Genomic DNA, 57,671 nt, shown 5'->3' with positions numbered 1-57,671 from the left:
TTCCGCGCCACGATCCGCCTGGTGCGCCACAACGAATTCGTGATGGGCGGCATTATCGATGCCTCTGTGCGTATCTTTCTCGATGTGGTCTCGGCCAACCGTTCGCAATTCCTGTTTTTGGCCCGCGAACAATACGGCGGCTGCCTGGCCGTGCGCCAAGCCATCGGCGCCCTGCGCGAGGACATCACCCGCGACCTGGCCGCCGACCTGACGCTGATGCCCAAATTGCAGCACCTGGATGCAGAAGGTTTGCATGTGATGGCTGACCTGATCGTCAAAAGCGTATTCGCTACCCTGCCCGATATCATCGACCCACCGGCCCATGCCCTGCCGGCCCACCTCACACCCCAGGCGAAAATCACCCAGCAACTGCGCTTTATCTTTATCGGCCTCAAGCACTGGCAAGGGCTGGGCAGTACCGAATAAGCCCTCAGCCAGCCTTATGAAAACGCTTGGCCGTGGTGTAGTTCTTGCTCCAGTACTTATTGCTCAACGAATCGATACGCACATGCTTGCCGGTACGCGGTGAATGGATGAACTTGCCTTCGCCGATATACAGCCCGACGTGACTCACCTGCCCTCGCCCATTGCCCTTGAAAAATACCGCATCGCCCGGTTTTAACGCCGTGCGCTTGATGGTCGCGGCGGTTGAACGATGCATCGCCGCAGTGGTGCGCGGCAGCTGAATGTTGGCCTGGGTCTTGAACAGATAGACCAGGAAACTGCTGCAATCAAACCCCTGCTCGGCAGACGTACCGCCCCACTTGTAGGGGGTGCCGAGCAGTTGATGGGCTCGGTCGATCACATCGTCGACCGAAGACGTGGCATGTGTTGAGGCGAAGGTTGGCGGCTGTTGAAGATTGGCCGAGGCTGACGAGATAACACACGACAGGCCGACAATGACTGAACAGATAAATGACTTGAACATGATGAACATCGCGGTGAATTAAACACGGCGCGAATCTTAAAGAACCATCACGTAAGCCCATGAAGGCCGATTCTTGGGTCTTTGTAAGATAAATCTTTAAAAACGTAATGGATAACTGGATGAAAGAAGTTTCATACAGCACGAGGCTACTTTCAGGAAAAACGCCCTTTTCCAGTGCTATAACCGCTCAAGCGCACCAAACCTGAACACGCTACACAACCCGTTGATGCCCCATCCAGGCGCCACCACCCGCACCGACAGGAAATTCCTACGCCGATAGCGGGTTGGCAAGCCCCTTGCTCTAGCACTGTTATTGCTCATAGCTGGAAGCCTACTGATGCTGGTGATCCACCGCCGAATCGCCCCCCAAGCCCTCTGGGCCGCTGAGTTGCTGCTGAACTTCGAAGCCCGCAGCAAAAGCCGCCTGCGCTGTTTCAGTGCCGACGGTGAAGACGTCGGCCTGTTTTTGGAGCGTGGGCAGCCGCCCTTGCACGATGGCGAGTTTTTGCAAGCTGAAGACGGACGTGTCGTACGCGTTTGCGCCCGTCCTGAACAACTGCTGCACGTCACCTGCCGCAACGCCTTTGAACTGACCCGCGCCGCCTACCACCTGGGTAACCGCCATGTGGCCCTGCAAGTCGGTGACGGCTGGCTGCGCCTGCTTGACGACTACGTGCTCAAGGCGATGCTGGAACAGCTGGGTGCCGACACGCAGACCATCGAGGCGCCGTTCCAACCGGAACATGGCGCCTACGGCGGCGGCCATCATCATTCGCGCCATGGCGACGAAGACTTCAACTATCCGCCCAAGCTGCACCAGTTCGGCGTACGTCTGTGAACCCGGCCTGGGCGCTGTTGCGCCTGGCCAGTCCGCAATTGCCGATTGGCGGCTACAGCTATTCCCAGGGCCTTGAAATGGCTGTGGACAATGGCCGCGTGCAGGATGCCGAGAGCGCAGGGCGCTGGATCAGCGATCAGTTGCTGCTCAACCTGGCGCGCTTCGAAGCGCCGCTGTTGCTCGCCCATTGCCGTGCTGGCGCTGCGCAGGACTGGCCCGGGCTGGCGCAATTGTGCGATGAGCACCGTGCCAGCCGTGAGACCCGCGAGCTGTATCAGGAGAGCCGGCAGATGGGCTACTCCCTGCAACAACTGCTCAACGGCTTGCCGGAACTGGACAGCGCAGCACGTGAGTTCCTTGCACAACGCGACGAACCGCACCTGGCCCTCGGCTGGGCCCTGGCCGCCCGCGCCTGGGATATCAGCCCCGACGATGCCCTCGCCGCATGGCTGTGGAGCTGGCTGGAAAACCAATTGGCCGTGCTGATGAAAACCCTGCCCCTGGGCCAGCAAGCCGCACAACGTCTGACCAGCGAACTGCTGCCGCTGCTACAGCAGGCCCAGCATGACGCCGAGCGCATTGAGCCTGCGCATCTGGGCAGTGCCGCCTTTGGCCTGTCCCTGGCGTGCATGGCCCACGAGCGCCAGTACAGCCGCCTGTTCCGTTCCTGAAAGTTTTAATGGTGGAGGAAGCACATGAACACACAACCCTTGCGCGTCGGTATCGGTGGCCCGGTGGGCTCCGGCAAAACCGCCCTGACCCTGGCCCTGTGCCTGGCCCTGCGTGATCGCTATAACCTGGCGGTGGTTACCAACGACATCTATACCCGCGAAGACGCCGACTTTCTGGTACGCAACCAGGCGCTGGCACCGGAGCGCATTATCGGCGTGGAGACTGGCGGCTGCCCGCATACGGCGATTCGCGAAGATGCCTCGATCAACCTGGAGGCCGTGGACCAGCTCAACCGCCGCTTTCCCGGCCTGGACCTGATTCTGGTGGAATCCGGCGGCGACAACCTCTCGGCCACCTTCAGCCCGGAACTGTCGGACCTGACCATCTACGTGATCGATGTGTCCGCCGGGGACAAGCTGCCACGCAAGGGTGGGCCCGGTATTTGCAAATCCGACTTGCTGGTGATCAACAAGATCGACCTGGCCCCGCTGGTGGGTGCCTCGCTGGAGTTGATGAACAGCGACACCCAGCGGATGCGCAACGGTAAACCCTTTGTGTTCAGCAACCAGAAAACCGGGGTCGGCCTGGACGACATCGTCGCCTTCATCGAACGCCAGGGTTTGCTGACCGCCGCCTGATCAACCCATAAGGAACCTGTCCATGAGCCTCAACAAACTCTTCGCCGCTGCCGCGCTGCTGCTCGTCCCTGCCCTGGCCTTCGCGCATCCGGGCCACGGCGACAATGGCCTGGTGGCCGGTATCAGCCATCCCTTGGGCGGTCTCGATCATTTGCTGGCCATGGTTGCGGTCGGTCTGTGGGCGGCCCAACAAAAAGGCGCCGCGCGCTGGGCGCTGCCGGGTACCTTTGTCGGCACCATGCTGATCGGCGGTGTGCTGGGTTTTGAAGGGCTGCAATTGCCAGCACTGGAAAGCGGGATTGCCGCATCGGTGCTGGCCTTGGGCCTGGCGGTAGCGTTGGCGGTGCGGCCGCCGCTGTTCGTGGCCGTGGGCGCCACGGCGCTGTTTGCGTTGTTTCACGGCGTGGCCCATGGCCTTGAGTTGCCGGACATGACCAGCCCTTGGGCGTATGCCGCTGGGTTTGTGGGGGCGACTGCGGTTTTGCATGCCGCCGGTTACGCTGTCGTGCGCTTTTTGCCGGCTGCAGCTGCACCCTTGGTGCGGGTGGCCGGGGCGGCTTCGGCGGCGACCGGGGTTTGGTTGTTGGCGGGGTGATTGGCGCCGTGCTTAGGCCTCGTCGGGGCACAGGTATCTACACGACTTTGGTGCGACGCAGGGCCTGTGGGAGGGGGCTTGCCCCCGATGGCGGCCTAAGAGCCGACCGGGATGCTGGGCTTTGATCGAGTACATATCCGTTATTTGGGTAACGGCTGCTATGGGTTCCGCCCTTACGGCGGCTCACTTTTGAAAAGCGCAAAAGTAAGCAAAACGCTCTTGCCCCACCACTCGGCACCTCGCTTAGGCTCGGTGTGCCCGTAATCCGCCATGGATTTGGGGGGCCGCCGCCACGCGCCATCCATGGCGCGGGGCGGCTAAACCGGCATCCCTGCCGGTTTACCCCCCAAATCCCTGGCGAATTCCGGCCAGCGTGGTTTGACGGGGCGCCTGAGATCAAGATCAAAAGCAGAGCAACGGCAAGAGCAAGAGCGGCTCGCTTCGCATCGTGGTTAGGGTTGGCAGTGGCTACAAAAGTTGTGTAGATACTCATGCTCATCGGGGTCAAGTGTGGGAGTGGCTTGCCCCCGATAGCGGTGGTGCAGACACCATAGTTCCCAAGCCTGCTACCATGCGCGCCTACACCCCTGCCGTGACGACGCCAGCCAATGCCCTTCGCTTCTCAGCCTGCTTTGAATACCGTGCTCACGCACTTCCATGACCTGATCGTGCCGCTCTGGCAAGGCCCGGGATGGAACGCCGACCTGGCACTACCGTTTGAGGCGCTGGACGCCGATCATCAACCGTTGCCCCCACAACGCTATCGCGCCATGGCTTGCGCCCGACAGTTGTACCTGTTCGCCAGCCTGATCGGCGAGCCGGGTGCGGCCTTTGCCGAAGAACGTGCGGCGGCGCTGTTCCGTTCCCTGCAACGGCACTTCCATGATGCCGAACACGGCGGCTGGTTCTACAGCATCGACTCGGCCGGCCAACCGCTGGACAAGCGCAAAGACCTCTACACCCACGCCTTCATTATTTTTGCCTGCGCCCATTACTGGGCCAAGGTGCGTGAACCGTTGGTGGAATCGGTGCTCAACGCCGCCCTGGAAGTCGTCGCCCAACGCTTTTCCACCGGCGACGGTTTGTACGAGGCCGTACTGGAACGCAATTGGGCTTCCCTCAACTCAGGCCCCTTGCAAAACCCGCTGATGCACCTGGCCGAAGGTTTCCTCGCCACCCTCGCGGTGCGTGAGGACGCCGAGGTACAAACGGCCCTGCTGGCACTGGCGACGGCCATGCAGCAACGTTTCATCGACCGCGAGCACGGCGTGATGATGGAAAAACCTGTGGGCGCTGTGGATAACTGGTTTGAGCCGGGGCACCAGTTCGAATGGTTCTTTTTGCTGGAATCTTCAGCTGTGCTGCGCGGCACTGCGCTGCATGAGTCGCTGACACGGGCATTTGCCTATGCCGAGCAAAAGGGTGTGGATAAGTTAAGCGGTGCGGTCAGCGGCATGCTCGCGCTGGATGGCACCGTGCGCGACGGCACCCAACGTATCTGGGCCCAGGCGGAGTACCTGCGGGCGCTAACCTTGCGGCCGGGTAGCGAAGCGGTGCTGCAGCGGCAGTTGCAGGCGTTGCAACAGCGCTTCCTGCATGCCAAGGGTTGGCACGAATGCCTGGATGCCGAGGGTAAGGTGAGCCGACGGGATATGCCCTCGACTACGCCCTATCATTTGGCAACTTGCTATGAGGGCTTGGTCCAGCATCTGGGCTGACCTGCAGGGCCCCATCGCAGGCAAGCCAGCTCCCACAGTGGATAGTGTTCACACATTTAAATGTGGGAGCTGGCTTGCCTGCGATAGCCTCACCTCGGTCTAACTGACCTCACGCAATCCACTTGCGATCCCCGGTAAAACTGATCGTCAACCAGCGCGCCGCATCCGGCGTGCCCAAGCCTGTGGATATCTCTTCGCGCAAGCTGTCGAGGGTCGCGACCTTATCCACCGGGTAATCCGCCGGCAGCACTACATGGATCTCGATAAACCGCGCTCGCCCGTGCTTCTGCACATAGGACACGTAGTCGTCGAAACCATGCCTGGCCTGCACCGTATCCATCACTTCGCGTACTTTATCGTCCAGATGATCCGGCGCGATCCCCAGCACTTCGCGCAACGCCGGGCGCAGGATCTTGAAAGCCGGCGCCAGCATACTCAGGGCCAGCAGGATCAAAATCAGCGGGTCGACATACACCGCCCATTCGTCGTAGCCCTGGGACTTGAGCAACAGAGCGGCCAAAAAGCTGATCAGCAAACCCACCGACAGCATCGCATCCACCAGCCAACTGATGTTATCGAACTGGATCAGCGATGATTTGAGTGTGCGGTTGCGGTAGCGCACATAGAAGAAGTAGGCGAATTCCACGACGGTAAACACCGCCGCATAAATAATCACCAGCCCCAACTCGATTTCGCGCCCGCCGTTGATGATGCCGAACACACCATTGAGGAATGCATAGATGGCGATCAGCAGCAGAAAGCTGCCTTCGATCAACAGCACCATGGGCTCCAGGTGCCAATAGCCGAACTGGAAACGCTCGTTACTTTTCTTGGCGATCAACTTGGCCGTGATCAGCATCAACACCTTGATGGCGGTGGCGATCAGCGAGAAGAAGCCGTCGAACAGAATGGATTGGGCGCCGGATATCACCCCCGTGACAATCCCGGCGATCGCCACAGCGAACATCAGGATCGTCGATTGTTTGAGCAGTGCCTGCTCACCTCGGTTACTCACATTTCCTCCCGTCAAAACCTTTAAACCGCAGGGTGCGGTGGGGTTTTCAGGCGGGCAGTGTACCTTATGCCGCATTTTGGCCGATTTGCCGCCATTTACTGTAGGAGCGAGCTTGCTCGCGAAGAACCCGAGAGCGCCGCGTGCATTCAGAATATCCGCGTCATCGTTAACGTTTTTCGCGAGCAAGCTCGCTCCTACAGAGTATCGCGCAGGTGCTTAGCCCTTGGCCCCACGCTCAATCGCAAACCCGGCCCAGGTCTGGCTCACCGGCATCAGTTCCAACCGGTTGATGTTCACGTGGGCCGGGGTATTCATCACCCAGAAAATCGTGTCGGCAATATCCTGCGGCTGGATCGGTTCAGCACCTGCATAGGTGGCGTCATAACGCGCCTGGTCACCGCCAAACCGCACCAGCGAGAACTCGCTCTCGCACAGGCCCGGCTCGATGTTGGTCACCCGCACGCCAGTACCTTGCAGGTCGCACCGCAGGTTCAGCGAGAACTGCTTCACGAACGCCTTGGAGCCGCCATACACATGGCTGCCCGGGTACGGATAGTTACCGGCGATGGAGCCCAGGTTGATGATCCCCGCACCACGGCCATGAGCAATCAGGCGCGACAACAACAGGTTAGTGGTGGTCAGCAGGCCCTTGATATTGGTGTCGACCATGGTTTCCCAATCGTCGAGGTCGCACTTGGGGGCAGGATCAGTGCCCACCGCCAGGCCGGCGTTGTTGATCAGGCCACGCAGTTTGGCAAACGACGGCGGCAAGTTGGCAATAGCCTCCTCCATGCCTTTGCGATCACGCACATCCACCACCAGGCCATGCACTTCGGTCTGCCGGGAAAGCTCTTCGACCAGGGCATTCAAGCGCTCGGCACGACGACCGGTGAGCACCAGCTTCCAGCCGGCTTCGGCAAAACGACGAGCACAGGCCTCGCCGAAACCTGAAGTAGCGCCAGTGATGAATAGCGTGTCGGACATGGTGTTCTCCTAGAGGGCATCGGGGAAAAAGTTGCCAGCAGAATGCCCTTACGCCGCCGTTGCGGCAACCGCTATGCGCAGAACTTCACATACAACTGTTCATTTTTTAATCAGAACGACCAACGCCTTGTAAACCGTGGCTTGCAGCCATATGCGCGCAGGTTATCCACAATTGCGCCCACAGTCTTTGGGGGCAAGTGCAAATCGCTCGGAGCCCCTGTGTACAAGGCTTTCAGGCGTTTTTGAAAAGTTTTTTGCTTGACCTTGGCGGGAGCGTATGTAGCCCCTGAAAAATCCGGAAAGACACGACGATGGCTTCAGGCCAGTCATTCCGGCCCCTGCGGGAGTCTTTCCAGAGTTTAGTCACAGACTTATCCACAGGCTGGACGGACATATTCCGGTCATATACCTGTGTCTTTAAACAGGTTGACAAAGCCAGTGGAAGGTCGAGAAAAATCAGCTGATCAAAAAACAACCACAACGCTACAAGCCACGTATTTAAAGGCTTTCAGCCAGGTACACCCATGTTACCCACAGCCGGTTCCACAGTGGATGGGGACAAGTCAAAACTGTGACAAAACAGGGATTTGCGGCGGCTATATGTCGCGCTTTGGAGGTGGGCTGGATTTGTTTTCCACAATTTGGTGGAGGGCTTGTTGACACCGCAAAAACAAATGTGGGAACCGGCTTTGGGTGGGAGCTGGCTTGCCTGCGATGCGGCCACCTCGGTATGTCAGCTAAACCGAGGTGATGCTATCGCGGGCAAGCCCGGCTCCCACATAAGGCCCGGTTCCCACAGGGTTGATGCGCCTGGATCTTAGGTCAGTGGCCGCCCAGGTAGGCGTTGCGCACTTCCTCGTTAACCAGCAGTTCTTTACCTGTGCCGGTCAGGCGAATCTCACCATTGACCATCACATACGCCCGGTCCGACAAGCGCAGCGCATGGTTGGCATTCTGCTCCACCAGGAAGATGGTCATCCCGGTGGACGCCAGCTCACGCAGGGTGGAAAAGATCTGCTTTACCACAATCGGCGCCAAACCCAGGCTGGGCTCGTCGAGCAGCAACAGCTTGGGTCGGCTCATCAGCGCACGGGCGATGGCGAGCATTTGCTGTTCGCCGCCGGACATGGTCATGGCCCGCTGGTTACGCCGCTCCTTGAGCCTGGGGAACAGCTCGAACATGCGCTGCATATCCTCGCTGGCAAACTTGTCGCCAATGGGGATGGTGCCCATCAGCAGGTTTTCCTCGACGGTCATGTCGGGGAACACCCGCCGCCCTTCCGGCGACTGCGCAATGCCGTTGGAGGCGATGTAGTGGGACGACTTGTGGGTAATGTCGACGCCGTTGTACAGAATCTGCCCCGACTCGGCCCGAGGCTGGCCGAAGATCGACATCAGCAGCGTGGACTTTCCCGCGCCGTTGGAGCCAATCAGGCTGACGGTTTCGCCTTCGTTGATGTGCAGCGAGACCTTCTTCAGGGCCTGGATCGGGCCGTAGAACACGTCCAGGTCCTTCATTTCGAGGATAGGTGCGCTCATACCAGCTCCTCTTCGTCCGCGCCCAGGTAGGCGGCGATCACTTTCGGGTCGTTGCGGATCGCGTCGGGGCCGCCTTCGGCAATCACGTTGCCGTGGTCCAGCACCACAATGTGGTCGGAAATACTCATCACCATGCCCATGTCGTGTTCGATCAGCACCACCGTGAGGTCGTGTTCGTCGCGCAGCAGGCGAATCATCGCGCTGAGGGCTTCGGTTTCCTGAGGGTTGAGGCCCGCTGCCGGTTCGTCCAGGCAGATGATCTGCGGCCGCGTGCACATGGCGCGGGCGATTTCCAGGCGGCGCTGCTGGCCGTAAGAGAGTTCGCCAGCCAGGCGGTTGGCGCAGTCCACCAGGTCGACCACCTCCAGCCAATAGAACGCACAGTCCAGCGCATCGCTTTCGGCCTTGCGGTAGCCCTTGGTATTGAGGATGCCGGCAAGCATGTTGCGGTTGACCCACATGTGCTGAGCCACCAGCAGGTTTTCCAGCACCGACATTTCCTTGAACAGGCGAATGTTCTGGAAGGTGCGCGCCAGCCCGGCACGGTTTACCAGGTGGGTGCCGCCGAACATCTTGTAGTACACACGGCTGAGGAAGCTTTTGGGCGAGACGAAGTCGGTGGCCTCAAAGCGCTCGCCGAGCAGTTGGATCACGTTGGTTTGCTTGCCCCGCACGTTGAGTTCGATCTTGCCGCCACTGGCTTTGTAGAAGCCGGTGAGGCAGTTGAACACCGTGGTCTTGCCGGCGCCGTTGGGGCCGATCAGAGCGAAGATCGAGTTGCGTTCAACCTTGAGGCTTACATCGCTCAAGGCCTTGATACCACCGAAGTGCATCATCAGGTGTTCGACGGACAGCACGACTTCCTTACTCATGGAGCTACCCCCTTGCGTGGCGTCACACCGGTACGGCTGATGCGAATCAAGCCTCGCGGCCTCCAGATCATCATCACCACCATCAACACGCCAAACAGCAGCACGCGGTATTCGGAGAAGCTGCGCAGCAATTCAGGCGCCACGGTCAGCACAAACGCGGCGATCACCACGCCGACCGTCGAGCCCATGCCGCCCAATACCACGATGGCGAGGATCAACGCCGACTCGAAGAAGGTAAACGACGATGGGTTGACGAAACCCTGGTAGCTGGCGAAAAACACCCCCGCCAAACCAGCGGTAGATGCCCCAATGGTGAACGCCGAGAGCTTGACCAGCACATGGTTCAGGCCCATGGAGCGGCAGGCGATTTCATCTTCACGCAAGGCTTCCCAGGCGCGACCGACCGGCATACGCGTGAGGCGATGCTTGATGTACAGCACGGCCAGCACCACCAGAAACAGCACGATGTAGATGAACATGAATTTGATGTTGGGGTTGTAATCGATGCCAAAGAACTCGTGAAACGGGATGCCGCCATCCTTTGCACGCTTGCCGAACTCCAGGCCCAGAAAGGTCGGCGAAGGCACGGGCATACCGTTGGGGCCACCAGTGAACGACAGCCAGTTGTTGAGTACCAGGCGAATGATTTCACCAAAGCCCAGGGTCACGATGGCCAGGTAGTCACCGTGCATTCGCAGCACCGGGAAGCCGAGTATGCACCCCGCCAACGCCGCCGCGATGGCCGCCAGCGGCAGCACCGTCCAGAACCCCAGGCCCAGGTATTGATAACCCAGCGCCAGGCCGTAGGCACCAATGGCGTAGAAGGCCACGTAACCCAGGTCGAGCAGGCCGGCCAGGCCCACCACGATGTTCAGGCCCAGGCCGAGCAACACGTAGATCAACCCGAGGATCACCACGGTGAGCAGGTATTTGTTGGCGAAGATCGGAAACACGATGGCGATCACGATCAGTGCCGGAATGATCCAGCGCAGTCGCGACTTGTAGTCCGGCGGCAGCACATGCACGCCCGAACCACTGCTTTCAAAACCCTGCAGGATCTTCACGCCTTTGGGGGTTTGCAGGAACAGGCTCAAGGCAAAACGCCCGACCATGACGATGGCGACCAACGTGGCAACTCGCACCGGCTCCAGGTTGAAGCTGTAGCCGTCGAGCACTACGCCCACGATCGGGCCGAACACGATCAGCGAAATCAGCCCGGCGAGGACGGTATCGACCACACTTTTTTTGATATCAATGGATTTGGCAGCAGACATGTTTACACCTTCGCCACAAGTGGGCGACCAAGCAGGCCCTGGGGACGGAAAATCAGAATCACCACCAGCAGGGAGAAACTGAACACGTCTTTGTAGTCAGAGTTGATCAACCCCGCGAACAGCGACTCGGAGATACCGAGGATGATCCCGCCCAGCATCGCCCCAGGCAGGGAGCCGATGCCGCCGAGAACCGCCGCGGTAAACGCCTTGATGCCGATGATGAAGCCGGCATAGAAGTCGAAGGTGCCGTAGTTGAGGGTGATCAGCACGCCGGCCAGGGCAGCCATGGCTGCGCCGATAACGAACACGTAGGAGATCACCCGGTCGGTGTTGATGCCCAGGATCGAGGCCATTTTGCGATCTTGCTGAGTGGCGCGGCACATGCGACCCAGCTTGGTGTATTTGATGATGTAGGTGAGCAACGCCATGCCGGCGAACGCCGCCACCAGGATGAACACTTTGGTGTAGGTCAGTTGCACGAAGCCGGTGCCGATATCGACGCGCCAGGCGCCGGCCAGCAGCGTCGGGATGCCTTGTTGCTTGGCACCCTGGGCGATCTGTGCGTAGTTCTGCAGGATCAGCGAGATACCGATGGCGCTGATCAGCGGTGCCAGGCGGGTGGAGTTGCGCAGCGGTTTATAGGCGACACGTTCAATCACCCAACCGTACACGCCGGTGACGACCACGGTGAAGATCAAGGTGCCGAGAATGAGCAGCGGGAAGGATTCGATGCCGAAGTAAGCCAGCAGTGCCAGACTGATCGCCGCGAGGTAAGCGGAAATCATATAAACCTCGCCGTGGGCGAAGTTGATCATGCCAATGATGCCATAGACCATTGTGTAGCCGATGGCGATCAGGCCATAGACCGACCCGAGGGTCAGGCCATTGACCAGTTGCTGCAGGAAAATACCATCCATAACGCAATCTCACGCGGTGAGCACCTGCACACCGGTGGGTGTGCGGCGCTTCTGGAGGAAAAGACAGGTTTGGTGCAATAGAGCAGGCAACCAGGCCCTCTGTGGGAGCTGGCTTGCCTGCGATAGCGGTTTCACATTCAACACAGGGTTGGCATTGAGTCCGTCATCGCGGGCAAGCCCGGCTCCCACAGGGATCGAGGTGTTCAAGCCGTCGCGTTATTACTTCTGCTTTTCCAACTGATGGTATTTGCCGTCTTTGTCCCACTGGTAAACCACGTAGTCGGAGACTTTCAGGTCACCCTTCGTATCCCAGGCTTTTTCGCCCATGACGGTTTTGACCGGGTTGGCCTTGAGCCACTTGGCGGCGTCTTCGCCCTTGTTGGACTTGGCACCGTTGAAACCGGCAGCCAGGGCCTGGATCGAGGCGTAGGCGTACAGTGTGTAGCCTTCAGGCTCGGTGCCGTTCTTGCGGAACTCTTCCACGACCGTCTTGCTGTCTGGCAGCAGGCGCGGGTCGGCGCCGAAGGTCATGTACACGCCATCGACGTACTGCGCGCCGCCGGCGGTGGCTACCAGCTCGTCGGTGACCACGCCGTCATCGGACATGAACTTGACGTCTTTCAAGCCCGCTTCGCGGATCTGGCGCACCAGTGGGCCGGCTTCCGGATGCAGGCCGCCGAAGTACACGACGTCGGCGCCCAGGGAACGGATCTTGGTAACCAGGGCGCTGAAGTCTTTCTCGCCCCGGGTCAGGCCCTCTTCCAGCACCGGCTTGACGCCGCGCTTGGTCAACTGCGCAGCGGTGGCGTCGGCCAGGCCTTTGCCGTAGGTATCCTTGTCGTTGATCACCGCGACTTTCTTGCCCTTGAGCACGTCGACGATGTAGTCGCCGGCCACGATGCCTTGCTGGTCGTCACGCCCGCACATACGGAACATGGCGCCCAGGCCGCGTTCGGTCACTTGTGGGTTGGTGGAGCCCGGGGTGATGGCGATGATGCCTGCTTCGTCGTAAACCTCAGACGCCGGGATGGTGTTGGATGAGCAGAAGTGCCCGACCACACCGATCACTTTGTCCTGGTCGGCCAGGCGGTTGGCCACAGCCACGGCTTGTTTGGGTTCGCAGGCGTCATCGCCGGCCACCAGTTTGATCTGCTCACCGTTGATGCCGCCGGCCTTGTTGATAACGTCGGCTGCCGCCTGGGCACCCTTCATGTACTGCTCACCGAAAGCGGCGTTGGCACCCGTCATCGGACCCGCCACACCAATTTTCACATCAGCTTGAACAAACGTAGAAACACCCAGCGCCGCTGCAACGGCGAGGGCCAGAAAACCTTTCTTGTAAAACGTCTGGGACATGAGTGGTGCTCCGATATTTTTGATTTTTGGCACGACAACTTGCATTCAAACTTTTCACTGAAAGCTCAGAGCAAGCCGCGTGCCATTACTTTTTTATTCTTCAAAAAGACACGGTGTCATTGTTATTACGTGGGTTTCGACTCCTTTTGCCAGTACGTGCAACCGTCTAGCTTCTATAGGTGCAACCAGAGAGCAGAAAAAGTACAACCTTGCGCGTCAGCACCTGCAACCGGAGGGATAAACGGCAGTTCCTGCACCTGTAACAAAAGGCGTAACGGAACTGCACATTTACAGTGCGTGATTGCTACGACTTGCACCAATACAGATGAGTAGCCTGCTAAGAAAATGCAGGCTTTTGAGGGGTATTTCGCTGATCAGATCACGATCCTCAGACATTGCCCGGCGTGGTACAGCGAGAATCCTGCTTCATACAGGCAACTGCGCAGACCTGCGCCTGCCAGTGGCTGCATCGGCGCAAAAGGGATCGGCAAGGCTTGGGGATTCTGGTGACACAGGTAGTCGGCAAATGCCTTGCCGACCACGCTGCCTGTGGTCACACCGCGCCCGTTATAGCCGGTGACTGCGACCAGGCCGGGGGCAGGTTCGAACAGGCGCATCAGATGGTCTGGGGTAAACGCGATGCAGCCGGTCCAGGTGTATTCCCACTGCACCGATTTGAGATACGGGAAGTAGTGCTGCTGCACCCGATCGGCCCACGCCTTGAGGAACCAGGCGGGTTTCTGGTTGCCGTTGCCCAGGCTGCCCAGCAACAGGCGGCCATCGGCATCACGACGGATGCTGCTCAATACCTGGCGCGTGTCCCACGACCCCTGGCCACCAGGCAGGATTTGTCGGGCGGCATCATCGGTCAGCGGCGCCGAAGCCACCTGATAGTAATAGCCGGGGAAAAAATTGCGCCGCAACTCTGTCCATTCGCCTTCGGTGTAGGCGTTGGAGGCGATCACCACCTGAGCAGCCTGCACCGCGCCCTCAGCGGTCTGCACCGACCAGTCGGCACCCTGGCGTTCAAGCCGGGTGACCGGGGAATGGTCAAACAATTGCCCGCCCAGCGTTGCGGCGGCATTGGCCAAGCCCGTGGTGTAGGCCATGGGGTTCAGGGTGCCGGCCCGTCGATCGAGCAAGGCGGCGGATATTTTGCGGGTACCGGTGGCTTGCTCGCACGCCGGCCCGGTGAGTAACTCCACCGGCGCGCCACGGCGCTTCCATTGTTCTTCACGACTGCGCAAATCCGCCTCGCCACGGGCGTTGTGCGCCATGTGCAACGTACCCTCGCGGCGCAATTGGCAATCGATGTTGTATTTGTCGATCAGGCTGAACACCAGGGCCGGCGCTGCGCCCAACATGCGGTTGAGCTGGCTGCCAATCGCCGTGCCGAACCCGGCTTCGATCTCATCCGGCGGGATCCACAGGCCGGCATTGACCAAGCCGACGTTACGCCCCGATCCGCCATGGCCGGTGCGATGGGCCTCCAGCACGGCAACGCTTTTACCCTGTTCCAGCAAATGGATGGCCGCCGACAAACCGGTGATGCCGGCGCCGATTACGCACACATCCACCTTGAGTGTGCCGCTGAGCGCGGCGCGATCTGGTCGGCTGGGGGTGAGGCGTTCCCATAAACATGTTTCGCGTAGTGCCATTGCCAGACTCCGATGAGACCTAACAAACAACTTTTCAGAATTGAAAATCTGATCAAATGTGGGAGGGGGCTTGCTCCCGATAGCGGTGGGTCAGCTACAGATTTGCTGACTGAAACACTGCTATCGGGAGCAAGCCCCCTCCCACATTTTGATCTCACTTCGACGCGTGGGCTCAGTCGAAGGTAATGCCTTGGGCCAACGGCAATTCCAGCGAGTAGTTCACGGTATTGGTCTGGCGGCGCATATACCCGCGCCACGCATCCGACCCCGACTCTCGCCCGCCGCCGGTCTCTTTCTCGCCACCAAAGGCACCGCCAATCTCCGCGCCGCTCGGGCCGATGTTGACGTTGGCAATCCCGCAATCACTGCCTACCGCCGACATGAATTGCTCGGCTTCACGCACGTCAGTGGTGAAGATGCATGACGACAGGCCCTGTGGCACCGCGTTATTCAGGCGCAGGGCTTCGGCGAAGTCGGTGTAGCCAACCACGTAGAGAATCGGCGCGAAGGTTTCGGTACACACCACGTCGCTTTGCTCGGGCATTTCCACAATTGCCGGCGAGACGTAGTAGGCGTTGGGGAATGTGTCTTGCAGTTGGCGCTTGCCGCCGAACACCTTGCCGCCCTCGCTCAAGGCTTGCTCCAGGGCGTCCTGCATGTTGTCAAAGCCCTGCTTGTCGATCAGTGGGCCGACCAGGTTGCCTTCCAGCGGGTGGCCGATGCGCACCTTGGAATAGGCCGCCTTGAGGCGGGTGACGATGTCTTCCTTGACCGACTCATGGGCGATCAACCGGCGCAACGTGGTGCAACGTTGGCCGGCGGTGCCGACGGCGCTGAACAGGATGGCGCGCACGGCCATGTCCAGGTCGGCGCTTGGCCCGAGGATCATCGCGTTGTTGCCACCCAGTTCGAGAATGCTGCGGGCGAAGCGCGCCGCAACTTTCGGCGCCACTTCGCGGCCCATTCGGGTGCTGCCGGTGGCACTGATCAGGGCCACGCGCGGGTCGTCCACCAGCGCGGCGCCGGCGTCGCGGCCGCCGATGATCACCTGGCTCAGGTACTCGGGCGCATCGTCAAACTTGTTCAGTACGCGCTCGAACAACGCCTGGCAGGCCAGCGCGGTGAGCGGGGTCTTTTCCGAGGGTTTCCAGATCACTGCGTTGCCGCATACCAATGCCAGCGCGGTGTTCCATGCCCATACGGCCACCGGAAAGTTGAAGGCGCTGATCACCCCGACCACGCCCAGCGGGTGCCAGGTTTCACGCATATGGTGGCCTGGGCGTTCGGAGGCGATGGTCAAGCCGTACAACTGTCGGGACAGGCCCACGGCGAAGTCGCAGATGTCGATCATTTCCTGCACTTCACCCAAGCCTTCCTGAGTGATCTTGCCGGCTTCCCAGGACACCAGCTCGCCCAGGTCGGCCTTGTATTGGCGCAGTACATCGCCGAACTGGCGTACCAGCTCGCCGCGACGCGGGGCCGGCACTTTGCGCCAGGCCTCAAATGCGTGCTCGGCACGACTGACCTGTTGCTCCACCTCGGCGGCGCCTTCCCAGTGCACACTGCCGATACGGCTGCCATCAATCGGCGAATGCACGGGCTGTTTGCCCGCCTGGTACAGCGCCGGGTTTACCCCGAGACGATCAAGCAATGCGGCAACCATGGGTCACTCCTTCAATCTGCGTACAAAAATTCGCGCCGCGACACGTGCGGCGATCCTGGCCCTATTTGTAGCTGGCCCAAGACTTGCCAACAAACGACGATTAGGCGAGATATCATTCCGTTTATTCATGCAAAGAACAAAAAGAGGCATGCCGTGCTGAACAAAAGACATTTGCCCTCAATCACCGCTCTGCAGTGCTTCGAAGCCGCTACCCGCCACCTGAGCTTCACCCGCGCTGCCGAAGAGCTGAACCTCACGCAAAGCGCCGTGAGCAAACAGGTGGCGCAGCTGGAAGAGTTGTTGCAGCACCTGCTGTTTCGCCGGGTGCGCCGCCGCTTGCAGATGACCCCGGCGGGCGACCTGTACCTGGTGGAAGTGCGCAAGATCCTCACCCAAGTGGAGATGTCTACCCATTACCTGCGCTCCTACGGCGGGGAGACTGAAGTGCTGCGTGTGTCCACGCCCTATACCTTCGGTGCGCGCTGGCTGGTGCCGCGCCTCAAGGGTTGGCGCCTGCGTCACCCGCAGATCCACCTGGACCTGTGCAACGAGCAAGCGCCGGATGAGCTGCTGCAAGGCAAGGCTGATATGGCCTTCTACTTCGGCCAGGGCGCGCGTCCCGGCACCGAGAGCCTGAAGCTGTTCAGCGAAGAACTTGTCCCGGTATGTTCGCCCGACAGCCTGCCCGCCCAGCCCTTCACCGATCCCACGCAACTGAGCGACCTGGTGCTGCTGCAAAACGCCTCGCGGCCCCAGGGCTGGCATGAATGGTTCGCCAGCCAGGGCTTTCATACCGAGCACAGCTACCATGGGCCGCGGTTCGACACGTTTTATATGTGCATTCGGGCAGCGCAGGTAGGTTGCGGCGTGGCGTTGTTGCCGCGTTTTCTGGTGGAAGAGGAATTGGCCGAGGGCAAGTTGGTGATCCCCTGGCAACATGCGATGCCGAGCCAGGATGCTTACTACCTGGCGTATCCTGAGCATTCGGCGGAAGTGCCCAAGGTGCGCGAATTTGTGAAGTGGATGATGGAGCAGGTGCTTTAGCGCCTGGAGAATCGCCATCGCAGGCAAGCCAGCTCCCACCGTTTGGAATGCATTTCAAATGTGGGAGCTGGCTTGCCTGCGATGGCGCCAGTGGCCTTACTGAAAAAATCACTGGCAATCCCCCACAGGTCTATGCGCCACTAACCCCCTTCCTCAATTGTGCGTAAAGGCCGGCCTCCATCGCCGCCCCGTCTGGAGATTCCCGTTATGAGCGAGAGTGTGTTTGCCGATCGCATCGTGCAGAACCTGCTCGACACCGACTTCTACAAGCTGACCATGATGCAGGCGGTGCTGCACAACTACCCCAATGTGGAAGTTGAATGGGAGTTCCGTTGCCGTAACAGTGAAGACCTGCGCCCATACCTGGCGGAGATCCGCTACCAGATCGAACGCCTCGCCGAGTTAAGCCTGAGCCCCGACCAACTGGGCTTTCTGGAACGCATCAGCTTTATGAAGCCGGATTTTTTGCGCTTCCTCGGGCTGTTTCGCTTCAACCTGCGGTATGTGCAAACCGGCATCGAGAACGGCGAGTTATTTATCCGCCTGCGCGGGCCTTGGCTGCATGTGATCCTGTTTGAAGTGCCGATGCTGGCCATCGTCAGCGAAGTGCGTAACCGCTACCGCTACCAGACCGTAATCCTTGAACAGGCCCGCGAGCAGTTGTACCGCAAGTTCGATTGGCTGACGGCCAATGCCTCCAGCGATGAACTCTCGGAACTGCAAGTGGCCGACTTCGGTACGCGCCGCCGCTTCTCGTACCGGGTACAGGAAGAAGTAGTCAGCGTGCTCAAACATGACTTCCCTGGGCGCTTTGTCGGCACCAGCAACGTGCACCTGGCGCGTGAATTCGATATGAAGCCGCTGGGCACCATGGCCCATGAGTGGATCATGGCCCACCAGCAACTGGGCCCGCGCCTGATCGACAGCCAGATCGCCGCCCTGGATTGCTGGGTGCGCGAGTACCGTGGGCTGCTGGGTATCGCCCTGACCGATTGCATCACCACCGACGCCTTCCTCAGCGACTTCGATTTGTACTTCGCCAAGCTGTTCGATGGCCTGCGCCACGACTCCGGCGATCCGATTCAGTGGGCGGAAAAAGCCATCGCCCACTACCACAAGCTGGGCATCGAGCCGATGAGCAAGACCCTGGTGTTCTCCGACAGTCTGACGCTGCCCAAAGCATTGGAGATATTCCGTGCGTTGCGTGGTCGGATCAATGTGAGCTTTGGTATCGGCACCAACCTCACCTGCGACATTCCGGGGGTGGAACCGATGAGCATCGTGCTTAAAATGACCGCCTGCAATGGCCAACCCGTCGCCAAGATTTCCGATGAAGCGGGCAAGACCCATTGCACCGACCCGAATTTTGTCGCCTATTTGCGTCACGTTTTCAAAGTACCTGCCCTTTCCAGCAAGGAGTGAATCATGCAAGCCGTACAGCGTGAGATTGCGCAGCAGCTCAAGGTCCAAGCGCCGTTCAAAGACCAGGCCAGCCTTGAAGCCGAGATTGCCCGACGCGTGACCTTTATCCAGGACTGCCTGCGCAATTCCGGGCTCAAGGCCCTGGTGCTGGGCATCAGCGGCGGCGTCGACTCCCTGACCGCCGGCCTGTTGGCCCAACGTGCGATGCAGGAACTGCGCGCCAGCACCGGTGATGAGGCGTACCGCTTTATCGCCGTGCGCCTGCCCTACGAAACCCAGTTTGACGAACACGACGCCCAGGCCTCGGTGGACTTTATCGAGCCGGATGAACGCCACACCGTCAACATCGGCCCGGCAGTGAAGGCCCTGGCTAATGAAGTGGCGGCGTTTGAAGGCAAGGCGGCGGTGTCCCGCGATTTCGTGCTGGGCAACACCAAGGCGCGTATGCGCATGGTGGCGCAGTACACCATTGCCGGCGCGGCCGGTGGCCTGGTGATCGGCACCGACCATGCGGCCGAAGCGGTGATGGGCTTCTACACCAAGTTCGGTGACGGGGCTTGCGACCTGGCGCCGTTGAGCGGGCTAGTGAAGCATCAAGTGAGGGCCATTGCCCGCCACTTTGGCGCGCCGGAATCGCTGGTGGAGAAGGTGCCGACCGCCGACCTCGAAGACCTGTCGCCGGGCAAGCCGGACGAAGCGTCACATGGCGTGACCTATGCCGAGATTGATGCCTTCCTGCACGGCGAGCCGGTGCGTGAAGAGGCGTTCAGGATTATCTGCGAGACCTATCGCAAGACAGAGCACAAGCGGGTCATGCCGTTTGCGCCTTGAGGTGAACCGATCGTTTTGCATTGATTGTCAGATCGCCATCGCAGGCAAGCCAGCTCCCACACTTGACCGTATTCCAACATGGGAATGCGGTCGAATGTGGGAGCTGGCTTGCCTGCGATGAACGATAACGCGGTGTTACTTCAGAACCACAGCACCTTTCATCATCGAGATGTGGCCTGGGAACGAGCAGAAGAAGCTGTATTTCTCATCGGCCTTCAGCTTGGAGACGTCGAAGGTCACCGAGTCTTTCTCGCCGGCACCGATAATCTTGGTGTGGGCGATGATGCGCTCATCACCGGCTTTCAGGTAATCCTTGTCGATCCCCGCAGCCATGCCGTCGGTTGCCACTGGTTGCATATTGGCTTCGGTAGTCAACACCCAGTTATGGCCCATCACGTTCTTGGGCAGGTTGCCCGAATGAGTCAGCTCAACGGTGAACTGCTTGCAGCTCTTGTCGATGGTGATTTCTTTAGTGTTGAACGACATTTGGTCGGTGGAGTCGACAGTGACCTTGCACTCTGCAGCAAGCAACTGGCCGCTCGCCAGGGTCAGCAGGGAAACAGCAACGAGTTTGGCAAACATGTGAATCTCCAAGGCAGGGTTAGAAAACGCGTATTGCGACAAGGGTGCCTCAAGCAGGCTGAAGTTCTTATGATCTGCATCAACAGATTGTATACAACTTTAGGCTATCAGACTGATCAACACAATCAACCAGCCAAACTGCCGCACCCTGCCTATGATCGCCCCATCACTCACGGGAGTTCATGCCATGCACCTCAATCACCTGTTCAACGGCCTGCTGGCCGCCTACGCCTGCGGTAAGTGAAAGCAAAGGGCACCCTGAAGCTGCTACCATGACGACCCAAGGCAGCTGCGCGCCGCCCACCCTCACCTTCGACCCTAGAGGATCGCCCATGGCCAAACCTAATTACTCCTTCGCCAAACGTCAGAGAGACTTGGCCAAGGAACAGAAGAAAGAGGAAAAGCTGCAACGCAAGAAAGCCGCTGCAGACGAAGAAGCCGGCGCACTGAACCCGGATGCGGAAGGTGAAGCGGCAACTGACGAGACAGAAAACCCGAAAGACCCGGCTGAATAAGCATTCCTGTAGGAGCGAGCTTGCTCGCGAAGAACGTCAACGATGACGAGGGTCGCCTGGATTAACGTGGCGCCCCAAGATCCTTCGCGAGCAAGCTCGCTCCTACAAAAATCGACAGCCCGCAGTCATTATTCCAGCGGCATCACCGTCACCCGCACCTCCGGGTCATGGCTGCCTCCCCCCAGAATCACCCCACGCAACGGCGACACATCGGAAAAATCCCGGCCCCAGGCCAGGGTGATGTGCTCCAGTGCCGGCTGCACATTGTTGGTCGGATCGAAATCCACCCAGCCCAACCGCGGGCAAAACACCGAGACCCACGCATGGGACGCATCGGCGCCAATCAGCCGTGGCTGGCCGGGCGGCGGCTGGGTCAGCAGGTAGCCGCTGATATAGCGCGCCGCCAGGCCCCGTGAGCGCAGACAGGCGAGCATCAGGTGGGCGAAGTCCTGACACACGCCGCGACGGCGCTCCAGCACCTCCACCAGCGGCGTGGCGACCTGAGTGGCTTCGGCATCGAAGGTGAATTCGCTGAAAATCTTTTGCATCAATGCCTGCACGCCGACCAACAAAGGCTCGCCAGGCGGGAAGCAGCTTTGCGAGAACTCGACAAAGGTTTTTTTCAGGTGCACGTAAGGCGATTCGAAGCGATAGCGGCAGGCTTCGATCACCTCCATCGACAGCGCCTGGCTGCTGTAGGTGAAGCTGTCACGGGTGCTGTCCCATGCGGGTGATTGCCGCAGGTCCAGCGCGGGACGCGCCAGCACTTCCACGGTCAACCCGGCATTGACCAGCAACTCATCATGCGGCCGCTCGAACGCAAGACGCGTGATCGGGTTGCCGAACACGTCCAGCTCATCGCGGCGTGAAGAAGGCTGCGGGCTGATGTCCAGGGTTTGCCAGGTGCAACGCTGCCACGCACACGGCCGTGGCCACAAATGCGCCAACTGCTGGGCCAGAGACACCGGGCTGTCGTAGTGGTAATGGGTATCGTGAAAAATCTGATAGCGCGCACTCATCACACCGACACCGTTTGCTGGCTGACATCATCTACATGGGCAAAATGGCGCAGCGCCAGGCGGTCCGACACTTGCCCGCTCTCATCGGCGACCGCTTGCAGCAGGTCGGCCAGGCCATCCAGCGCGGCACGTACGCCGGGCTCGCCAAACAGCGGGTTCTCAAGGCACCCCAGGTCGAAGCGCCCCAGGCGCTCCACCAACGGCGCCAGGCCGGTTTCCCGAGGCACACCAAAATCATCATTGAGGCGACGCACGGTGCGGCTCACCAACTTGAGCTGAAACAACACCGCGTGGGGGTTCTGCTCATCGAGCAACAACAGGTCGAGCACCGGAATCAGTTGCGGCACCGCCAGGTAGCGCGAGCGATAGGTGATGCTGCTGTTGCCCAGCTCCAGCAACCACTCCAGCCCCGCCTGATCGAACACCGCCACGCCACGCAGGAACGCGGCCAGGCTGGTACTGAGAAATTGCAGACGCTCAATGCGCCGGCCCATCATCAAAAAGCGCCAGCCTTCATCGCGGGTCATATCATCCAGGGCAAACCCGGACAGCGCCGCTAAAGACATTACCAAGCGATTGAGAAAATCCAGCAGCTCGCCAAAGTCCGGGGTTTGGCTTTCCAGTTCCATGGCTTCGCGTTGCAGCTCTACCAGGGCCTGCCAGTTTTCCCGAGACAGCTTGCCGCGCACCTGGGACGCGGCCCACTGCAAGCGCTGCAAATTGGCGCGCAGGCTGGAGGGCCAGTCATCGCCGAGCAAGGCCGCAAGCAGACGCTCCGGCAACTCGCCCTCCTCCGGCAACAGATGCAGGCTTTCACCCAGCTCGACCGCCGCCTGCAATGCCAACGGATCATCGCCGTCGACATAGCGCGCCAGCACGACGCGCAGCCAGCGCGCACTGTCATCACAGCGTTCGCAATAACGGCCAAACCAGAACAGGTTTTCCACCACCCGCGACGGCAAATACGGGTCGCGGCGCACCAGATCGTGGACGCCAATGGCGCGCTGGGCACGCCACTGTTCACCGGCGCTGACGCGCTCGCCGAGCACCCAGGTGTCCTTGCTGGCACCGCCGCGTTGCATCGATACCACTTCGGCATCGGCGTCGGCGGCCACACGGGTCAGGCCACCGGGCAACACGCGATAGCCCTCGGCGCTGGCCACCGCGTACACGCGCATACCGATGGCGCGGTGTTGCAGATGGTCCTCCTCGGTGTGCCACACCGGCGCCTGGGACAGTTGCGCCAGCTCCTGGGCGACATAGGCGTAAGGCCGTGCGCGCATACGCTCGGCCAGGGCCTGGCGCTGCTGTTCGTTCAAGTCACGGCCAAAAACCGGGGCGAAACTTTGCGAAGGAAACGCCGGTTTGATTAGCAGCTCCGGGAGCTTCTCCAGTGCCTCGGCCAGTACCGGTGCCTCGCCGCACCACCAGGTGGCAATCGACGGCAGGATCAGCGCTTCACCGAACAAGAACTCGTTGATCTTCGGCAGGAACCCCAACAAGCCCGGCGACTCCAGCACGCCGCTGCCCAGGGCATTGGCCACCAGCACATTGCCCTGGCGCACAGCGTCGAGCAGGCCGGGCACGCCCAGGGCCGAGTCGGTACGCAGCTCCAGAGGGTCGCAAAAATCGTCATCCAGGCGGCGCATGATCGCGTGGACTCGGCGCAGCCCGCTGAGGGTTTTCAGGAACACCGTGCTGTCGCGCACGGTAAGGTCGCCGCCCTCCACCAGTGGGTAGCCAAGCTGGCGCGCAAGATAAAGATGTTCGAAATAGCTCTCGTTGAAACGCCCCGGCGTCAGCAGCACGATCAGCGGCGGCTGGTCATCGCCGGGCGCCTGGCGGGCCAGGGTTTCCTGCAGGGTGCGGAAGAAACCGGTGAGGTGCTGCACCTGCAAGTCACGGTATAGATCCGGGAAAGCACGGGACACGATGGTGCGGTTTTCCAGGGCGTAGCCGGCACCCGACGGTGCCTGGGTACGGTCAGCGGTGACCCACCAACGGCCATCGGGCGTGCGCGCCAGGTCCACGGCGTACAAGTGCAAAAAAGCACCATCCGGCGGCTGAATACCCTGGCACGGCCATAGAAAGTTGTTATGCCCAAATACCAGCTCGGCAGGCAGCAGCCCCTCTTTGATCAGGCGCTGCGGGCCATAGAGGTCGGCGAGTACAGCATTGAGCAGACGCGCGCGCTGGGCGATACCGGCCGACAACTGCCGCCATTCATCAGCGGCCAGCACATGGGGCAGCAGGTCCAGTTCCCACGGGCGATCAGCGCCCTTGGGGTCGGCGTAGACGTTATAGGTCACGCCGTTTTCCTGGATCTGGCGGGTCAGCAATGCCTGACGCTGGGCCAGTTGTGCGGGCGTACTGCGTTGCAGGTGGTCAAGCAGGCGCTGCCAATGGGCACGCACCGCGCCGCTGTCATCCAGCAGTTCGTGATAGGTGCCCGCGGTGAGCGGGTAACGGTCGAGCAAATCGGACATGGAACGCTCGGCAGAGGCAAGGGAAGTCAGGTTAACTCAAATTCACTACGGTCTAGTGTGGGAGGGGGCTTGCTCCCGATTGCGGCGCATCAGTGACAAATGTGCTGACTGACACTCTGCTATCGGGAGCAAGCCCCCTCCCACATTTGATCGCGTTCACTCATTTTTATTGGGGAAACGGCGTAAATCCAGGGTCATGGGCAACTCATCGTTCACCTCTACACTCGGCACAGAGAGCTTGCCCGGACTATGCCCCAACCGGAAAAACCGCGCCATTCGCCGGCTCTCTGCCTCATTGGCGTTCACCGGCAAGCTGTCGTAATTGCGCCCGCCCGGATGCGCCACGTGGTATTGGCAGCCGCCCAGCGAACGCTGCATCCAGGTGTCGAGCAGGTCGAACACCAACGGCGCGTGCACCGCAATGGTCGGTTGCAGGCAATTGGCCGGTTGCCAGGCGCGGTAACGCACACCGGCAACAAACTCTCCCACTCGACCGGTCGGTTGCAGCGGCACGGGTATGCCATTGCAGGTCAGCAAGTAGCGTTGCGGCGGCAGGCCACTCAACTTCACTTGCAGGCGCTCCAGAGACGAATCCACATAACGCACTGTGCCGCCCACCGCGCCCTCCTCGCCCAGCACATGCCAGGGTTCCAGGGCCTGGCGCAGTTCCAGTTCGATACCGCTGACGGCGTAATCGCCCACTTTGGGAAAGCGGAACTCCAGGTGCGCGGCAAACCATTCGGCACGCAGCGGATAACCGGCAGCGTTGAGCTCGACAATGACGTCGGCAAAGTCTTGCTCAATAAAGTGCGGCAACAAAAAACGGTCGTGTAACTCAGTGCCCCAACGCGCCAGCTTCGGCGGCGCATAAGGCTCGCGCCAGAACCGAGCCACCAGCGCGCGCAACAGCAACTGCTGAGTCAGGCTCATGCGCGCATGGGGCGGCATTTCAAAGGCTCGTAATTCCAGCAAGCCCAGGCGGCCCGTGGCGCCGTCAGGTGAGTAAAGTTTGTCGATACAGAACTCGGCGCGATGGGTGTTGCCGGTCACGTCGATCAGCAAGTTGCGCAGCAGCCGGTCCACCAACCACGGCGGGCATTCCTCACCCGGTGCCGGCATCTGCGCGAAGGCGATTTCCAGTTCATACAGCGCATCGTTGCGCGCCTCATCCACCCGTGGCGCCTGGGAGGTCGGGCCGATAAACAGCCCGGAAAACAGGTAGGACAACGACGGATGGTTATGCCAGTAACTGATCAGGCTGCGCAGCAGATCGGGGCGACGCAGAAACGGCGAGTCTTTGGGCGTCGCACCGCCGAGGACGAAATGGTTACCGCCGCCGGTACCGGTGTGGCGCCCGTCGATCATGAACTTTTCGGTGGTCAGGCGGGTTTGCCGGGCTTCTTCGTAAAGAAATTCGGTGCGTTCCACCAACTCATCCCAGGTGGCGGATGGCTGCACGTTGACCTCAATCACACCCGGGTCCGGCGTCACCCGGAAATTGCTCAGGCGTGTATCGGCGGGTGGCTCGTAGCCTTCCAGCAACACGGGGCAATGCAGCTCCTGGGCGGTGGCCTCGATGGCCGTCACCAGCTCCAGATAATCCTCGACGCGCTCCAGCGGCGGCATAAACAGGTACAGGCGCCCTTCCCGCGCTTCAGCGCACAGCGCAGTGCGAGTCAGCCAATCGGCGGATTCGTCGACCTTCGGCACGCGCTCATCACTGGGGGCCGGCTCGCCGTGGCTGTGCAGTTGCGCGGTAGTGGGCAGAGGCGGCTGATCCTGGTTCGGGTCGGTCGGGTGTACGAATGGATACTCCGCTGCTGTCACCCACGGCTGGGAAGCCAGCGGTAGGCGATAACCCAACGGTGAATCGCCCGGCACCAGGCGGCAGTGGTCATCGCGCAAGTACCAGCGCCCACTCTGCCAACGATCATTGGCGGCGGTGCGCGCCAACGGCAGCACTTGGCCGATGACCTTGTCCAGGCCCTGGCCGAAGACTTTGCGCAGGCGTTCGCGCTCCAGTTCGTCGCTCAAGCGCGGGTCCTGGGCGCTAACGTTTTGCGGCAGTGAGCCTTCGCGCCACAGGTAGTAGAAGTTGTCTTCAAAGGCGGGGAACACAAAGCGTGCCGGCAACTTCAGACGCTCGGCAACGCTGGCCAGGAAGCGTCCGGCCATCGCGCCGTCAGCCCCATAGTCCTCTTGCTCATCGGCGATCAGCGCACTGTTGTGCCAGATCGGTACCCCATCGCGGCGCCAGTAGCAATTGAGCGACCAACGCGGCAGTTGCTCGCCGGGGTACCACTTGCCCTGGCCGAAATGCACCAGGCCTTGGGGCGCATAGTGCTGACGCAGACGCTGGAACAGCTCGGCGGACAGGCGGCGCTTGTCCGGCCCCAGAGCGGCGGTGTTCCACTCGGCGCTGTCGGGGTCGTCGATGGACACGAAGGTCGGCTCACCGCCCATGGTCAGGCGCACGTCGTGCTTGAGCAGGTCGCCGTCAATTTGCCGCCCCAGCGCCTGGATCGCCAGCCATTGTTCTTCGGTGTAGGGCTTGGTCACCCGAGGCGCTTCCCAAATACGCTCCACCGACATCTCGTGGGTGAACTCGCACTCGCACGGTTCCACCAACCCACTGATCGGCGCGGCAGACGATGGATCAGGGCTGCAAGCCAATGGGATGTGCCCTTCACCGGCAAATAAACCGGAGGTGGCATCCAGGCCGATCCAGCCGGCGCCAGGCAAATACACCTCGCACCAGGCGTGCAGATCGGTGAAGTCCACTTCGGTGCCGGAGGGGCCATCCAGTGCTTTGACGTCAGCGGTGAGTTGAATCAGATAACCGGAGACAAATCGCGCTGCCAGCCCCAGGTTACGCAGCAACTGCACCAGCAGCCAGGCTGAATCGCGACAAGAGCCGGAAGCGTTTTCCAGGGTGAATTCCGGGGTTTGCACGCCCGGTTCCATACGAATCAGGTAGCCGATATCGGCGGCCAGGCGCTGGTTCAACCCGACCAGGAAATCCACCGCCGGCAAGGGTGTGCGGTCAATGCCGGCCAGGTAAGCGGCAAACTTCGGCGTCAGCGGCAGGGTTTCCAGGTACGGCGCCAGCTCGCGTTGCTCATCGGCGGCGTAACTGAAGGGGATTTTTTCGGCGTAGGGTTCGAGGAAAAAGTCGAACGGGTTGAACACCGCCATCTCGGCGACCAAATCGACTTCGATGCGCAGCTGGTCAGTTTTTTCCGGGAACACCAGGCGCGCCAGGTAATTGCCCTGAGGGTCTTGCTGCCAATTGATGAAATGCTGCTCGGGCAGCACTTTCAGCGCGTAAGACAAGATCCGCGTGCGGCTATGGGCCGCCGGACGCAAGCGCACGATCTGAGGGCCGAGTTCGACAGCACGGTCGTAGCGGTAATGCGTAACGTGGTGCAACGCGACATGAATCGACACGGCGGCCTCCTGCGAGCCTGGGCATGGGCACAACCTGCGCAAGACTTATGCCAGCGCGGCAGTCATTGCGCTTTAGCGTGGAACCCGGTGCAGTACAGCACCAAAACGGCGCCTGCGTTGCCGGCATGGTGCAGGCGCTGCACACATTTGTAGCGCCAGGTTGAGTGCAGGTGGTGAATCTACCCAATCAACGGGCTTTGCGCTTTGCGATTGCGGCTTGGCGCAGATGGCGTATCTCGGACAGTTTTTTGCGCATTTCGCGGTGGCGCTTGCTGTTGAGCAGCAGTAACCCCAACAGCGGAACGAGTACAGCCGAGCCATAGACCAGCTTGTTGAGATCGTATTGAATCATTGGCAGTGCGAACAACAGACAAGCGCCCAAGTACGCCGCTACCAGCCGCGTAGCCCAGGGATAGCCGCGTGCGATCATGACGTTGCCAAAGACAAGAGCTGCCACTAGCACCAGGATCGCACCTACTGAATAGTTGGCCTTGAGCGCAGGATCAACACCGCGCAAATAGGTCACGCCAGCCATGGAAACCGCAGCTGAGCCGGAGAAGATCGCCATGAAAATCGTCCCCATGAATACGGGGAAATAGCGCGCCAGGAATCTGTTTATCGAAGGCGGCTCCTTCACATGCGACTACTCGATCTGACGGTTGATTTGACAGACTGCCGAATGCGACGGATTCCCACGAGTTTCGTGCGCATCTCTCGTTGAACCTTGCTATTAAGTGTCAATAATCCGAGCAATGGGAATAACAGCGCCAACCCATAAAGAACTTTGTGAGGCTGGAATTGAACCATCGGAACTACAAACAGTAGACAAGCGACGTAGATACCGACCAATACCCACACCCAGGAGGGTCGGCCCCGCAAAATCATAAAGTTGCTATGGACCGTCAACAGAATGAGCAGCGCCCCGACCAACATGATCTTGAGCCCCACTTGAGCCAGCGGCACATCACGAAAATAAGTGACGAACGCCAGCGCCACAGCCAATGCCAAAGAAAAACACGCAGCAAATACGCCGCCCATAAACGTCAGAAAGTATTGCCTGAAAAAGTCGCGTAGCGTCATTAACTCGTTCATTCGTTTATTTCCTCGTACAACCCTATCGCTATGGTATTGACGTTTCCGGAGTACGCACTCCCGCCAAATCCTATGCTTGCGCCCAGGACGTCTTTGATCTGGGTAGTGGTGCTGTGCTTAAGCTGCGTAGGGGTAAAACGCTTGGTGAGTTCACCCGACGCCTGCTTCAATTTGAGCATCTTCGCAGTCAAGCTGGGATGGTTGATGCTCAGCAGTTCTTTCGTCAGCTTGGCTCTTTCCTGGCGATTCAACCCGCGAAGCACGTCACGCAGACTCTTGCCCGTCGATGCTTTGGCGGCCCTGACCAGCTTGACCGTCGTCAGGGCCGAAGCGCTCACGCCTACCAGTGATACTGCGTCCAGCACAATGGAAGCATTCTGGTACCAGCCCTCACTGTCGAGCCAATCCTTTACCTCAGGCTTGGCGACCTCCAGCGCTGTTCGAGCAATGCCGTTGAAACACTGAAGCATACTTGCGCCGGCAGCCGCATACCCCACCACAACGATGACGGAACTGGCGCCGGCACTGAAAGGCACCAGAATTGTTCCACTGGCGATCGCAGCCCAACTGATGACAGCCCCAAAGCAGGAGACTCCGGTATTCACAGCTTCGCCAATCAGTCGCGATTCTCGAGGATTGCTCACGACATGTTGAGCAAACTGCGTTGGCGCAATGTACTTCTGCGCTTCACGCAAAATGATGCGCTTGGGCCTGATGCTGCAGATGGGCTTGAATTCGCGCAGGGTGATGACGTTGAAGTCGGCGTCGATGTATACGACGCCTGCGCCAACGATACCTGGATCGGCGTCGATGGCCGCAAACAGGCGCGGCAGGTTGATCTGGCCTTCAATGCGCTGGCGCGCCATGAACTGGGAACGGTTGGAGTCCATGCCGATGTTGAGCAAGGGGTTGCCCATGAGGTGTTCTTCCTTGAAAGGGTGGAGACTGGAGCGACGCTATCGGGGGCAAGCCCCCTCCCACATTCGAATGCATTCTCACGCTGGAACTCAGCCAAGTGTGGGAGTGGGGCTTACCCCCGATAGCAATCTAATGGGCGCCACCTTACCAAACAGCCTCACCTCCGACCAGAAAGCAAAACGCCAGCACGAGGCTGGCGCTTTGCATTTCAGGCGTCGATCAACGCGGCACAACCGGCTTGCGCGTAGGCTTGCCGCCCTTGCCCTTGGCCGCATCGCTGCGCTCTTTGGCCGCCTGCTTATTGCGCGCCTGGGCCGCAGCCTTGGCTTGCTCACGCTTGTCCCACGGGTTGCTGCCGTCGCTGCCACGAGGCGGCAGGCCGGTGTGCTGGGTGAGGATCCTGGTGGTGGTTTCCTTGGCGACCTTATGGCTGCCGGCCGGCGTCGAGTTCTTGCGACGGGCGCTCTGGTAGCTGTCGGTGGACGGCTGATGCAGCGGGATCAGTTGGTCCTTGCCCGACCCGATCAGGTCGGCGCGGCCCATGCGGGTCAATGCTTCACGCAGCATCGGCCAGCCTTTCGGATCGTGGTAGCGCAGGAACGCCTTGTGCAGGCGGCGCTGCTCCTCGCTCTTGACGATGGTCACCGCGTCGCTCTTGTAGGTGACCTTGCGCAGCGGGTTCTTGCCCGAGTGGTACATCGCGGTGGCGGTGGCCATCGGCGACGGGTAGAACGCCTGCACCTGGTCGGCACGGAAGCCGTTGCCCTTGAGCCAAAGGGCCAGGTTCATCATGTCTTCATCGGTAGTGCCCGGGTGGGCGGCGATGAAGTAAGGGATCAGGTACTGCTCCTTGCCCGCTTCCTTGGTGTACTTCTCGAACATGCGCTTGAACTTGTCATAGCTGCCAATGCCCGGCTTCATCATCTGGTTGAGCGGACCTTCCTCGGTGTGTTCCGGGGCGATCTTGAGGTAACCACCCACGTGGTGGGTCACCAGCTCCTTGACGTACTCCGGCGATTCGACGGCCAGGTCGTAGCGCAGGCCGGAAGCGATCAGGATCTTCTTCACACCCGGCAACGCACGAGCGCTGCGGTACAGCTGGATCAAGGAGGAGTGGTCGGTGTTCAGGTTCGGGCAGATGCCAGGGAACACGCACGACGGCTTGCGGCACGCGGATTCGATTTCCGGGCTCTTGCAGGCAATGCGGTACATGTTCGCAGTCGGGCCGCCGAGGTCGGAGATCACCCCGGTGAAGCCCGGCACCTTGTCGCGGATTTCTTCGATCTCGCGAATGATCGACTCTTCGGAACGGTTCTGGATGATGCGGCCTTCGTGCTCGGTGATCGAGCAGAAGGTGCAGCCGCCGAAGCAGCCACGCATGATGTTCACCGAGAAACGGATCATGTCGTAGGCCGGAATCTTTTCCTTGCCGTATGCCGGGTGCGGCACACGGGCGTACGGCATGCCGAACACGTAGTCCATTTCTTCGGTGGTCATCGGGATGGGCGGCGGGTTGAACCACACGTCCACTTCACCGTGCTTCTGCACCAGGGCACGGGCGTTGCCTGGGTTGGTTTCCAGGTGCAGCACGCGGTTGGCGTGGGCGTAGAGCACCGCGTCGCCGCGGACTTTTTCCACCGACGGCAGGCGGATCACGGTCTTGTCACGGGTCATGCGCGGGCTGGCCAGGATCTGCACAACCTTGGCTTCTTCCGGATCGTCGACTGGACCTTTTTCCTGCTCGATGGCGCAGGCCTGGGTGTCCTGGGTATTCACATACGGGTTGATGATCTTGTCGATCTTGCCCGGACGGTCGATACGCGTGGAATCCACTTCGTACCAACCGGCCGGCGTATCACGGCGAATGAACGCGGTACCGCGCACATCGGTGATGTCTTCGATCTTGTGGCCCCACGACAGGCGCTGGGCGACTTCGACGATGGCCCGCTCGGCGTTGCCGTACAGCAGGATATCGGCAGTGGCATCGATCAGGATCGAGTTGCGCACGCGGTCCTGCCAATAGTCGTAGTGGGCGATACGGCGCAGGGAAGCTTCAATGCCGCCAAGCACGATCGGCACGTTCTTGTAGGCTTCCTTGCAACGCTGGCTGTACACCAGGCTCGCACGGTCCGGGCGTTTGCCGGCCATGCCGCCTGGGGTGTAGGCGTCGTCGGAGCGGATTTTCTTGTCGGCGGTGTAGCGGTTGATCATCGAGTCCATGTTGCCGGCCGCGACGCCGAAGAACAGGTTCGGCTCGCCGAGCTTCATGAAGTCGTCTTTGGACTGCCAGTTCGGCTGCGCAATGATCCCGACGCGAAAGCCCTGGGACTCCAGCAGCCGGCCGATGATCGCCATACCGAACGATGGATGGTCAACGTAGGCATCACCGGTGACGATGATGATGTCGCATGAATCCCAGCCAAGCTGATCCATCTCCTCCCTGCTCATCGGCAGGAATGGCGCAGGACCGAAACATTCGGCCCAGTACTTGGGATAGTCAAATAACGGCTTGGCTGTTTGCATGACGGTGACCGGTGTTGAGATGAAAAATCGCGGGCGCGGAATATAGCACAAATTTTGACCAATTCCGACGGCCATGGTCGGAAATATCCGTGCCCGGTTCATACCGCCAAGGGCTGCCCTTGTCCAAAGATGTATGTACCCCTCCCTCCAACATTGCCCGCTCTAACGTTGCTCAATCTTTGACGCAACGAGCACGGACCATGACCACCCCACCCATCACGACCGTTGAGGCTGAACCGTTTTTTTTACTGACCAGCGAAAGCTGGTCCGACCAGCAGATTCTGCAAACCATGGAAGAGAGCCTGGCAGCCTTCATGGGCAAACTCCCGCTGGAGGAACAAAATGAATACCTGCGCCTGTGCAAAGACCAGACGCGGCGCGAGCAGCTCTTGAACACTGCCCTGAATGATTTCTACCGCGACTTGAACCAGCAACTGACCGAGGCCCTGGAAAGCGCACTGAGGCGCAAAGCCGGCAAGCCGATCAACCCACAGACGACTTACCTGAAAACCAGAGTCCGGCAGTTGCCCATCGCCCCGCACGAACTGCCGGCCAATGATCTTCTCAGCAACAAAATACGCATCTTCAAAGAAGACCTTGCCGTGCAGGAGTATGAACGCTCGATCACCTTACTGGAGGCCGCGCACCGTAACTTCGGATTCACCGCCTACTTTTCCACCGAAGAACAACGCGCCAGCACCATCAGCGACGACGCGATCAGCGTGAAGGACTTCGTCGCCGTCGCACGCAGCGTCGATATCGGCAAGCGAATCAGCGATTACATCGAAAAAGAATTCCAGGCACGCCTGTCCTCCGCTTTGTTCGGCCTGCAAGGCACCAAGCTGATGATCGCCCTGAGGGACGCCTACCGCACTGGTGAAGCCTGGAGCATCAGTGAGCGTGAATTCAACGCCCTCAAAAGCGCTCTGTTCGACAAAAACACCCCCTGGGACCTGTACCAGCTGAACGCCGGTGGCGACAAAATTGCCATCCCTTTTTTTACCCGGCACGTTGAGGGCCCAGAGGGTTCTTGCGTCTACAGCTATTTTCCGGACCGTCCGGACGGCGCGCTGCGCCGACATGCCTCGCACCAGGAGGCCGTGGACGCCCTGCAAAACCAGATCCGCAACGATGTAGGCCTTGCACGCTTCGGCTGGTTCATGAAGGCGATTTCCTTGAAGGAACAGGAAACGATCCGAACCTTTATCAAGCCGCTCAGCGTCAATCGCGATGAACTCTACTGGCATGCCCGTATCCTGTATGACCTGTTCGCCAGCAAGACCCCAAACCGGCAAAAACTGGCCGTTGAAAAAATTCGCACGGACACAGGTTCCCTGGCTCACACTCTGCCTATTTATCAGGCTCGCCCCATCCAGTCCGACCTGATTCGACTGGCGCGCACCAATCAACTCGCAGATCGCGACGCCGCGGTTGACCTGCTCACCTATCTGGTCAGCGAAACCCTGTCGATGCTGCTGATCCCCGTTCCCGGTGGTGTCACCGGACTGAGCAAGGTCATGCTGGTGGCGATGCTCGGCACCCTCGCCTATCAGACCGCTGAGGCCATATCGGCATTGCGTCGCGGGCGGCAGGCGGAGTTGGTGCAAGCCGTGGGGGACATTTTTGATCTGCTGGTGGGCGTACGCATTCAGGGGGTCGCCGGCAGACTGTCGGCGCGCCGCACGCGCAAGCTCATGAATGCCTTGGGCAACCCCAGGTACGCGACCACCGCCGACGGCAAGCCTGGCCTCTGGTTCGTGGAAACCGACAGGCCCATCGACCCGCATTACCTGAGCGGTGTTGAGCGGAACAATCAGGGTGTGTTTGAAAAAAACCAACGTAGCTACATCAAATTGCAGGTCAACGACCACAGCAAATTCGCCGAGGTCACGCTGGAAAGCAGCACCGGGCGCTATCGACTGACGGGTGATGCTTCAAGCGTGCGCCCCTACGTCATCTACCTGCCCAACCATCAGCATTGGGCACTGGACCCGCTCGACATCCGTGCCCTGAATGACGCTCAAGTGCTGCAACAGATGATCTCGCCTAGCCAGCTGTCGTTGACCTCCACAACCTGCCGGCGCGCACTGGACGTCGCCGGCATCGATCGCCAAGACTTGCTGGATATCTGGTTCGACCGCCAGCCCGTAGCCCCGACACTTATCCAGGCTATTGAGGATCAGTACCCCACGTCCCAGACGTCAGTCGATAGCCCGGCGCTGAGCCTTTTGCAACAGCGCTTCCCGGATCTATCTCGCGCCATGGCCGCCGACCTGCTGCAACGGTACCCATCGTTACGCGATGCCGGTGCGTACTCCGTTCTGGATGCCCCCGTGCGCGAAGCCATTCATAAAAGCCGCCAGCAAAGCCTCATTATCGGGGCACTGGGTACGCTGTCTGACCCCAGCGGTCAGGGGCTCAACAGGCAAAGCGAGACGCTGTTCGGCAACCTGCTGACCCTGTTGCCGGGCTGGCCCAGCGATGTCGGGGTACAGGTCTATCAAGGCATGACTGATCAGGCCGGCGATATTGTGGGTCGGGGTGCGCTGTTGGACACCTACGGCAATGACGACGCCGACAGTTTTGTCATGCTGGTCAAATCCGATAACCGCTATGCCGGCTACCTGCAAGACAGCGGCGAGCTGGCGCCTGTACCTGCCGGAGAAAACAGCTTGCTCAGCGCGACGTTGCGCACACTTACCGACACGCAACGCGCTGATGTCGGCCGCGCCATTCATGACACCAGCGGCCTGGCCCAAGATGTGCTCAAACAGGCCCGCCTGCATCAGGCGTATCTGCACGAATTCCTGATCCCCTCGCGGGAGCTGCCACTCTCGAGCCAGAGCCTCAGTGCGTTTCGCATTGTCTACAAACAGTTGCCGAACAATGCCGATGCCGACGGCATCCATGAGTTGAACCAGCGTAAATACGTGAGCATCGACAATGGTACCTATCAGGTGATGCTTGATCGGGACGCCTCCTCCGGCACCCGCAAAGTCTGGCGCATTGTCAAACCGAACGATCCAGTGGCCATGGATGAGAGCAACGTCTACAACAGCAGTCGGGCCGGCGAAAGCAGGGCCATTGTGCGCAATGCGGCGAACCTGTGGGTCACCGCCGTTATCGGCGCATCAGGTGGTATGCGCCGCTCGGAACACGGCTGGTCGTTCCACCGGCAAGTGGCTGACCGGTTAACTGCCGCCGCCCATCAGATGCTCAGTCCGCAGCGTCGCGTGCAAAAGCTCTTCCCGTCCTTTAACGCCGAGCAGGTAAGCGCTTTTATTCGCACGCTGGGAGACGACGTAGCAAGCGGGCTGACTGAGCGGGAAGCCGAATATAGAAACCTCAAACAAGCGCTGAAGGCATGGGGGCGGGCGGACACCTCCCAACCCGCCGGCTGGGCGACCGTCGTGACCGAGCAGATCAAACGCTGTTGGCGCCGAGAGACCGGAACGTCCTTTAAAATGCCCTCGGGTACCAAAGTGCTTCCCGCGTTGAAAGCAGACTTCAGCCATGTACTGGAACTGGATCTGGTATCAATTGACTGGTCGGACACGGCCGATACATTTATCGGCAATTTCCGTCACCTGGAACGGTTGCGCATTACTCACTCCACCCTCGACAAACTCCCCGGCGCAGTAGGTGACCTGAGCAACCTGACTACGTTGAACCTGAGTTCGAATCGAATCCGGCTGGATGCACAAAGCGCGTTAAAGCTATCGGGACTCACCCGGCTTGAGCATATCGACTTGTCGGAAAACCCGCTGGGGATAACCCCCGACTTCAGCGCAATGCCCAACCTGAAAACATTGGACCTGAGGGGCACAAAGATAGATCAGTGGCCGACCGGACTACAGAACAAGACCGGCCTGACAAAAGTGGACTTGCTCAGCAACCAATTGCGCGAGGTTCCCGCGATAAACTTGAACCCGACGATCGACCAGCTCCCCGCCATTGCCAGAATCAACAACGTCACGCTGCTCCAGGGCAACCCCTTCCCCGACCAGTACTGGAGAAAATTCGACACCTACTGGCGGCTCATGAAAGACAACCACCCTGACCTGATCGTTGGAGCAATCGAAGGGGCCTTTGACTGTAAGAATCCGCGGGTGGAGCGCTATCTCGAAATGTACCCGAACAAGACCCTGCGACAGGCTCGTGACTTCTTATGGGGCTTTCCCGAAGCCACAGTGGAAGCTGAATTGAGCCGACTGGAACACGAGCTCAGCCAACTGCGGACCCAGTTAAGCGCTTGGGTATTCTCAGGTGGAGGGCAACGCCAGGCCTACATCCGCGCAGGCGAGTTGGCGGAGAACGCCGTGAATCGAAACGATAGGCACACCGCCCGAGAGCGCATCCTGAATTGCTGGAGACGGGAAGCGCCCCAGGTACATGCCCATGACGGAACACCGATCGGCCTGGAACTCGACCTCAGTGGCCTGAGACTGTCGAGTTTGCCGGATATAGACGCTGACTTCAGCCATGTAGGCTCGCTCAAATTGAACAATATGGGCCTGAGTGCTTCTCCGGAGGGGTTTCTCACACAATTCCGACACGTGCGCTGGCTAAGCATGACCGACAATCAGCTCAGGGAACTTCCCCCGGCGCTGGGGGAAATGCGTGGCCTTACCAAACTATTTCTGCAGAACAACCAGATCCGCCTTACCCAGGAGACCGCACGTATTCTGTCCGAGCGCGTCACCCTCAGAGCCCTATGGATAAATGGAAATCAACAGCTGGGTATAGCACCGGACTTCAGCCAGATGCCGGATATACGCTCGATCAACCTGGGGAATACAGGTATCGATACCTGGCCTACCGGCCTGAGCGAGCAACCGTTACTGGACACGATAAATCTGGTGGGTAATCGGATTTCAGAGATTCCAGACTCTGTCATCGAACCGACGGATGCTCGCCTGGCGCAATCAGCGCACGTCAATAACATAACTATCGTAACCCGCAACCCATTGTCCGACGACACGTTGGCGCGGCTTACCAGGTACGGCGAGCGATTGACCGCTGCGGGTATAACCGACGCCGAACGACCGAACCGCCTGGTAACTTCAGCCCTGCAAAACAGAGGGCAAAGTGCATTCAGAAACCGTGGCGACGAGTCGTTTCGCCGCTTAACCGCAGGCCTTGCTCCAGACCGACTTCACGCCAGGAGAACGCAGTGGAATGTGCTGCGTGAACAACCAAACGCCGACCCCTTCTTCAACTTGCTCAATCGCCTCGAACGCCTCGACGCCGGCCAGGCAGATTACCAACGCAGAGTGTGGGAGGTCATCGACGCGATCAGTGAAAACAGCCCGCAATCGGAAGCCCTGCGCAAGGAAATTTTCGACCGCGCGGGAGAGCCAACATGTTGTGATCGGGCGGCTTTCTCTTTCGGTAACCTGGAGACCACCGTGCTGGTCTACAGAGCGCGCAGCCAAGCCATGGATCAGTCACAAGGCGTGCACTTATCGACATTATCCAAAGGCCTGTTCCGTTTGCATGAAGTCGACAAGATCGCCTCGGCCGACATCCAGCGCAGCGAAGCCATCGTCAACGATCCGGCCGTGTCGGAAACAGACAAACGCCCCCACCGCCGCCGTTTGGGCGAGGAAGTCGAAATCAGGCTGGCCTATCGTCATGGCCTCAAGGAGCGCCTGCAACTGCCGGGGCAACCGCCGAGTACCGCCTTCACTCAACTGGCCGGCGTTACGCAGACAATGCTGGACAGCGCCTATGAAGCCGTCATCGCGCTGGATAACTCGCCCGAAGAATTCCAGGCGCTGGTGTCCAGGGAGTTTTGGCAGGTGTACATCACCAACAAATACCAGGCGCAATTCGAAGTACAGCGCCAGCCTTATCAGGAACGTCTTGAGGCGTTGCACAACAGTTTTGCCGCGCAGCAACTCCCCGAGACCGCCTACAAGGAGCAAACCGACAGTCAGCAAGCCTTGCTCGCGATTGAAGAGGCAGAACTGATCCAGACGCTGACTCGACAAGAACTGGCCGAATGATCTCGGCCGTTAGTTACTCGTCGTCGTCGAAGTTGTAACTGCCCGGCGCCAGGTTTTCAAAGCGCGTGTACTTGCCGATGAACGCCAGGCGGATAAAGCCGATCGGCCCGTTCCGCTGTTTGCCGATGATGATCTCGGCAATGCCTTTGTGTTCCGTTTCGGGGTGATAGACCTCGTCGCGGTACACGAACATGATCACGTCGGCGTCCTGCTCGATCGCTCCGGATTCACGCAAGTCGGAGTTCACCGGGCGCTTGTTGGGGCGTTGCTCCAGGGAGCGGTTGAGCTGGGACAGCGCCACCACCGGGCAATTGAATTCCTTGGCCAGCGCCTTCAAGGAACGAGAGATTTCGGAAATCTCGTTGGTGCGGTTGTCGCCGCTGGAGCCCGGGATCTGCATCAACTGCAGGTAGTCGATCATGATCAGCGCGATGTCGCCGTGCTCGCGCACCAGACGGCGCGTACGCGCACGCATTTCGGAGGGGCTGATACCAGCGGTGTCATCGATGAACAGCTTGCGGTCGTTGAGCAGGTTGACCGCCGAGGTCAGGCGCGGCCAGTCGTCATCCTCAAGTTGACCGGAACGCACTTTGGTCTGGTCGATACGACCAAGCGACGAAAGCATACGCATGATCAGCGATTCACCTGGCATCTCAAGGGAGTACACCAGTACCGCCTTGTCGCTGCGCAAAACAGCGTTTTCCACCAGGTTCATCGCAAAGGTGGTTTTACCCATCGACGGACGGCCAGCGACGATGATCAAGTCGGACGGCTGCAGGCCGCTGGTCTTTTCGTCGAGGTCGGTGTAGCCGGTGGAAATACCGGTAATGGCCGCGTCGGTGTTGAACAGGGTGTCGATGCGGTCGATGGCTTTGGTCAACAGGTCGTTGACGCTGACCGGGCCGCCGGTCTTGGGCCGTGCTTCGGCGATCTGGAAGATCTGGCGCTCGGCCTCGTCGAGGATCTCGGCGGCGGTGCGGCCTTCGGGGTTGAAGGCGCTGTCGGCGATTTCGGTGCTGATGCCGATCAACTGGCGCAGGGTGGCGCGCTCGCGAACGATCTGCGCATACGCCTTGATGTTGGCGACGGACGGCGTGTTTTTCGCCAGCTCACCCAGGTAGCCCAGGCCGCCCACTTGGGAGGTCTGGCCTTCCTTGTCCAGTTGCTCGGCCAGGGTCACCACGTCGATCGGTGAGTTCTGGTCGGCCAGCTTGGCGATGGCGCGGAAGATCAGGCGATGGTCATGGCGATAGAAGTCACCGTCCGAGACTTGATCCAGCACGCGTTCCCAGGCGTTGTTGTCCAGCATCAAGCCACCGAGCACGGCCTGTTCGGCCTCGATGGAATGCGGCGGCACCTTCAGGGCAGCGGTTTGCAGATCGTATTGCTCAGGAGCGGAGATTTCGTTCATGGCCACTTGGAATTAGGGGTGTGTAGAAAAACAAAAGGCACGACCTGTAAACAGGATCGTGCCCGATGTTAACCGGCTGACACGCGAGGTGCCAGTCAGTTAGGTGCGACTTAAGCTGCTACCACGACAACGCGTACGGTGGCTTCAACTTCGGCGTGCAGGTGCACGGCTACGTCGAATTCGCCTACGTTGCGGATGGTGCCGTTCGGCAGACGAACTTCGCTCTTCTGCACTTCAACGCCGGAGGCGGTCAGTGCATCAGCGATGTCGTGGGTGCCGATCGAACCGAACAGCTTGCCTTCGTCACCGGCGGTGGCAGTGATAGTCACTTCCAGCTCAGCCAGTTGGGCAGCGCGAGTTTCGGCCGATGCTTTTTTGTCTGCTGCGGCTTTTTCCAGCTCAGCGCGACGCTCTTCAAACGCAGCCAGGTTGGCAGCGGTTGCAGCGGTGGCTTTGCCGTATGGCAGCAGGTAGTTACGACCGTAGCCGGCCTTAACGTTCACTTTGTCGCCCAGGTTGCCCAGGTTGGCGACTTTTTCCAGAAGGATCAGTTGCATGTGAAAATCCTCTAACTTTTAACCTTCACCGTTCGCGCTATCGGCATCTTTCGACGCCAGACGTCCGCGAAAATCAATCAGGCCGTCGACAATGGCCAGAACCACGAGTAACGGATAGATCAGCTGCATGAACAGCAACAGCGTGACGTACAACCCCACCAGCCAGAACCTGGCCAGACGCTTTCGCGCAACCAGCCCATGAATCAGGGCCAGCCCGGCAAACACCAGCGGTACGCTGCAAATCGGCGCCAGCAAGGCCATCTGTGGACCGAAGTTCGGCCCGACAACCATGCACGCCAGCAGCAACATCGCCGGCCCCGCGGGGATTCTGATACTGCGAAACTCGCGACCAAAACCACCCGGGTTGTACAACAACGCCTGCCAATAACGCCCAACAATCAGGCTCAGCACGCTGACGACCTGCAACAATGCCGCAATCAGGCCGGTCAGGACCGGAGCAATCAGTGACGCAAACCGCGCTCGCTCATCTACCGATAATTGCTGGTAGAGATCCCCGAGGGCCAGCGGCAGGATCTTGACGATTTCCTGCGACAGCGCCTCGATTTGCGGGCGGAAAGCCGCGCCAAGCATCACTGAGTACACCAACCCCAATGCCACGCTGACCAGCAGCGTGCGGACCCAGGACTCACTTGCGCGTAAAACCAACGCAAGGCTTGATGACCCCAGCAGTACCAGAAGTACCCGTGGATCACCCATTTGCAGCCACCAGATCAAGGCCGGCAACAAACCCAGGGCAAGAACGCCAAGGGCGTCCTTCAAACCGCGCCGCAGCAGCACAAGGCAACCTGCGGCAGCACCCAACCAATAAAGCAACGGCAATGCCGCACAGCCAGCCACTACCAGAGTGGCCTGCACACGACCGCGCATGATGAACTCAGCTAAGGCGCGCATGCATTCAATCCCTTACTACTTGTCGACTGCCCGGTCTCAGCGGCCGTGGCTGTCGGTGTAGGCCAGCAGGGCCAGGAAGCGGGCGCGCTTGATAGCGGTGGCCAGCTGACGCTGATAACGTGCTTTGGTACCGGTGATACGGCTTGGAACGATTTTGCCGGTCTCGGATACATAAGCTTTCAGAGTGTTGAGATCTTTGTAATCGATCTCTTTCACGTCTTCAGCGGTGAAGCGGCAGAATTTACGACGACGGAAGAAACGTGCCATTTGATAGGCTCCTTAATAAGGTCCGTGGATTACTCGTCAGCGTTATCGCTGTTGTCACTGTCATCAGCGCTATCATCAGCACCTTCTTCAGGACGGTCGCGACGCTCACGGCGCTCACTGCGGTTTTCTTCAGCCTTGAGCATCTCGGATTGGCCGGTAACGGCTTCTTCGCGACGGATGACCAGGTTACGGATCACTGCATCGTTGTAGCGGAAGTTGTCTTCCAGCTCGGCCAGGGCCTTGCCAGTGCACTCAACGTTCAGCATCACGTAGTGAGCCTTGTGAACATTGTTGATTGCGTAGGCCAGTTGACGACGGCCCCAATCTTCCAGACGGTGGATTTTGCCGCCGTCTTCTTCGATCAGCTTGGTGTAACGCTCAACCATGCCGCCGACTTGCTCGCTTTGATCCGGGTGGACCAAAAAGATGATTTCGTAATGACGCATGAATGCTCCTTACGGGTTGTAGCCTGCCGCTCAAAAACGGTCAGACAAGGAGTGAATGACACTTATGGATCTTGCCGCAGGGGAGGCACATGCGTGCCTGCCAGGAAGGCAAGGGGCGCAATTGTAGAGAAGGGGGAGAAGCGGCGCAAGGTAATTGGTGATTATTTGAACAATCCTGAATAAACACCACAAAACCAATGTGGGAGCTGGCTTGCCTGCGATGACCATGGCACCGGCAACATCTCTGCCGACTGACACTCCGTCATCGCGGGCAAGCCCGCTCCCACATTTTGATTACTTCTTGGGCTTGGCCTTAGCCTTGGCCCCACGCTGACGCTGGGCCTCGAACAGGCACACGCCCGTCGCTACCGACACGTTCAGGCTGCTGACGCTACCGGCCATCGGCAGGTGCACCAGGTAATCGCAATGCTCACGCGTCAGACGGCGCATGCCTTTGCCTTCGGCGCCCATGATCAGGATGGTCGGGCCGGTCAGGTCCTGGTCATAAATGCTGACCTCAGCCTCCCCCGCCGTGCCCACGACCCACAGGCCGCGCTGCTGGAGTTTCTCCAGGGTACGCGCCAGGTTGGTCACGGCCACCAGCGGAATCACTTCCGCCGCACCGCAGGCGACCTTACGCACCACCGGCGTCAGGGTCGCGGATTTGTCCTTGGGCACGATCACCGCCAGCGCACCGGCAGCATCTGCCGAACGCAAGCAAGCGCCGAGGTTGTGCGGGTCGGTGACGCCGTCCAGCACCAGCAGGAGCGGCGCGCCTTCGGTACGGTCGAGCAGCTCGTCGAGCATCGCCTCGCCCCAGACCTGGCTCGGGCTGACGTCCGCAACCACGCCCTGGTGAACGCCTTCTACCCACACGTCCATTTCACGACGTTCGGCCTGACCGATGGCAACCTTGTTCTGGGTGGCCAGTTCGACCAGCGCCTGCACACGCGGCTCGCTGCGACCTTCTGCCAGCCAAACCTGCTTGACGCGCTTGGGGTGGTGACGCAGCAGTGCTTCTACGGCGTGCACGCCGTAGATTTTTTCCAGACTCATGACTTGGCCTTAGGTTTGCGCGACCCGCCGCTTTTCGCGGGGGCAGAGCCCGCTTTAGGCGGGCCTTTACGATGTTTACTTGGCTTGCTCGACGGTTTTTCCGCCCCTTGGGACTTTCCCCCAGACGCCGCTTTACCACCGCTTTTGGCTTCGTTGAGCAACTGCTGCTTCAACTCGCGGCTTTTGCGCAGTTCGGCATTTTTTGCCGCGGCATCGCTTGGACGGTAGGCTTCAGGAGCCTTGTCCTTGGCCGAAGAACGACGAGCCGTTTTGGCAGGTGCAGGCTCGGCCGTGGCTTTTGCGGTGGCCCCTTTGCCTTTGGACGCAGGCGCGGTGGTTTCACCACGTTTTTTACGACCCGCAGGCTCTGCCGGCTTGTCAGGCATACCGAAGTCAATCTTGCGCTCGTCCAGGTCGACACGCATGACCTGCACTTCAACGGTATCGCCCAAGCGGAAGCTGCGACCGGTGCGCTCGCCCGCCAGGCGGTGATGCACAGGATCGAAGTGGTAGTAATCACCCGGCAAGGCGGTGACATGCACCAGGCCCTCGACGTAGATGTCGGTCAGCTCCACGAACAGGCCAAAGCCGGTTACTGCGGTGATCACGCCCGGGAACGACTCGCCTACACGATCCTTCATGAACTCGCACTTGAGCCAGTTCACCACGTCGCGAGTGGCTTCGTCGGCGCGGCGTTCGCTCATGGAGCACTGCTCGCCCAACTGTTCCAGGGCCGCTTCGTCGTACGGATAGATCCGCGCCTTTGGAATGGTCATGGCACCGGCGCGCTTGACGTGCGGGGTGTTCTGCTTGGAATGGATCACGCTGCGGATCGCCCGGTGCGTGAGCAAGTCCGGGTAGCGGCGAATTGGCGAAGTGAAGTGGGTATACGCTTCGTAATTGAGACCGAAGTGGCCCTGGTTATCGGCGCTGTACACCGCCTGACTCAAGGAGCGCAGCATCACGGTCTGGATCACGTGGTAATCCGGACGGTCTTTGATGCTGGCCAGCAGCGCCTGGTAATCCTTGGGCGTCGGGCCGTCCTTGCCTTTGTGCAGGGACAGGCCAAGCTCACCGAGGAAGGCGCGCAGCTTTTCCAGACGCTCCGGCGGCGGACCGTCGTGGACGCGGTACAGCGCAGGAATTTCGTGCTTCTTGAGGAACTCGGCAGTGGCCACGTTGGCCGCCAGCATGCATTCCTCGATCAGCTTGTGCGCATCATTACGGGTGGTCGGGGTGATAGCGGCGATCTTGCGCTCGGAACCGAAAACAATCCGGGTTTCCTGGGTTTCAAAATCGATCGCGCCACGGGTATGACGCGCGCCCAGCAGCACCTTGTACAGCGAGTACAGCTGCTTGAGGTGCGGGACCACGCCAGCGTATTCGGTACGCAGGGCCTTGGCTTCGCTGGTCTTCGGGGTTTCCAGAATGGTGCTGACCTTGTTATAGGTCAGGCGTGCCTGGGAGTGGATCACCGCCTCAAAGAACTGGTAGTCAGTCATTTCGCCGGTTTTGGAGATGGTCATCTCGCACACCATGGCCAAACGGTCGACTTTCGGGTTCAGGGAGCACAGTCCGTTGGACAGCTGCTCAGGCAGCATCGGGATCACGCGCTCAGGGAAGTACACGGAGTTGCCGCGTACCTGGGCTTCGTTGTCCAGGGCCGAACCGATCTTCACGTAGCTGGACACGTCGGCAATCGCAACGTACAGCTTCCAGCCGCCCGAGAACAGGCGCAGCTTGCCAGGCTTGGCTTCGCAGTAGACCGCGTCATCGAAGTCGCGAGCATCTTCGCCGTCAATGGTGACGAACGGCAGATGGCGCAGGTCGATGCGTTTTTCTTTGTCTTTCTCTTCGACTTCCGGCTTGAGCTTGGCGGCTTCCTTGAGCACGGCCTCAGGCCAGACGTGAGGAATATCGTAGGTGCGCAAGGCAACGTCGATTTCCATGCCCGGCGCCATGTAGTTGCCGACCACTTCGACGATATCGCCCTGGGGCTGGAAGCGCGCGGTTGGCCAGTGGGTGATTTTCACCTCGACGAACTGGCCGACCTTGGCGGCGCCATTGCGGCCCGGGGTGATCAGCACTTCCTGCTGGACCTTCGGATTATCCGGCACCACAAAGCCGATGCCGCCTTCTTCGAAGTAACGGCCGACAATGGACTCGTGGGCACGGGACACCACTTCGACGATCACGCCTTCACGACGACCGCGACGGTCCAGGCCGGACACGCGCGCCAGGGCACGATCGCCATCGAACACCAGGCGCATTTGCGCCGGGCTCATGAACAGATCGTCACTGCCGTCGTCCGGGATCAGGAAGCCGAAGCCGTCACGGTGGCCGGCAATGCGGCCCAGGATCAGGTCGAGCTTGTCTACCGGCGCGTAAGTGCCACGACGGGTGTAGATCAATTGAGCATCGCGCTCCATCGCACGCAAACGGCGGCGCAGGGCTTCGAGCTGGTCTTCGGTGGTCAGACCGAACTCTTCGACCAACTGCTCGCGGCTAGCAGGCGAACCACGATCGGCGAGGTGCGCCAGGATCAGTTCGCGGCTAGGAATAGGGTTTTCATATTTTTCCGCTTCACGAGCGGCCTCGGGATCGAGGGACTGCCAATCGGCCATTAGAGAGTTTTCACCTTGTCTATATGTGGGTTAGTTTGGCATACGCGTATTGAAACGGGAAATTTCAGGTATCAACAAGCGTTTAAAAGACCTTTACGACCCCCGTCACGCACCTTGCACGACCGCTGGTGAAATTTTCCAGGGTTTTTTCATGGCAGGGGTTTACAGCTCAAATATCGCTCCGTATAGTGCGCGCCATCGACGACGGCAACGTTGTCAGATAATGCCCAGGTGGTGAAATTGGTAGACACGCCAGCTTCAGGTGCTGGTGATCGCAAGGTCGTGGAAGTTCGAGTCTTCTCCTGGGCACCAAATTCAGATCAAACCCGCGAAAGCGGGTTTTTTCGTTTCAGACCTTTGATTTTTAACGGAAAAATTGATTTATATTTTTCGAATCAGGGGTTTACAGATCAAAAAGCCCGCCGTATAGTTCGCCCCATCAACAGCGGCAACGTTGTTAGATAATGCCCAGGTGGTGAAATTGGTAGACACGCCAGCTTCAGGTGCTGGTGATCGCAAGGTCGTGGAAGTTCGAGTCTTCTCCTGGGCACCAAATTCAGATCAAACCCGCGAAAGCGGGTTTTTTCGTTTCTGGCGTTTGAAAATCTCGCCAGTGATTTCCCCCTCATCCGCACTTGAGAAGTTTTATCGTTTATCCTTGCAATGATTTGTTGCATATAGCGAGGAACACTTCGGATGATGATCCGCGATAACCGTCTCAAGACATCTCTTCTGCGCGGCCTGAGCCTCACCCTGCTCGGCCTGACTCTGCTCTCGCCCGCCGCCTACTCCGCCGACAAGATCGCCCTGACCTTGTACAACGGCCAACACAAGGAAGTCGGCGATGAACTCGCCAAAGCCTTTGAAGCCAAGACCGGCATTCACGTCAACGTGCGTAAAGGCAGCAGCAATCAGCTGGCCAGCCAGGTGGTCGAAGAAGGTGACCGCTCCCCCGCCGACGTGATCTATACCGAAGAGTCGCCACCGCTGAACAAACTCGGCGAGCAAGGCTTGTTGGCAAAAATTGATGCCAGCACCCTGGACGTGCTGCCCAAGGATTACGTTGGCCGCAACGGCGACTGGATGGGCGTGACTGCACGCACCCGTGTCGTGGCGTTCAACCCAAAACTGATTGCTGAAAAGGACCTGCCCAAATCCGTCCTGGATTTCGCCGGCCCCGAGTGGCAAGGCAAGGTCGGCTTCGTGCCCACCAGCGGCGCCTTCCAGGAACAAGCGGTGGCGATCATCAAGCTGCACGGTCGCGAAGCTGCCGAAGAGTGGCTGACCGGCTTGCGTGCCTTCGGCAAGGTGTACAGCAACAATATGGTCGCCCTCAAGGCCGTGGAAAACGGCGAAGTGGCCACCGTGCTGGTGAACAACTACTACTGGTTTGCCCTGAAAAAGGAAAAAACCAACCTGGACTCCCAACTGCATTACTTCACCGATGGCGATGCCGGCGGCCTGATCACCGTATCTTCCGCTGCCGCACTCAAATCCAGCAAACATCCCAAAGAAGCTCAGCAACTGCTGGCATTCATGGCCAGTGAAGAAGGCCAGCGCGTGATCACCAACACCTCGGCCGAATACCCGCTGCGCAAGGGCATGGAATCGAACCGTGGCCTCAAGCCATTTAGCGAGCTGCAGCCACCGAAGGTCACCCCCGCAGACCTGGGTAACGCCGAAGAAGCCCTGGAACTGGAACGTGACGTTGGCCTGAACTGATGAACCCCTCGCTCTCCGTCGCGGGGTTCACCCCCCGTCGCAAACGCCCGTCGATCTGGCTGCTGCTGCCCGTGCTGCTGCTGGTTGGCCTGAGCCTGTTGCCGCTCGCCTATGTCGGGCTCAAAGCCTGGCAGGCGGGCTGGACGGAGGCGGTGCATCTACTGTGGCGGCCTTATGTGTTCGGGCTGCTGCGCAACACCCTGGCGCTGATGGTCGGCGTGACCCTGAGCTGCGGCGTGATCGGCCTGTCCCTGGCCTGGCTGCTGGAACGCAGCAACCTGCCGGGGCGACGCATCTGGGGCGTGATCCTGTGCCTGCCGTTTGCGGTGCCGGCGTTTGTCAGCAGCTTTACCTGGGTATCGCTGAGCGCACAGCTCGAGGGCCTCGGCGGTGCGATCCTGGTGATGAGCCTGTCCAAATACCCGCTGGTGTTTCTGCCGGTGGCGGCAACGCTGCGCAATCTTGACCCTTCCCTGGAAGAGTCGGCCCGCACTTTGGGGCACAACCGCTGGGGCGTGTTCTTTCGCATCACACTCCCGCTGCTGTGGCCATCGCTGCTGGCCGGCTCACTATTGATCGCACTGCACATGCTGGTGGAATTCGGCGCGCTGTCGATCATCGGGTTGCAGACCTTCACCACTGCGATCTATCAGCAGTTCGAACTGGAATTCAGCAATGCCAATGCCGCAATGCTCTCGGCAGTGCTGCTGGTGATGTGCCTGACCCTGCTGTGGCTGGAGCTGCGTGTACGCGGCAAAGGCCGGCACGTGCGCATCGGCCAGGGCGCGGCGCGACACGCCGAGCAGGTTCGACTGGGCAAGTGGGCACCATTGGGCCAGGTGTATTGCCTGGCGCTGGCGATCATCGGCAGCGGCATTCCGCTGGGGATGCTCGGGTATTGGTTGGCAGTCGGTTCGTCGGCAGCCTTTCCGATGGCCGAGATCGGTGAGGCGCTGCTGTCATCCCTGGCGCTCTCGCTGGGCGGCGCCGCACTGTGCCTGGTACTGGCAGTGCCGGTTGGATTGCTGGTGGTGCGCTACAAAGGCCAACTGGCAATCTGGGCCGAACGCTTGCCGTATCTACTGCATGCCCTGCCCGGCCTGGTGATTGCGCTGACCCTGGTGTATTTCGCCCTGCATTACGTGCCGGCGCTGTACCAAACCTCGGCGTTGTTGCTGATTGCTTATGCGCTGCTGTTTTTGCCGTTGGCACAGGCACCGATTCGTACAGCGCTGAACAAGGCGGCGCCACAATTGGAAGAGGCGGCGCGCACGTTAGGCGCATCGTCGTTCAGTGCGTTTTGCAGAGTCACCCTGCCGATCATATTCCCTGCATTGGGTGCGGCGTTTGCGTTGGTGTTCCTGGATGCGATGAAGGAACTGACAGCCACGCTGCTGCTGAGCCCGACCGGATTGAATACCTTGGCGACTGCCGTCTGGGCGCATACCTCGAATGTGGAATTTGCGGCGGCGGCGCCGTATGCGGCGTTGTTGATTCTGGTGTCGGGGTTGCCGGTGTATCTGCTTACGACGCGGATGTATTTGAGCCGCTGAAACAGCTATCGCAGGCAAGCCAGCTCCCACAGTTGACCGCGCTCCAACTTTGGAATGCAGTTGAATGTGGGAGCTGGCTTGCCTGCGATGAGGCCAGTCCAGGCAACCTCAAGCCCGGAACTGCCCCAGGCTCGCCTTCAACTGCGCCGCCAACCCATCCAGCACCTTGCCACTGGCCGTCGTCTCCACCACCGCCTGCGCGGCACGCTCGGCCTGGGCATGGATCACTTCGACCCGACCACGCACCGCATGGGCGCCCTGGGCCTGGTGCTCGGCGGCGCGAGTCGCCAGGCCAATGGCCGCGTGAACCTGCTCCACGGATGCCTGCACCGTCTGCTGCAAGCGCACGCTGTCGCGCAACACCAGCAAGCCCTCATTGGCCTGGCGGCCAGCCTTGCCGATGGTTTCCACCGCCTCACGCGCCCCCTGCTGCAATGCCACGATATGCGCCTGGATATCGCCGGTAGAGCTTTGGGTCTTGCTGGCCAGCGCACGCACTTCGTCAGCCACCACCGCAAAGCCACGCCCGGTCTCGCCCGCTCGCGCCGCCTCGATAGCCGCATTGAGCGCGAGCAAATTGGTTTGCTCGGCAATGCCATGAATCACGGTCAGCACGACCTCGATCTGCTCGCTTTGCTGCGCCAGACGCTCGATTACCTGGGAGCCGGCCTGGACCTGCCCCGCCAGCGCCTCAATCAAGCTGCCGACTTCAGCCGAAGTGCGCGAGTTTTCGTCCGTAGCCTGGCGAATATCCACTACCTGCTGTAACGCCGCCTGCATGGCGTGGCTTTCAGCCTGGGCCTCGTCAGCCATTTGCGACAGTGCCCGCAAGCTCTCTGCCACCTCGTCGCGCTGCAAGCCCGCTGCCGCGTCGGCGCCAGCATTGCGCAATGTCATGGCACCGATTTCCACACCGGTACGCTGGGCCACGTCGCCCGCCTCGCGCACGATGGGCTGCAACTTATCCACAAAGCGATTGACCGCCGAGGCCATATCGCCGATTTCATCCTTGCTGTTGATCTGCACGCGCTTGGTGAGGTCGCCCTCGCCTGCGGCCAGATCATCCATCGCGGCAATCAGCAACTTCAGGCGATTGACCACGCGCCGCCCCAGCACAATGGCGATCAGCAGCAATACCCCAAGCCCCACCAGTGCCAGCCCCATGCCGATGCGCCAGCGCAGGGTGCCCGCCGCGTCTTGCACGGCGCTGGCGGTATTGGCCGTCATTTGCGTGGCAGTGGCTTGCGCAGATTGCAGCCGGGCGCCCATGGCGCTGGCACTGTCAGCCGCCGCCCCCTTGAGGCTGTCGCCCACCAGTTGATCACCGCTGGCGATCAACGCGGCAAAGCGCTTATCCAAGGCTTGCAGGTCGGCTTCAACCGTCGCGGTCGACACGCCCATGCGCACCTTGCCGATTTCTACACCATTGGGGCTGATCGAGGCTTCGACGTAATACACCGACGGGTCTGTCTTGGCCGCGTCCAGCACCTTATCCAGAGCACGCTCACCCGCGCCCTTTGCCAGCAGGGCCTGGTTGATCGGGTTTTCGCGGTTCAGGTATCGGGTCAGGTGCTCGCCTGCGGCGTCGTCATACACCACGAACAGCACATTGGGGTTGCGCTGGGCCCGGCGGGCAAACTCAGAAAGGGTCGGCACGTCACTGTCCCACATGGCGCGAGGCGCGACCGAGGCCAGCAACTGCGCCATGTCATTGGCGGAGTCCTGCAGGTCTTTTTCCAGCGTCGCACGCAACTGCTTTTGCTCTTCCTGCAAGCGCGTGGACAGCCCGGCTGTGAGGCGCTGGCGCGTGCTGGCGGACAGGCTGTCCAGGCTGGACGTGACTTCCTTGCCAGCCTGGGCCAGTTCACCAGACAACTTCTGGCTATCTATGCCCAGGCGATTGCCCAAATCGGCTTCCAGCGCCGTCACCGTGCTCCGCGTCAGCGCGACGGCGACCAGCACTTGCACCAAAAGGGCGATACCAAGGGTAACGAACACCGGCCGCAACAGACGGCTTTGTAACAACGAGAGAACGGCAGACACTGGAAATCCCTCCACCACGGGTGCCACTAATTTGATAGCACCTCGAAAGAGGGAAACACAGCAAGGGTCGTGCCGTTTGCCGGGCAGAAACGACAAAGGGCTCCCGAAGGAGCCCTTTGCTTTTTACATCAACAGCTTATTAAGCGAACGGGTGACGCAGAACGATGGTCTCGTTGCGGTCCGGGCCGGTCGAAATAATGTCGATAGGCGCACCGATCAGCTCTTCCACACGCTTGATGTAGGCGCGAGCGTTGGCTGGCAGTTCTTCCAGGGTCTTGGCGCCCACGGTCGATTCGGTCCAGCCTGGCACTTCTTCGTACACAGGCTGCAGGCCCACGTAGCTGTCAGCGTCAGTCGGGGCAACATCGTTGCCTTGGGCGTCTTTGTAGCCGACGCAGATGTTGATGGCTTCCAGACCGTCGAGTACGTCCAGCTTGGTCAGGCAGATGCCCGAGATGCTGTTCACATCGATAGCGCGACGCAGGATAACGGCGTCGAACCAGCCGCAACGACGAGCACGGCCAGTGGTGGCGCCGAATTCGTGACCTTGCTTGGCCAGGTGTGCGCCAACGTCGTCGAACAGCTCAGTCGGGAACGGACCGGAACCTACACGGGTGGTGTAAGCCTTGGTGATGCCCAGAATGTAGTCCAGGAACATCGGGCCAACGCCCGAGCCGGTGGCAACGCCGCCAGCAGTGGTGTTGGAGCTGGTCACGTACGGGTAGGTACCGTGGTCGATGTCCAGCAACGAACCCTGGGCACCTTCGAACATGATGTCCTTGCCGGCGCGACGCAGATCGTGCAGCTCGGCGGTCACGTCCAGCATCAGCGGCTTGAGCAGCTCTGCGTATTCCTTGCACTCGGCCAGGGTCTTTTCAAACTCGATGGCAGGCTCTTTGTAATAACCGACCAGCATGAAGTTGTGGTAATCCACCAGCTCACGCAGCTTGTCTTCAAAGCGCGGCATGTTGAGCAGGTCGCCCACACGCAGGCCACGACGTGCAACCTTGTCTTCATAGGCCGGGCCGATGCCGCGACCGGTGGTGCCGATCTTCAGCTCGCCACGGGCCTTTTCACGGGCCTGGTCCAGCGCAACGTGGAAGGACAGGATCAGCGGGCAGGACGGGCTGATACGCAGGCGCTCACGCACCGGTACGCCTTTCTCTTCCAGCTTGGTGATCTCGCGCAGCAGGGCGTCAGGTGCAACTACCACGCCGTTGCCGATCAGGCACTGCACGCCTTCGCGCAGTACGCCCGACGGGATCAGGTGCAAGACAGTTTTTTCGCCATCGATGACCAAAGTGTGGCCAGCGTTGTGGCCACCCTGGTAGCGCACTACGGCGGCAGCATGTTCGGTCAGCAGATCAACGATCTTGCCTTTGCCCTCATCACCCCATTGGGTGCCCAGGACTACGACATTCTTACCCATAACACTTGTCCTCATTCGCGCAAACTTGGTGCCGGCGATGGCCGGCAGGAAAACTCAAGAAGCCAGTGGCGATACTTGCCAAAGCCCGTTCTGCTGAATCAATTGCCGGTCGCAGTCCGCTTCACGGGCGGCGGCCAATGGCTGCCCAGGCAAGGCCTGGACCACACGCTGACCCTCACTGCGTAACTGGCAAACCTGCTGCCAGAGCGCCGCGTCCGTACTGTCGGGCATCCAGATGCCGCCAGACGGCAGCTCGACCTCAGCACGCCCCAGGGTCACCAGGGTTTTCAAATCGGTGGAAAAGCCAGTGGCCGGACGTGCACGACCGAAGTCGGCGCCGATATCGTCGTAACGACCACCTTGGGCGATGGCTTGGCCAACACCCGGAACAAATACCGCGAACACCACACCGGTGTGGTAGTGGTAGCCGCGCAACTCGCCCAGATCAAAATACAGCGGCAGCTGCGGGAACCGCGCCGACAAGCGTTCGGCAATCGCCAGCACGTCATCCAGTGCCGCCAATACCGGCGCCGGCGCATTGGCCAGGCGCTCACGCGCAGCCACCAGCACTTCACGGCCGCCGCACAGGTCCACCAGCGCACGCAGCATAGCGGCCAGTTCAGCCGGCACACCCGCTGTGAGGGCGATCACTTCGTCGATAGCCTTGCGCTGCAGGGCATCAAACAACTGTTGCTCCACTTCACCGGACAACCCGGCCGCGCGGGCCAGGCCACGGTAGATACCAACGTGACCGAGGTCCATGTGCACATCCGGCACATCCGCCAGTTGCAACATGGCCAGCATCAGGCTGATCACTTCAACATCGCTGCTCGGGCTGGCATCGCCGTACAACTCGGCGCCCAACTGGATCGGGCTGCGCGAAGACGACAAGGCGCGCGGCTGGGCATGCAGCACGCTGCCGGCGTAGCACAGGCGGCTCGGACCTTCGCGGCGCAGGGTGTGCGCATCGATACGCGCCACTTGCGGCGTGATGTCGGCACGGAACCCCATTTGCCGGCCCGATTGCGGGTCGATCACCTTGAAGGTACGCAGATCCAGGTCCTGGCCCGCGCCGGTCAGCAGGGATTCCAGGTACTCGATATGGGGAGTCACGACAAACTCGTAACCCCAGCTCTGGAACAGATCCAACACCTGGCGACGCGCTACTTCAATGCGCGCAGCTTCTGGTGGCAGTACTTCTTCGATGCCATCTGGCAGCAGCCAGCGGTCTACCGTTGCCATTACGCCATTCCCCTTTGATCCGGGCGGCCAGCCCTCGGCCGAGCCTTGAGTGAAGCAGAAAATACCCGCCCCTTGCATAAACCACGCGCAAGAGCGACGTGACGAATGGCCTGCAAACGGCCTCGTCGGGCACTTTCCTCGAAAAACCTGTCACGCCTGCCGAATCAAACATGCAGACGCAAAAAAGCCGGGAATTTCCCGGCTGCCGCATCATACACCCGTTTTCTGAAAGGATCACCCCGCCAGGCATTTTAGCCGCCCGACGGAGTGCGCCTTACAGAATCACGGGCTGGTTACTTGGACTTTTCCAGGTAGCGGAAGAAGTCGCTGCTTGGGTCCAGCACCAGTACGTCGGTTTTGTTCGCGAAGCTTTCACGGTAGGCACGCAGGCTACGGTAGAACGCGTAGAACTCCTGGTCCTGGCCGTAGGCCTTGGCGTAGATCGCTGCGGCTTGAGCATCGCCATCACCACGGGCCTCTTCAGACTCACGATAGGCTTCTGCCAGCAGGACACGCCGCTGACGGTCGGCATCGGCACGGATACCTTCAGCCAACTCGTTACCCTTGGCACGGTGCTCACGCGCTTCACGCTCACGCTCGGTGCTCATACGCTCGAACACGCTGCGGTTCACTTCCTTGGGCAGGTCAATGGCCTTGACGCGAACGTCGACCACTTCAATACCCAGCTCTTTCTCCGCCATGGTGTTCAGCGAACGGGTGATATCCGCCATCAGCGCATCACGCTCACCGGATACCACCTCGTGCAGGGTGCGCTTACCAAACTGGTCACGCAGGCCCGATTCCAAACGACGCGACAAACGCTCGTCGGCAATCTGCTTGAGGCCGGAGGTCGCAGTGTAGAAGCGCTCGGCATCCTTGACGCGCCACTTGGCGTACGCGTCAACCATCACGGCTTTCTTTTCCAGGGTCAGGAAGCGCTGTGTCGGTGCATCCAGGGTCATCAGGCGGGCGTCGAACTTGCGCACCTGGTTGACGTAGGGGACTTTCACATGCAGGCCCGGCTGGACATCCGCCTGGACCACGCGACCGAATTGCAGCAGCACCGCACGCTCGGTCTGAGCGACGATGTAGAAGCAGTTCCAGGCAGCGATGACCACGACGACGCCCACAATCAGGGCGGTCAGCGATTTATTGCTCATCAACGGCTCTCCCTGGTACGTGTTTGCTGTTGCAGCAAGTCAGCGGCCGCACGGGCGCTCGCTTCGTTGGCAGCGGCATTCGAACCGGTGGACGGTGCGCTGGTGCCGCTACGACCACTCTCGATCATCTTGTCCAGCGGCAGGTACAGCAGGTTGTTCTGCCCACCCTTGTTGCCGGTCACGAGAACCTTGCTGGTGTTGCTGAAAACTTCCTGCATGGTGTCCAGGTACAGACGCTCACGCGTGACTTCCGGTGCCTTGCGGTACTCGGCGACCAGCTTGGTAAAGCGATCTGCCTCACCCTTGGCGCGCGAGACCACTTCATCGCGATAACCGTTGGCATCTTCAAGGATGCGCTGGGCCTGACCACGGGCTTCCGGCACAACGCCGTTGGCATAGGTTTCAGCCTGGTTGCGCGAACGCTGCTCGTCTTCACGGGCACGGATCACGTCGTCAAAGGCTTCCTGCACTTCACGCGGTGCCGCTGCGCTCTGTACGTTCACCTGAGTGACGGTAATACCGGTGCGATAGGTATCGAGGAACCGTTGCAGGCGCTCCTTGATTTCGCTGGCCATCAATTCACGACCTTCGGTCAGCACCTGGTCCATGGCGGTAGAACCTACCACATGGCGCAGGGCACTTTCGGTTGCGTGTTGCAGGCTGATTTCCGGCTGATCAACGTTCAGCACGAAGTCCTGCAGGTTGCTGATCTTGTACTGCACGGTCAGCGGCACTTCGACGATGTTCTCGTCTTCGGTCAGCATCTGGCCCTGCTTGGTGTACGCACGCTCACGCGTGACGTTCTCCATGTACTTCTTGTCGATCGGCGGGAAATAGATGTTCAGGCCTGGCCCGACAGTCTCGTAGTACTTGCCGAAGCGCAGCACCACGGCTTGCTCCTGCTCGTCCACCACGTAGACCGCGCTGTACAGCCATACGGCTGCGAGCACGACAAGACCCAGGCCCAGCAGGCCATAGCCACCGCCCTTGCTTGTGCGACCGCCGTCGTCACCACCACGTTTTTTTCCACCACCGAACAACCCATTCAGGCTTTCCTGCAGCTTTCGGAAGGCCTCGTCGAGATCCGGTGGCCCCTTGCGGTCGCCATTATTGCGGCGCTTACCACCCCAAGGATCCTGATTATTCGAGTTGCCACCCGGCTCATTCCAAGCCATAGCGCTCTCCATCTGATAAAGCAAAGACGCACCCACGGCGCGCCGACCAATGCTACAGAATGCCTGCTACTGCGGCACAACCGCTTTCTCAGGCTTTTATTGCAAAGTGTGTTGTTCGATGAACTCTGCCGGTACAACACCCTCTCGGCTGACCAGCCGATTGAGTTCCGAGCGTGGCAATCGAACGGCCAGCAAGCTGACACCTTCTTCGTCGTGTTCTTCTTTCTGTACCGCGCCCAACTCGAAAAACTGTGCACGCAGTCGAGCAAAACGCTGCGGCAAGCGCAAGGTGCCGACAAACAAATCACTGCCCAGCAACTCGGCAATCGCTTGTTCAAGCAGCTCCAAACCACTGCCATCGCGCGCCGAAAGCCATACCCGCTGGGGCTTGCCGTTTTCGTCACGCTGGATTTGTGGCTCAACGCCTTCAAGCAAATCGAGTTTGTTATAGACCTCAAGGATCGGCAAGTCCTGGGCACCAATCTCGCCCAGCACCACCATGACCTGTTCAATCTGCAACATGCGATCCGGTTCGGCCGCATCGATCACGTGCAGCAGCAGGTCGGAATTGCTCGACTCTTCGAGCGTAGACCGAAATGCCTCGACCAGCTTGTGCGGCAAGTGACGAATGAAACCCACCGTATCGGCCAGGACAATCGGCCCCAGGTCGTCGATGTCCAGACGGCGCAAGGTCGGGTCGAGGGTGGCGAACAGTTGGTCGGCCGCGTAAACATCCGATTTCGTCACGTTGTTGAACAGCGTGGATTTACCGGCGTTGGTGTAACCCACCAGCGACACGGTAGGGATATCCGCACGGGAACGGCCACGGCGCGATTGTTCGCGCTGACTGCGGACTTTTTCCAGGCGGCCCTTGATCTGGCGCAGGCGAACCCGCAGCAGACGCCGGTCGGTTTCCAACTGGGTTTCACCCGGACCACGCATACCGATGCCGCCACCTTGACGCTCAAGGTGCGTCCAGCCGCGAACCAGGCGGGTGCTCATGTGATCAAGCTGGGCCAGTTCGACCTGGAGCTTGCCTTCATGGGTACGGGCGCGCTGGGCGAAAATGTCGAGAATCAGGCCGGTACGGTCGATCACGCGACACTCGAAAACACGTTCGAGGTTACGTTCCTGACTGGGCGTGAGAGTGTGATTGAAGATCACCAGATCGGCTTCTTCAGCGTGAACCAGGTCGCGCAGTTCCTCGACCTTGCCGCTGCCGATCAGGTATTTGGCGGTTGGCCGATGACGCGGCACGTTAAAAAACGCAACGGTCTCGGCGCCGGCCGAATTTGCCAACTCCTGAAACTCCTGCGGATCTTCGCGCGCCTCAGGGTCCTGTCCATCCAAGTGAACGAGGATTACTCGCTCACCACCACCGTGGCGCTCAAAGAACAAAGGAGACTCCTATCAGGCGTTACCTGGCTCAGCGTCACCCTGTTCATCACCTGCTGCGCTAGGCAGACGGATTGGACGAACTGGAACGACTGTCGAGATAGCGTGCTTGTAAACCATCTGGC

General features: G+C 60.0%; 45 protein-coding genes and 2 tRNA genes (2 of these 47 only partly in view). 15 read left to right on the top strand and 32 right to left on the bottom strand.

Annotation, left to right across the window (positions count from 1 at the left end):
- On the top strand, positions 1-426 hold the 3' portion of the coding sequence (locus TX23_RS13820) for a TetR family transcriptional regulator (protein ID WP_057702615.1). Its footprint begins 207 nt before the window's first position; 426 of the gene's 633 nt are visible here — the last part of the coding sequence; its start codon lies beyond the left edge, outside the window; it ends in the stop codon at positions 424-426.
- Positions 427-430: 4 nt separating this feature from the next.
- On the opposite strand, the gene TX23_RS13815 is transcribed toward TX23_RS13820, so the two are convergent.
- The gene (locus tag TX23_RS13815) at positions 431-928 is read right to left on the bottom strand and encodes a C40 family peptidase (protein ID WP_057702713.1); all 498 of its coding nucleotides are present in this window, start codon (positions 926-928) and stop codon (positions 431-433) included.
- A gap of 337 nt (positions 929-1,265) precedes the next feature.
- Here TX23_RS13815 and ureE point away from each other — a divergent pair, with 337 nt between their 5' ends.
- From ureE to TX23_RS13790, 5 genes are all read left to right on the top strand, one after another.
- Positions 1,266-1,766 (top strand): urease accessory protein UreE, encoded by a 501-nt coding sequence (gene ureE, locus TX23_RS13810; RefSeq protein WP_005784297.1) that lies wholly within the window; start codon positions 1,266-1,268, stop codon positions 1,764-1,766.
- A complete protein-coding gene (locus TX23_RS13805) occupies positions 1,763-2,437 on the top strand; it encodes an urease accessory protein UreF (protein ID WP_057702614.1) in 675 nt (224 codons plus the stop codon). Before ureE ends, TX23_RS13805 begins: the two co-directional genes overlap by 4 nt.
- Before the next feature lie 24 nt (positions 2,438-2,461).
- A complete protein-coding gene (ureG, locus tag TX23_RS13800) occupies positions 2,462-3,076 on the top strand; it encodes an urease accessory protein UreG (protein WP_003188109.1) in 615 nt (204 codons plus the stop codon).
- Between the two features lie 22 nt (positions 3,077-3,098).
- Positions 3,099-3,671 carry a HupE/UreJ family protein gene (locus TX23_RS13795; RefSeq protein WP_057702613.1) on the top strand — a complete coding sequence of 191 codons (573 nt, stop codon included), beginning with the start codon at positions 3,099-3,101 and terminating at the stop codon, positions 3,669-3,671.
- A gap of 608 nt (positions 3,672-4,279) precedes the next feature.
- Positions 4,280-5,389, top strand: coding sequence for an AGE family epimerase/isomerase (locus tag TX23_RS13790; RefSeq protein ID WP_057702612.1), 1,110 nt, complete (start codon positions 4,280-4,282; stop codon positions 5,387-5,389).
- Between the two features lie 109 nt (positions 5,390-5,498).
- On the opposite strand, the gene TX23_RS13785 is transcribed toward TX23_RS13790, so the two are convergent.
- The 9 genes from TX23_RS13785 to amaB all read right to left on the bottom strand — a co-directional run bounded on the left by TX23_RS13785 (position 5,499) and on the right by amaB (position 16,667).
- Positions 5,499-6,404: a cation diffusion facilitator family transporter gene (locus TX23_RS13785; RefSeq protein ID WP_057702611.1), complete on the bottom strand. Its 906-nt coding sequence runs from the start codon at positions 6,402-6,404 to the stop codon at positions 5,499-5,501.
- Positions 6,405-6,620: 216 nt separating this feature from the next.
- The gene (locus TX23_RS13780; RefSeq protein ID WP_057702610.1) at positions 6,621-7,388 is read right to left on the bottom strand and encodes an SDR family oxidoreductase; all 768 of its coding nucleotides are present in this window, start codon (positions 7,386-7,388) and stop codon (positions 6,621-6,623) included.
- An 822-nt stretch (positions 7,389-8,210) separates the two neighbouring features.
- The gene (locus TX23_RS13775) at positions 8,211-8,927 is read right to left on the bottom strand and encodes an ABC transporter ATP-binding protein (protein WP_005784287.1); all 717 of its coding nucleotides are present in this window, start codon (positions 8,925-8,927) and stop codon (positions 8,211-8,213) included.
- Positions 8,924-9,799 (bottom strand): ABC transporter ATP-binding protein, encoded by an 876-nt coding sequence (locus tag TX23_RS13770; RefSeq protein WP_005784285.1) that lies wholly within the window; start codon positions 9,797-9,799, stop codon positions 8,924-8,926. Before TX23_RS13770 ends, TX23_RS13775 begins: the two co-directional genes overlap by 4 nt.
- A complete protein-coding gene (gene livM, locus TX23_RS13765) occupies positions 9,796-11,073 on the bottom strand; it encodes a high-affinity branched-chain amino acid ABC transporter permease LivM (RefSeq protein WP_057702609.1) in 1,278 nt (425 codons plus the stop codon). Before livM ends, TX23_RS13770 begins: the two co-directional genes overlap by 4 nt.
- Positions 11,074-11,075: 2 nt before the next feature.
- Positions 11,076-11,990 carry an ABC transporter permease subunit gene (locus tag TX23_RS13760; RefSeq protein ID WP_034125666.1) on the bottom strand — a complete coding sequence of 305 codons (915 nt, stop codon included), beginning with the start codon at positions 11,988-11,990 and terminating at the stop codon, positions 11,076-11,078.
- 219 nt (positions 11,991-12,209) lie between these two features.
- Positions 12,210-13,346: a branched-chain amino acid ABC transporter substrate-binding protein gene (locus TX23_RS13755; protein ID WP_057702608.1), complete on the bottom strand. Its 1,137-nt coding sequence runs from the start codon at positions 13,344-13,346 to the stop codon at positions 12,210-12,212.
- A 374-nt stretch (positions 13,347-13,720) separates the two neighbouring features.
- A complete protein-coding gene (gene amaA, locus TX23_RS13750) occupies positions 13,721-15,004 on the bottom strand; it encodes an L-pipecolate oxidase (protein ID WP_057702607.1) in 1,284 nt (427 codons plus the stop codon).
- Positions 15,005-15,176: 172 nt separating this feature from the next.
- The gene (gene amaB, locus TX23_RS13745; RefSeq protein WP_057702606.1) at positions 15,177-16,667 is read right to left on the bottom strand and encodes an L-piperidine-6-carboxylate dehydrogenase; all 1,491 of its coding nucleotides are present in this window, start codon (positions 16,665-16,667) and stop codon (positions 15,177-15,179) included.
- A gap of 153 nt (positions 16,668-16,820) precedes the next feature.
- Here amaB and TX23_RS13740 point away from each other — a divergent pair, with 153 nt between their 5' ends.
- The 3 genes from TX23_RS13740 (at position 16,821) to nadE (ending at position 19,964) form a co-directional block, all read left to right on the top strand.
- Positions 16,821-17,711: a LysR family transcriptional regulator gene (locus TX23_RS13740; RefSeq protein WP_057702605.1), complete on the top strand. Its 891-nt coding sequence runs from the start codon at positions 16,821-16,823 to the stop codon at positions 17,709-17,711.
- 207 nt (positions 17,712-17,918) lie between these two features.
- Positions 17,919-19,133, top strand: coding sequence for a nicotinate phosphoribosyltransferase (pncB, locus tag TX23_RS13735; protein WP_057702604.1), 1,215 nt, complete (start codon positions 17,919-17,921; stop codon positions 19,131-19,133).
- Between the two features lie 3 nt (positions 19,134-19,136).
- Positions 19,137-19,964 (top strand): ammonia-dependent NAD(+) synthetase, encoded by an 828-nt coding sequence (gene nadE, locus TX23_RS13730; RefSeq protein WP_057702603.1) that lies wholly within the window; start codon positions 19,137-19,139, stop codon positions 19,962-19,964.
- Between the two features lie 135 nt (positions 19,965-20,099).
- Here the strand turns inward: nadE and azu are convergent, their stop codons facing one another.
- Positions 20,100-20,546 carry an azurin gene (gene azu / locus TX23_RS13725; RefSeq protein ID WP_003188091.1) on the bottom strand — a complete coding sequence of 149 codons (447 nt, stop codon included), beginning with the start codon at positions 20,544-20,546 and terminating at the stop codon, positions 20,100-20,102.
- Positions 20,547-20,878: 332 nt separating this feature from the next.
- On the opposite strand from azu, the gene TX23_RS13720 reads away from it, so the two are divergent.
- Positions 20,879-21,061, top strand: a complete 183-nt coding sequence (locus tag TX23_RS13720) for a hypothetical protein (protein WP_057702602.1) — start codon at positions 20,879-20,881, stop codon at positions 21,059-21,061.
- Positions 21,062-21,189: 128 nt separating this feature from the next.
- Here the strand turns inward: TX23_RS13720 and TX23_RS13715 are convergent, their stop codons facing one another.
- The 7 genes from TX23_RS13715 to TX23_RS13685 form a co-directional block, all read right to left on the bottom strand.
- A complete protein-coding gene (locus tag TX23_RS13715) occupies positions 21,190-22,080 on the bottom strand; it encodes a transglutaminase family protein (RefSeq protein WP_057702601.1) in 891 nt (296 codons plus the stop codon).
- A complete protein-coding gene (locus TX23_RS13710; RefSeq protein ID WP_057702600.1) occupies positions 22,080-24,566 on the bottom strand; it encodes a circularly permuted type 2 ATP-grasp protein in 2,487 nt (828 codons plus the stop codon). The genes TX23_RS13715 and TX23_RS13710 overlap by 1 nt, the downstream gene beginning before the upstream one ends.
- A gap of 156 nt (positions 24,567-24,722) precedes the next feature.
- Positions 24,723-28,013 (bottom strand): transglutaminase family protein, encoded by a 3,291-nt coding sequence (locus TX23_RS13705; protein ID WP_057702599.1) that lies wholly within the window; start codon positions 28,011-28,013, stop codon positions 24,723-24,725.
- 187 nt (positions 28,014-28,200) lie between these two features.
- Positions 28,201-28,581, bottom strand: coding sequence for a hypothetical protein (locus TX23_RS13700; protein ID WP_244885954.1), 381 nt, complete (start codon positions 28,579-28,581; stop codon positions 28,201-28,203).
- Between the two features lie 65 nt (positions 28,582-28,646).
- Positions 28,647-29,105, bottom strand: coding sequence for a hypothetical protein (locus TX23_RS13695; RefSeq protein WP_057702597.1), 459 nt, complete (start codon positions 29,103-29,105; stop codon positions 28,647-28,649).
- Positions 29,102-30,022, bottom strand: a complete 921-nt coding sequence (locus tag TX23_RS13690) for a hypothetical protein (RefSeq protein ID WP_057702596.1) — start codon at positions 30,020-30,022, stop codon at positions 29,102-29,104. The genes TX23_RS13695 and TX23_RS13690 overlap by 4 nt, the downstream gene beginning before the upstream one ends.
- A 220-nt stretch (positions 30,023-30,242) precedes the next feature.
- On the bottom strand, positions 30,243-32,546 hold the full coding sequence (locus tag TX23_RS13685; protein ID WP_034125867.1) for a YgiQ family radical SAM protein: 2,304 nt from the start codon (positions 32,544-32,546) through the stop codon (positions 30,243-30,245).
- 200 nt (positions 32,547-32,746) lie between these two features.
- On the opposite strand from TX23_RS13685, the gene TX23_RS13680 reads away from it, so the two are divergent.
- Positions 32,747-38,554, top strand: coding sequence for an NEL-type E3 ubiquitin ligase domain-containing protein (locus TX23_RS13680; protein WP_057702595.1), 5,808 nt, complete (start codon positions 32,747-32,749; stop codon positions 38,552-38,554).
- Between the two features lie 13 nt (positions 38,555-38,567).
- On the opposite strand, the gene dnaB is transcribed toward TX23_RS13680, so the two are convergent.
- The 7 genes from dnaB to rnr form a co-directional block, all read right to left on the bottom strand.
- Entirely contained in the window at positions 38,568-39,965 is a 1,398-nt protein-coding gene (gene dnaB, locus TX23_RS13675; RefSeq protein WP_003188079.1) for a replicative DNA helicase, read from the bottom strand.
- Positions 39,966-40,075: 110 nt separating this feature from the next.
- Positions 40,076-40,522, bottom strand: coding sequence for a 50S ribosomal protein L9 (gene rplI / locus TX23_RS13670; RefSeq protein WP_003171376.1), 447 nt, complete (start codon positions 40,520-40,522; stop codon positions 40,076-40,078).
- A gap of 18 nt (positions 40,523-40,540) precedes the next feature.
- Positions 40,541-41,434, bottom strand: a complete 894-nt coding sequence (locus TX23_RS13665) for a YybS family protein (protein ID WP_057702594.1) — start codon at positions 41,432-41,434, stop codon at positions 40,541-40,543.
- A 36-nt stretch (positions 41,435-41,470) separates the two neighbouring features.
- Positions 41,471-41,701, bottom strand: coding sequence for a 30S ribosomal protein S18 (rpsR, locus tag TX23_RS13660; RefSeq protein ID WP_002551829.1), 231 nt, complete (start codon positions 41,699-41,701; stop codon positions 41,471-41,473).
- Positions 41,702-41,730: 29 nt separating this feature from the next.
- Entirely contained in the window at positions 41,731-42,147 is a 417-nt protein-coding gene (rpsF, locus tag TX23_RS13655) for a 30S ribosomal protein S6 (protein WP_005784250.1), read from the bottom strand.
- 294 nt (positions 42,148-42,441) lie between these two features.
- The gene (gene rlmB, locus TX23_RS13650) at positions 42,442-43,203 is read right to left on the bottom strand and encodes a 23S rRNA (guanosine(2251)-2'-O)-methyltransferase RlmB (protein ID WP_003188074.1); all 762 of its coding nucleotides are present in this window, start codon (positions 43,201-43,203) and stop codon (positions 42,442-42,444) included.
- Positions 43,200-45,827 (bottom strand): ribonuclease R, encoded by a 2,628-nt coding sequence (gene rnr, locus TX23_RS13645; RefSeq protein ID WP_057702593.1) that lies wholly within the window; start codon positions 45,825-45,827, stop codon positions 43,200-43,202. Before rnr ends, rlmB begins: the two co-directional genes overlap by 4 nt.
- Before the next feature lie 225 nt (positions 45,828-46,052).
- Between rnr and TX23_RS13640 the strand changes: the two genes are divergently transcribed.
- From TX23_RS13640 to TX23_RS13625, 4 genes are all read left to right on the top strand, one after another.
- Positions 46,053-46,139: transfer RNA gene (locus tag TX23_RS13640), tRNA-Leu, on the top strand.
- 154 nt (positions 46,140-46,293) lie between these two features.
- Positions 46,294-46,380, top strand: a tRNA-Leu gene (locus TX23_RS13635).
- 143 nt (positions 46,381-46,523) lie between these two features.
- The gene (locus tag TX23_RS13630; RefSeq protein ID WP_057702592.1) at positions 46,524-47,549 is read left to right on the top strand and encodes an iron ABC transporter substrate-binding protein; all 1,026 of its coding nucleotides are present in this window, start codon (positions 46,524-46,526) and stop codon (positions 47,547-47,549) included.
- A complete protein-coding gene (locus TX23_RS13625) occupies positions 47,549-49,102 on the top strand; it encodes an ABC transporter permease (RefSeq protein WP_057702591.1) in 1,554 nt (517 codons plus the stop codon). The genes TX23_RS13630 and TX23_RS13625 overlap by 1 nt, the downstream gene beginning before the upstream one ends.
- 108 nt (positions 49,103-49,210) lie before the next feature.
- Here the strand turns inward: TX23_RS13625 and TX23_RS13620 are convergent, their stop codons facing one another.
- The 7 genes from TX23_RS13620 to hfq form a co-directional block, all read right to left on the bottom strand.
- Positions 49,211-51,145 (bottom strand): methyl-accepting chemotaxis protein, encoded by a 1,935-nt coding sequence (locus tag TX23_RS13620; RefSeq protein WP_057702590.1) that lies wholly within the window; start codon positions 51,143-51,145, stop codon positions 49,211-49,213.
- Positions 51,146-51,284: 139 nt separating this feature from the next.
- Positions 51,285-52,574, bottom strand: a complete 1,290-nt coding sequence (locus TX23_RS13615; RefSeq protein WP_014716669.1) for an adenylosuccinate synthase — start codon at positions 52,572-52,574, stop codon at positions 51,285-51,287.
- Between the two features lie 54 nt (positions 52,575-52,628).
- The gene (locus TX23_RS13610; RefSeq protein ID WP_057702589.1) at positions 52,629-53,816 is read right to left on the bottom strand and encodes an ATP phosphoribosyltransferase regulatory subunit; all 1,188 of its coding nucleotides are present in this window, start codon (positions 53,814-53,816) and stop codon (positions 52,629-52,631) included.
- A gap of 293 nt (positions 53,817-54,109) precedes the next feature.
- A complete protein-coding gene (gene hflC / locus TX23_RS13605; RefSeq protein ID WP_003188064.1) occupies positions 54,110-54,976 on the bottom strand; it encodes a protease modulator HflC in 867 nt (288 codons plus the stop codon).
- Positions 54,976-56,151 (bottom strand): FtsH protease activity modulator HflK, encoded by a 1,176-nt coding sequence (gene hflK / locus TX23_RS13600; RefSeq protein ID WP_005784234.1) that lies wholly within the window; start codon positions 56,149-56,151, stop codon positions 54,976-54,978. Before hflK ends, hflC begins: the two co-directional genes overlap by 1 nt.
- Before the next feature lie 96 nt (positions 56,152-56,247).
- Positions 56,248-57,549 (bottom strand): ribosome rescue GTPase HflX, encoded by a 1,302-nt coding sequence (gene hflX / locus TX23_RS13595; protein ID WP_003188061.1) that lies wholly within the window; start codon positions 57,547-57,549, stop codon positions 56,248-56,250.
- A 12-nt stretch (positions 57,550-57,561) separates the two neighbouring features.
- Positions 57,562-57,671: the end of an RNA chaperone Hfq gene (gene hfq, locus TX23_RS13590; RefSeq protein WP_003188059.1), read on the bottom strand. The gene runs 151 nt beyond the window's last position; the window shows 110 of its 261 coding nt (coding positions 152-261); the start codon falls outside the window, past its right edge; it ends in the stop codon at positions 57,562-57,564.

It is taken from the genome of Pseudomonas paralactis, assembly GCF_001439735.1.
Classification (GTDB): Bacteria; Pseudomonadota; Gammaproteobacteria; order Pseudomonadales; family Pseudomonadaceae; genus Aquipseudomonas; species Aquipseudomonas paralactis.
The sequence above is the reverse complement of the archived record's forward strand: the minus strand, read 5'-3'. Positions and strand labels throughout refer to the sequence as shown.

Coding starts and splice junctions, on each gene's coding strand:
- TX23_RS13815 (WP_057702713.1), bottom strand. CDS start 928: ATGTTCAAGTCATTTATCTGTTCAGTCATTGTCGGCCTGTCGTGTGTT.
- ureE (WP_005784297.1), top strand. CDS start 1,266: ATGCTGGTGATCCACCGCCGAATCGCCCCCCAAGCCCTCTGGGCCGCT.
- ureG (WP_003188109.1), top strand. CDS start 2,462: ATGAACACACAACCCTTGCGCGTCGGTATCGGTGGCCCGGTGGGCTCC.
- TX23_RS13795 (WP_057702613.1), top strand. CDS start 3,099: ATGAGCCTCAACAAACTCTTCGCCGCTGCCGCGCTGCTGCTCGTCCCT.
- TX23_RS13790 (WP_057702612.1), top strand. CDS start 4,280: ATGCCCTTCGCTTCTCAGCCTGCTTTGAATACCGTGCTCACGCACTTC.
- TX23_RS13780 (WP_057702610.1), bottom strand. CDS start 7,388: ATGTCCGACACGCTATTCATCACTGGCGCTACTTCAGGTTTCGGCGAG.
- TX23_RS13775 (WP_005784287.1), bottom strand. CDS start 8,927: ATGAGCGCACCTATCCTCGAAATGAAGGACCTGGACGTGTTCTACGGC.
- TX23_RS13770 (WP_005784285.1), bottom strand. CDS start 9,799: ATGAGTAAGGAAGTCGTGCTGTCCGTCGAACACCTGATGATGCACTTC.
- livM (WP_057702609.1), bottom strand. CDS start 11,073: ATGTCTGCTGCCAAATCCATTGATATCAAAAAAAGTGTGGTCGATACC.
- TX23_RS13760 (WP_034125666.1), bottom strand. CDS start 11,990: ATGGATGGTATTTTCCTGCAGCAACTGGTCAATGGCCTGACCCTCGGG.
- TX23_RS13755 (WP_057702608.1), bottom strand. CDS start 13,346: ATGTCCCAGACGTTTTACAAGAAAGGTTTTCTGGCCCTCGCCGTTGCA.
- amaA (WP_057702607.1), bottom strand. CDS start 15,004: ATGGCACTACGCGAAACATGTTTATGGGAACGCCTCACCCCCAGCCGA.
- amaB (WP_057702606.1), bottom strand. CDS start 16,667: ATGGTTGCCGCATTGCTTGATCGTCTCGGGGTAAACCCGGCGCTGTAC.
- pncB (WP_057702604.1), top strand. CDS start 17,919: ATGAGCGAGAGTGTGTTTGCCGATCGCATCGTGCAGAACCTGCTCGAC.
- nadE (WP_057702603.1), top strand. CDS start 19,137: ATGCAAGCCGTACAGCGTGAGATTGCGCAGCAGCTCAAGGTCCAAGCG.
- azu (WP_003188091.1), bottom strand. CDS start 20,546: ATGTTTGCCAAACTCGTTGCTGTTTCCCTGCTGACCCTGGCGAGCGGC.
- TX23_RS13720 (WP_057702602.1), top strand. CDS start 20,879: ATGGCCAAACCTAATTACTCCTTCGCCAAACGTCAGAGAGACTTGGCC.
- TX23_RS13715 (WP_057702601.1), bottom strand. CDS start 22,080: ATGAGTGCGCGCTATCAGATTTTTCACGATACCCATTACCACTACGAC.
- TX23_RS13710 (WP_057702600.1), bottom strand. CDS start 24,566: ATGTCCGATTTGCTCGACCGTTACCCGCTCACCGCGGGCACCTATCAC.
- TX23_RS13700 (WP_244885954.1), bottom strand. CDS start 28,581: ATGGCGATCTTCTCCGGCTCAGCTGCGGTTTCCATGGCTGGCGTGACC.
- TX23_RS13695 (WP_057702597.1), bottom strand. CDS start 29,105: ATGAACGAGTTAATGACGCTACGCGACTTTTTCAGGCAATACTTTCTG.
- TX23_RS13690 (WP_057702596.1), bottom strand. CDS start 30,022: ATGGGCAACCCCTTGCTCAACATCGGCATGGACTCCAACCGTTCCCAG.
- TX23_RS13685 (WP_034125867.1), bottom strand. CDS start 32,546: ATGCAAACAGCCAAGCCGTTATTTGACTATCCCAAGTACTGGGCCGAA.
- TX23_RS13680 (WP_057702595.1), top strand. CDS start 32,747: ATGACCACCCCACCCATCACGACCGTTGAGGCTGAACCGTTTTTTTTA.
- dnaB (WP_003188079.1), bottom strand. CDS start 39,965: ATGAACGAAATCTCCGCTCCTGAGCAATACGATCTGCAAACCGCTGCC.
- rplI (WP_003171376.1), bottom strand. CDS start 40,522: ATGCAACTGATCCTTCTGGAAAAAGTCGCCAACCTGGGCAACCTGGGC.
- TX23_RS13665 (WP_057702594.1), bottom strand. CDS start 41,434: ATGCGCGCCTTAGCTGAGTTCATCATGCGCGGTCGTGTGCAGGCCACT.
- rpsR (WP_002551829.1), bottom strand. CDS start 41,701: ATGGCACGTTTCTTCCGTCGTCGTAAATTCTGCCGCTTCACCGCTGAA.
- rpsF (WP_005784250.1), bottom strand. CDS start 42,147: ATGCGTCATTACGAAATCATCTTTTTGGTCCACCCGGATCAAAGCGAG.
- rlmB (WP_003188074.1), bottom strand. CDS start 43,203: ATGAGTCTGGAAAAAATCTACGGCGTGCACGCCGTAGAAGCACTGCTG.
- rnr (WP_057702593.1), bottom strand. CDS start 45,827: ATGGCCGATTGGCAGTCCCTCGATCCCGAGGCCGCTCGTGAAGCGGAA.
- TX23_RS13630 (WP_057702592.1), top strand. CDS start 46,524: ATGATGATCCGCGATAACCGTCTCAAGACATCTCTTCTGCGCGGCCTG.
- TX23_RS13625 (WP_057702591.1), top strand. CDS start 47,549: ATGAACCCCTCGCTCTCCGTCGCGGGGTTCACCCCCCGTCGCAAACGC.
- TX23_RS13615 (WP_014716669.1), bottom strand. CDS start 52,574: ATGGGTAAGAATGTCGTAGTCCTGGGCACCCAATGGGGTGATGAGGGC.
- TX23_RS13610 (WP_057702589.1), bottom strand. CDS start 53,816: ATGGCAACGGTAGACCGCTGGCTGCTGCCAGATGGCATCGAAGAAGTA.
- hflC (WP_003188064.1), bottom strand. CDS start 54,976: ATGAGCAATAAATCGCTGACCGCCCTGATTGTGGGCGTCGTCGTGGTC.
- hflK (WP_005784234.1), bottom strand. CDS start 56,151: ATGGCTTGGAATGAGCCGGGTGGCAACTCGAATAATCAGGATCCTTGG.